A 47,032-nucleotide genomic window follows, 5' to 3' on the forward strand; every position below is an offset into this window, starting at 1 on the left:
CCCGGCGGATCTGGGCGTGATCGTCCAGGCCGCCTGCCTGGGGCACGATATCGGCAACCCGCCCTTCGGGCATGCCGGCGAATATGCCATCCGCGACTGGTTCAAGCGCGCCGAGGCCGATGGCAGCGGCTTGCTCGATGGCCTCTCGGACATGGAACGCGAAGACCTGCTGACCTACGAGGGCAACGCCCAGGGCTTTCGCATCGTCACCCAGATCGAATACAACCAGTTTCGCGGCGGCATGCGGCTGACCGGCGCGACCCTGGGCACGCTGCTCAAGTATCCCTGGACGGTGGCCCACGGCGGGACCGCGGGCAAGTTCGGCTGCTATCAGAGCGAGTTGCCGCTGTTGAATCAGGTGGCCGAGCGTCTGGGGCTGCTGCCTCATGGCGAGAACCGCTGGTGCCGGCATCCGCTGGCCTGGCTGGTGGAGGCCGCCGACGACATCTGTTATGCCCTGCTCGATCTCGAGGATGGCCTGGAGATGGGCATCCTGCGCTTCGAGGAGGTCGCCGAGGTGCTGACCCAGATTGCCGGCGGCGAACCTCCGGACTATGCCACGATGCAGAGCGAAGGGGTTTCCCAGCGTCGGCGCATCGCCGCCCTGCGTGGCGCCGCCATGGAACAGGCAGTCAACGAGGTGGCCAAGGTCTTCGTTCAGCACGAGGGCGAGTTGCTGAGCGGCACCCTGCGTCATGACCTGCTGGAACTCTGCCACCCGGACCTGGACTGGGGCGTCAAGTCGGCCAAGGATCTGGCGCGCAAGCGCATCTTCCGCAACGAGCGCAAGGCCAAGCTGGAGATCGGCGCCTACACGACCCTAGGGATCCTGCTCGAGGCCTTCATCGGTGCCGCTCATGAGCTGCACCATACCGGCCATTCCAACTTCAAGCACCAGCGGGTGCTGGCGTTGATCGGCGAGAACACCCCCCTGCCGTCATGGTCGCTCTACGACAGCTATCGGCGCATGCTCGACTTCATCGGCGGCATGACCGATCACTTCGCCGTCGATCTGGCGCAGGAGATGGGCGGGCGTCTCAAGGGCGATTGAGCAGACTGATGAGGCAGGGAGATTGCGATGTCCAGATGTTTGGCGACGCGAACCGCAACGCCGCCGGTCCGGGGCTGGCAAGCGCTACTGTCGATACTGCTGCTGGGGATGGTGCTGTTCGGCGTCTCGCCGGCCAGGGCCGAGGTGCCGTCGATCGAGGCGAGCGGTTTCGATCACTACACCCTGGCGCTGACCTGGCACCCCGGCTTCTGCGCCAGTCGCTCCCGGCCGCCCCGGGAATGTCGCGAGCCGGAGCTGAGGCGTGGCACGGAGGAGGGCTTCGTGCTGCACGGGATCTGGCCCTCGTTGCCACACCGGCTGAGCGAGCGCGGTGTCGAGCGCCGTCGATGGTGGCGTCAGGGGTGCTTCATCGAGCGTGAGCGTCCAGACGGCGGTTTCTGTCGCCACCCTGCCCTCGGGCTACCCGATGACCTGGCGGGGGAGCTGGATGGCGTCATGCCGGGCCGGGCCAGTTGCCTGGGGCGTTATCAGTACGCCAAGCATGCGGCCTGTCTGAATGTGACGGCGGAAGATCTGTTCGACACCTCGGTGGCCCTGGTGGACGTCGTCAATGCCAGTGCCTTCACCGATTTCCTGGTGATCCATCGCGGCGGCGAGGTGGCGCGCAACGCCTTGATCGAGGCCTTCGAGGCGGCGTTCGGGGAGGGTACGGGGCGGGCCCTGAGGCTGGAGTGCAGCGGGCGCGGCAACCGGCTGCTGACCGAGGCTCGGATCGGCATCGATGCCCGGTCACTGACGGATTTCCCCGCGTCGGACAGTCTGGCGAGACTGGGTCGAGGCGATTGCGCCACCCGTGTCAGGATAGCGGCGTTCGATTGAGCGCCGCCCCGGCGACGCGCTGGCGAAGGGCGCGAATCACGGCATCGTGGGTGGCGGTGTCGAGCTCGCCGGGATGTTGCAGCGGCAGGTGATCCGCCAGGCCGTCGCCGCTGACCACCAGCAGGTCGCTGGTCGCGGCGGCGTCCTCGATGCGCCAGCCCGGCAGGACCAACACGCCTTGTACCGGAACCGTCCGGCCCACTTCCTTTTCCAGCCAGGTCGCCAGCCAGCGCACGGCGCGCCGGGTCTCGCGCAGGGGGCGTCGCTCCTTCCAGCCGGGAAAGCGCAGTCGCTCGCTCTCCACGACGACGACATTGTGTTCCTCGCCCGAAGGCAACACGGCCGGCGTGCGGGCGCGCGTCTCGATGGCGAAGACACCGTGGGGTGTCACCGCCACGTGATCCAGGGTATCGCCGGCTCCCGGCACGTCATGAAAGACGTAGTAGGGATGCGCCTCGGGACGGATCAGGCGCGAGAGTTCCTGGCCCACGGCCAGCTCGCAGGCCAGGCCCAGCTTGAGGCGTCGGATACGCTGGAAATCGCGAATCAGGCGCAGGCAGAAGACCAGTACCAGCAGGGTGGAGAGTGCCCCGTACAGCCCCCATTCCAGCCAGTTCTGCTGGCTGGCGAAGAGCATGCGTCCCATGCCGTAGACCAGCGGCGTCAGGGTGATGATGGGGCCCAGGGCGCCGTTGAGGAACAGGCCGGCGAAGGCACGGTCGAGCCGATCACGCAGTGACTGGCCCGGTTCGCGCAGGCGATGGGCGTCGAAGGGGGAGCTGACCCGGGCGTCGTGCAGGTTGCGCAGGGCCACCACGATCACCGCGGTCGCCGCCAGGGGGAACAGAAAGATCAGCGGAAGCAGGTATTCCAGCCAGGCCATCGGGAGTCCTTGCCCGTGGGAGATCCTGCCCATTCTAGACAACCTTGTGCCCCGGGGGCCATGCTCGGTTCGTGTGAGGAGTGAGGAGTCGAGATGAGCGACATTGAGACACTGGCGGCGTTCGTGGCGCGCACGCCGGGGCTGGCGGTGCTGACCGGCGCCGGTGTCAGTACGGCCAGCGGCATTCCCGACTACCGTGACGATGCGGGCGACTGGAAGCGTTCGCCGCCCATGCAGCACCAGGTGTTCATGGACAGTCATGCCGCCCGCCAACGCTACTGGGCGCGGGCCCTGGTCGGTTTTCGTGCCCTGCGCGAGGCGCGCCCCAACCCGGCACACAGGGCCCTGGCCGAGCTCGAGACGACGGGGCATGTGGCGGGGGTGATCACCCAGAACGTCGATGGCCTGCACCAGCGGGCCGGTTCCCGACGAGTGCTCGATCTGCATGGTCGGGCCGACGTGGTGCGCTGCATGGGGTGTGGGGCGCGTCGCATGCGCCACGATCTGCACGACGAACTGGGCGACCTCAATCCCGACTGGCTCGAGCTGGGGGCCAGTGTCGGTCCGGATGGAGATGCCGACCTGGAGCGCGACTTCGCCGACTTCCGGATTCCTTCGTGCGAGCGATGCGGTGATGGGATCTGGAAGCCGGATGTCGTGTTCTTCGGCGACAGCGTGCCGCGGGGGAGGGTGGACGATGCCTTCGCCCTGCTGGAGGAGGCCAGCGGGCTACTGGTCGTGGGCTCGTCGCTGATGGTCTATTCGGGGTTTCGTTTCGCCCGGCGGGCGGCAAGGGACGGCAAGCCGCTAGCCTGCCTCAACCTGGGCCGCACCCGGGCCGACGACCTCTATACACTCAAGGTGGCGGCCAGCGCCGAGAACGGGCTGGCCGCGTTGGTCGAGTCGCTGGAGGTCATGGCACTGCGTCCAGCCGACCAGGCCTGATCCGAAAAGTCGACGAGCCCGACACGTTTTCGACTCCTGGGAAGCGCAGGCACTTTTCGGCCCTAGCCGCCGGCCAGCTTGACCTTATACCCCCGTTTTTCCAGCTCACCCTTGAGCACGTCGCGCTGGTCGCCCTGAATCTCGATCACGCCTTCCTTGAGCGCCCCGCCGGTGCCGCAGCGCTTCTTGAGCTCCTTGGCCAGTGCCTTGAGATCTGCGGTCTTGAGCGGCACGCCTTCGACCAGGGTCACGCCCTTGCCCTTGCGACCCTTGGTCTCGCGACGCAGCCGGACAATACCGTCCAGATCCGCCAGGCGAGCCTCCTCGGCGGCCTCTGCGCAGCGGCAGTCATCGATCGGCTGGCGACAGTCGGGGCAGGTGTCGCCGTGTTCGGTGGAGTAGACCAGGCCGCGCAGCTGGTCCTGCAGGGATGCCATGGGGCCTCCTGGACGATGCGGATGTATCGCCGATGATAAAGCGGGGAGCCTCAGCGGTCGATCCAGTCGATGAAGATCGAAAAGAGCTCGGCCTGAGAGCTCACCGCGAACTTGGCGTAGAGGTTCTTGCGGTGCATGCGTACCGTCTCCGGGGAGATATCGAGTTCCCGGGCGCTGGACTTGGCCGAGTGGCCGCGCAGCAGCAGCCGGCACACCTGCTGCTCGCGTTCGGTAAGCCGCTCGGCGCCGAAGCGCTGGAAGGCGCCGCGCAGGCGGTCGGTGAGCGGATTCGGCGAGGCATCGGCCGGCGGCGTGTCGGCGGTCTGCCAGTGGTGATGCCCCAAGGCCAGGACCATGGGCGCCAGGGCGCGCAGGGTGTCCAGTTCCGGCTGGGTGAAGGGTGCGGCGCTCAGGCCATGGTAGAGGCAGATGGAGATGCGCTGCCCGGGCGCCAGGTCGAGCAGGAAGTAGCAGTCCTCCACCGAGCCCGCCTCCAGGTAGTAGACCCGATAGTATTCGCTGCGGAAGAAGTCGTCCGGGGCGATCTCGGCCAGATGGTGGAAGCCCTCGCCGAGGCCCTGGTCGACGGCCAGGCAGAAGGGGTCGAGCAGATAGCCGCGGGAGAAGTAGCGCCCGAGGATCCGGTCGCGACCCTCGGGCGGAATGCCTCGCTGGTACAGCAGCCGGGGCGCCTGGCGGGCGTCCTCGAGGATCACCAGGGTCGATTCGGTGGGTACCAGACGGTCGATGGCCGCGATCAGGGCTTCGGTAAAGCCTGGCTGGCGGCACCGGGCATGGGCCTCGGCCAGGGCGCGGTGCCAGCCTTCGAGGGCGGCGAGCGAGAGGGCTGGCGAGGACGTGTCGGACGTGCGGGGTGATGGCGTCGCGATGGTCGGCCTCCGGGGCGGAGCAGGGGCGCGGGGCGCCCTCGCCCCACCCAATTGGGGTATGGGGGCGGCGTCGAGAGGCTGCCTATACTGCCGCCACTCTTTGCCGCCGACAGGATGCGTATGACTAATATCACCGAATCGAAACGTTTTTCCAATTTCGACAAGGACCGCCTCATCGACGCCGACAAGGCGCACTACATGCACGGCTACCACGTCTTCGACGACCATCGCGAGCAGGGCTCGCTGACCATCGTCGACGGTGACGGCGCCCATATCCAGGACGCCGAGGGCCAGCGCTATCTGGATGCCGTGGGTGGCATGTGGTGCACCAACATCGGCCTGGGCCGCGAGGAGATGGTCGAGGCCATCGCCGACCAGACCCGCCGTCTCGCCTACTCCAACTCCTTCGCCGACATGGCCAACGACCGCGCCATCGAGCTCAGCGAGAAGCTGGCCGAGCTGGCGCCAGGTGACCTGAACCGCGTCTTCCTGACCACCGGCGGCTCCACTGCGGTCGACACCGCCATCCGCCTGGTGCACTTCTACCAGAACTGCCGCGGCAAGCCCGAGAAGAAGCAGGTCATCACCCGCATCAATGCCTATCACGGCTCGACCTACCTGACCATGTCGCTGGGCGGCAAGCAGGCCGATCGCCCGCCGGAGTTCGATTTCCTCTCCGAGGGCATTCACCATCTGAGCTGCCCCTACCCCTATCGCGAGGCCCGGGGACGCAGCGAGGCCGAGTTCCTCGACGCCCTGGTCGCGGAGTTCGAGGCCAGGATCGCCGAGGTCGGCGCGGAACGGATCGGCGCCTTTCTGGCCGAGCCGATCATGGGCTCCGGCGGCGTGATCATTCCTCCCGAGGGCTATCATCGCCGCATGTGGGAGGTCTGCCAGCGCCACGATATCCTCTATATCTCCGACGAGGTGGTGACCTCCTTCGGCCGCCTGGGCCATTTCTTCGCTTCCGAGGACGAGTTCGGCGTGGTGCCGGATATCATCACCACCGCCAAGGGCCTGACCTCTGGCTATCAGCCGTTGGGCGCCTGCATCTTCTCGGAGCGGCTGTGGGAGGTGATCGCCGAGCCCGGTACGGGGCGCTGCTTCAGCCACGGCTTCACCTATTCCGGCCACCCGGTGGCTTGTGCCGCGGCGCTGAAGAACATCGAGATCATCGAGCGCGAGGCGCTGCTGCCGCGGGCCCGCGAGGTGGGGCGCTACTTCGAGGAGCGCCTGGCCACCCTGGCCGAGCTGCCGATCGTCGGCGAGGTGCGCGCCAAGCGCTTCATGGCCTGCGTGGAGTTCGTTGCCGACAAGACCACCCGCGAGCTGTTCCCCGAGGAGCTCAATATCGGCGAATGGGTGCACCTGCGCGCCGAACGGCGCGGTCTGCTGGTGCGGCCGATCGTGCACCTCAACGTCATGTCCCCCGCCGTGACCCTGACCCACCAGGAAGTCGATTTCATCGTCGACGTGCTGCGCGACAGCATCCTCGAGACCGTCGAGGACCTGCGCGCCGCCGGGCACTGGTGAGGCCCGCCCGCGCGGCATGACCACCGCGCGGGCCCCTCGTTCATTCCCGCTTCGCGTATCGGGCGTTCGGCGGCCGATGCGCGCGTCACGCTGCATTTCCTCCTGGCTGGAGTCTTTCTCATGGAAGTCAACAAGAACAAGGTACTGCGGTGCCGCGACGTCACCCTGTACACCGTCTCGGCGATGCTGTTCATGGACCAGATCGCCCTGGCCGCCTCGCTGGGCTCGACAAGCCTGTTCTGGTGGGCCTACGTGCTGGTGCTGCTGTTTCTGCCCATGGCCATGATGACCTCGGAGCTCGGGACCGCCTATCCGAGCAACGGCGGCGTCTATCACTGGGTGCGCCTGGCCTTCGGCTTTCGCTGGGGCGCCCGGGTGTCCTGGATGTACTGGGTCAACAACGCCCTGTGGATGCCCTCGGTCTACATCCTGTTCGCCAGCATGCTCAGCGCCTTCTATTTCCCCGACATGAGCCTGTGGCTGCAGATCTTCATCGGCTGCAGCCTGGCATTGGTGACCTCGCTGTGCACCAGCGCGAGCCTGCGCTTCGGCAAGTGGCTGCCTAACCTGGGCGCGGTACTGAAGCTGATCTCGGTGCTGGTACTGGTGGTGGGCGGCCTGCGCTACGGCTTCAACGAGGGCTTCGCCAATCCCTTCACCCTGGAGGGGATCGTGCCGTCCGCGCCGGCGTCCATCGCCGCCCTGGGGGTGATGGTGTACGGCATCATGGGCACCGAGCTGGCCTGCTGCAGTGCCGCCGAGATGGTCGCGCCGCGTCGCGACATCCCCCGGGCGGTGCTGGCCTCGGGGCTACTGATCGCCGCCTTCAACGTGCTGGGCACCATCGGGGTGCTGGCCGCGGTGCCCACTGACCAGACCGACGTGACCACCATCTTCGCCGAGTCGCTGTTCAACATGTACGGCCACGATGGCTGGGGCGGCCTGTTGGCCAACCTGGTGGGCGGCTTCGTGCTCTTCACCTTCTTCACCAACATGGTGACCTGGAGCATGGGCACCAACCGCGCCGCGGTAGAGGCTGCCCACGCCGGCGAGTTCCCCCGGGTGTTCGGCATCGTGCATCCACGCCACGACACCCCGGTGGGCTCGGCGCTGCTCGCCTCCACGGTGAGCATCCTGGTGATGCTGGTCTACGGCTTGGTGGCCGACACCGCCGAGGGCCTGTTCTGGACCCTGCTGTCGATCTTCGCGATGATCTTCATGATGCCCTATGTGCTGATGTGCCTGGCCTTCATCAAGCTGCGGCTGAGCAGCGACGCGCCGCGGCCCTTCCGCCTGCCGCTGGGCAATCGCCTGGCCTGCCTGTGGGCCGCCGTGGTCGGGTTGCACGTGGTCGCCGGCATCGTGTTCTTCGTGGTGACCCCTGGCGAGCCGATGGACTGGGACTACGCGGGCAAGATCCTCGCCGGCGTGGTGCTGGCCCTGGCGATCGGCGAGGTCATGATCGGCCTCGGCCGGCGGCAGAAGCGTCGCCGTCGGCCCGTCGCGGAACCGGCAGTGCCGGGCTGAGGCGACTCGAGACGAGTCTCGCCGCCATGAACGCACGGGCCCATCCCGCCAGGGGTGGGCCCATGCCTTATCGCCTGCGGCAGGCCCAGCCCGCTATCCGCGGCGAGAGTTCACCAGAGCGCTCGCGTCCAGGTCGGCGATCCGGTCGACCCCCAACAGGCCGATGGTTCGGTCGATTTCCCCCTGCAGGATCTCCAGGGCGTGTTCGACGCCTGCCTGCCCGCCCGCGGCCAGCCCGTACAGGGTGGTACGCCCCAGCCAGACTGCATCCGCGCCGAGGGCCAGTGCCTTGACGACCTCCGTCCCTCGTCGGAAGCCGCTGTCGATGAAGAGCTGGCAGCGTTGGCCGACACGTGCCTTGGCCTCGGGCAGGACCTCGAACGGTGAGCGTGCATGATCGAGCTGTCGGCCGCCGTGGTTGGACAGCACGACTGCGTCGACACCGAGTGTGGCGGCCTGTGCCGCCTCGTCGGGTGACAGGATGCCCTTGACGATCAGCTTGCCCGGCCAGCGGTCGCGCAACCAGGCGATGTCGTCCCAGTTCAGGGTCGGATCCAGCTGCTGGCCGATGACCGCCGAGGCACCCTGCACGCTCTGCTTGCCGGGCGGCAGCAGGTCGCCGAGGTTCTTGAAGGCCGGCATGCCGTCGGGAATCAGCACGTCGGCGATCCAGCGCGGACGCGTCAACAGGTGGGCGAGGTTACGCAGGGTCGGCTGCATGGGCTTGCGGAAGTTGCGCAGGTCCCACTCCCGATTGCCATAGATGGCGCTGTCGGTGGTGACGACGAGCGTCTCGTAGCCGGCTGTCTGGCAGCGGTCCACCAGTTTCCTGACATAATCGCGATCGCGATAGAAGTAGATCTGCATCCAGGCATTGAGCCCCTCGACGGCGGCGATGTCCTCCAGCGAGGTCGTGGCCACGTTACTGAGCACGAAGGGAATGTTCGCGCCGGATGCCGCCGTCGCCAGCTTGATGTCGCCGTGACGCGTCAGCATGCCGTTGTAACCGGTGGGGCCGATCACCAGGGGCAGGGCATGGCGCTGGCCCAGCAGCGTAGTCGAGAGCTCCCGGGGGCCGACCCGGGTCAGGGTCCGGGGTTCGAACAGGTAGTCGTCAAATACCTCGCGATTGCGCCGGAGGGTGCGTTCGTCATCGGCGCCGCCCTGGAGGTACTCGAACACGAAGTTGGGCAACCGTCGCCGGGCGATCCGTTCCAGGTCGGCGATATTGAGCGCTCGTTGGTAGTCGGTGCCGGTATAGGGGCGGCGTTTCACAGTGATCTCCCAGATGGTGAGCGTGGCACTAAAGTCTAGGGCGAGAGTGCTTCCTGTTTTCTTGCCATACTACCATACTAGTCATATCAGAAAGGCGGCGGCCAGGACCGCGGCGACATATCGGGGTGAAACACATGACGACGACATTACAGGCGCTATGGCAGGAAACTCGTGATCGTGACTCGGTGCGTCGACGCCTCCATGAAGTGCTTCGCCAGTCGATCATTCGCATGGTGCTGGCGCCGGGGCAGGCGCTGTCGGAGAAGGAGCTCGCCGACACCTTCTCGGTGAGCCGCCAGCCGGTCCGCGAGGCCTTCATCCGGCTGTCCGAGGCGGGGCTGGTCGAGGTACGTCCGCAGCGGGGTACCTTCGTGGTCAAGATCTCGCAGCAGGCGGTGCTCGAGGCGCGCTTCGTGCGTGAAGCGGTGGAGGTGGCCGTGGCGCGCGAGGCCGCGACTCGCGGACTGGACCGGCCGGTGCTCGCCGAGCTGCACGACTTGATCGAGCGCCAGCGGCGCTGCATCGAGCCGGACGATCATGACCGCTTCTTCCTGCTCGACGAGGATTTCCATCGTGCCTTGTCGCTGGGTATCGGCCAGCAGGCCGCCTGGAAGGTGACCGAAGAGGTCAAGGCGCAGCTCGATCGTGTGCGCTATCTGAGCGTTCCCGAGAGTACGCCCCTCGACAAGCTGATCGCTCAGCACGAGGCCATCGTCGATGCCATCGAACGGCAGGATAGCGAAGCCGCGGCCGAGGCGATGCGTGTTCACCAGAGCGAGATTCTGGAGTCGCTGCCCGATCTGGTGCGCCGCTTCCCCGAGATGTTCCAGTCCGCCCAGACACCAGCGCTCGCCGAGGAGACCCAGGCATGAAGATCGAACGGGCCTATACGATTGTCACCGCGCCGGGACGCAACTTCGTCACCCTCAAGATCGTGACCGACGAAGGCGTCTACGGCATCGGCGATGCCACCCTCAACGGTCGCGAGCAGGCGGTGGTCGCCTATCTCGAGGAACACGTGATTCCTGCTCTGATCGGCCGCGATCCTCAGCGTATCGAGGACATCTGGCACTACCTCTATCGCGGTGCCTACTGGCGGCGGGGACCGGTGACCATGAGCGCCATCGGCGCTGTGGACATGGCACTGTGGGACATCAAGGCCAAGGCGGCGGGCATGCCGCTGTACCAGTTGCTGGGTGGCAAGAGCCGGGAGCGAGTCATGGTCTATGGCCATGCCACCGGCAAGGATATCGAGGCTTGCCTCGACGAGGTGGCCCGGCATGTCGAGGAAGGCTACCGCGCGGTGCGGGTGCAGGCCGGGGTGCCGGGCATTGCCAGCATCTACGGCGTGGCCAAGAAGCCCGGCGAGCGCTACGAGCCCGCCGATGCCGACCTGCCGGCCGAGCACGTCTGGAACACCGCCAAGTACCTCAACCATGCGCCCAAGCTGTTCGCCGCCGTGCGCGAGCGCTTCGGCGACGACCTGCATGTGCTGCACGATGTCCACCACCGGTTGACGCCCATCGAGGCGGCGCGGCTGGGCAAGGAGGTCGAGCCCTTCCACCTGTTCTGGCTGGAAGACTGCGTGCCGGCGGAGAATCAGGAGAGCTTCCGGCTGATCCGCCAGCACACCACCACGCCGCTGGCGGTGGGCGAGGTCTTCAACAGCCTCTACGACGCCAAGACGTTGATCGAGAACCAGTGGATCGACTACATCCGCGCGACCCTCACTCATGCCGGCGGCATCACCCACATGCGGCGGTTGGCCGACCTGGCCGGGCTCTATCACGTGCGCACCGGTTTTCATGGTCCCACCGACCTGTCGCCGGTGTGCCTGGGGGCGGCGATCCACTTCGATACCTGGGTGCCCAATTTCGGCATCCAGGAGTACATGCCCCACGAAGACGTCACCAATGAGGTCTTCCCCCACGACTACCGCTTCGAGGATGGCCACTTCCTGGTCGGCGAGACGCCGGGGCACGGCGTCGACATCGACGAGCAGGTGGCCGCCAGGTATCCCTATCGTCGTGCCAGCCTGCCGGTCAACCGGCTCGAGGACGGCACCCTGTGGCACTGGTAACGAGGTAAGCCGATGAAAGCCTTTCAGGTAAATGCGCCCCAGGACTATCGCCTGGTCGACACCGTGGCTCCCGACGTCGCGCCGGGCGAGGTGCTGGTGAAAGTGGCCTTCGCCGGGATCTGTGGCTCCGACATGCACATCATCCATGGCGACAACGCCTTCGTTCGCTTTCCCCGCATTACCGGCCACGAGTTTGCCGGCCTGGTCGAGGCCGTGGGCGAGGGCGTCGAGGAGGTGAGCGTCGGCGATCAGGTCTGCATCGACCCGGTGATCAACCGTGGCCGCTGCTATCCCTGCCGCATCGGCCGCCCCAACGTCTGCACGGCACTTGAGGTGATCGGCGTGCACCGCAATGGCGGCTTCGAGGAGCGGGTCAATGTGCCGGCCGGCAACGTCCATCGCCTGCCCGAGAATCTGGGGCTGGACGCCGCGGCGCTGGTCGAGCCCTACACCATTGCCTGCAATGTCCTCGACCGCATGCAGCCCCATCCCGGGGATCGCCTGTTGATCCTCGGCGCCGGGGTGATCGGCCTGACCATCCTGCAGATGGCTCGTGCCCAGGGCATCGAGGACATCACCGTCAGCGACGTCATCGATACCCGTCTGGACACTGCCCGGGAGCTGGGGGCCACCCGCACGCTCAACGGGGCGGAGCAGGACGTCGAGGCCGAGGTCGCGGCGCTGACCGGTGGCGAGGGCATGCCGTTGATCGCCGATGCCGCCTGTGTGCCGGCCCTGCTGCCGCAGATGCTGCGCATGGCGTCGCCGGCGGGGCGCATCGGGCTGCTCGGCTTCACTCCTACCCCCAGCGACCTGGCGCAGCTGGAGGTGATCAAGAAGGAGCTGACCCTGGTCGGCTCGCGTCTCAACAACCGCAAGTTTCCGGAGGTGATCGATCTGATGGCATCCGGGCGTCTCGATCCGCTGGCGCTGGTCAGCCATCGCCTGCCCTTCGACGACATGCCCGATGCCATCCAGATGATCGATCATCATCCCGAAAAGGCCCGCAAGGTACTGATCCAGATCGGTGCCTGACGGACGTGCACGCAAGCAAGCCAACAACACACAACGCAAGTGCCAGGAGACAACGCCATGATCAAACGACTTGTGACCAGCGCCGTTCTGGGCGCCGCCATTCTCGGCAGCCAGGCCGGCCTGGCCGCCGACTTCACGCTGAAATTCGGCCACCTGGCCAACGAAGAGAACATCTGGCACCAGGCCGCCGTGACGTTCAAGGAAGAAGTGGAAGCCAATTCCGACGGTCGCATCGAGGTGCAGCTCTATCCCAACGAGCAGCTCGGGGCCGAGATGGATGTCATCAACAGCATCCAGCTGGGCACCGCGGACATGACCATCACCGGCGAGAGCCTGCAGAACTGGGCACCCAAGGCGGCGATGATGGCGGTGCCCTATGCCTTCCGCGACTCCGCACACCTGGAGCAGGCCGTCGAGGGCGAGATCGGTGATGAGATCGAGGCCCAGATCACCGAGCGTGCCAACCTGGTGCCCCTGGCCTGGTTCGAGCGCGGTCCGCGGCACCTGACGTCCAACCGTCCGATCGAGAAGCCCGAGGATCTCGACGGCCTTCGTCTGCGCGTGCCCAACGTGCCGCTGTTCGTGGATACCTGGGAGGCGCTTGGAGCCCGCCCCACGCCCATGGCCTTCAGCGAGGTCTTCACCTCCCTGCAGCAGAACACCATCGAGGGGCAGGAGAACCCGCTGAGCCTGATCGAGAGCGCCAGCTTCGATGAGGTCCAGGACTACGTGAACCTCACCGGCCACGTGCGCAGCTGGATCTACGTGGTGATCGGCAAGGACAAGCTCGACAGCATGCCGGAGGACCTGCAGCAGGTGGTCTTCGAGGCGGCAGACACCATGCAGGCCCATGAGGCCGACCTCTTCGCCGAGGACGAGAAGCGCCTGCGTCAGGATCTCGAGGAGCGTGGCATGGAGTTCGTCGACGTGGATGCCGACGCCTTCGCCGAGAAAGCCCGCCCCGCGGTGCTCGATTCCCTCAATGAAGAGCAGCGCAAGCTGTTCGAGGCCATTCAGGCACTGTGATGCCGCCGCCGGGCGAGCCCCGCCGGGGTTCGCCCGCTCGTCGATGAGTGCCGCCCAGGCATCTTGAGGAGGACCTATGGACCCCAACCATAAGGCGGCCGAGCAGGAGGCGCTCGAGCAGTTGGACCCTCTCGCCTCGGTTCCCACCTTTCAGGGCGCCCTGGGGCGGCTGATCGGGGGGATCGACACCCTGTTCACCGTGCTGGCCGTCACGGCCCTGGTGGCCATCGCCGGCACGGTGCTGCTGCAGATCGCGGCACGGCTCTTCCTGCCGTTCAGCGTCTCCTGGACCGAGGAGCTGTCGCGCTACCTGTTCATCTACATGGTGGCCCTGTCGGCGGGGGTGGTGCTGCGCCAGCACCGCAACGTCAGCGTGGAGCTCTTCCACCACACCCTGGGGCTTCGCGCCAGGGCCGCCCTTCAGACACTGATCTGCCTGCTGATCACCGGCTTCGCCCTGATCGTGCTGCCCTACGCCTGGCAGTACGCCATGAACGGCGCCTGGCAGACCTCGCCGACACTGAAGGTTCCCATGCTCTACATCTTCTTCTCCACGGTGGTGATGTTCGCGCTGTTGCTGGTCTACGGCGCCATCGGCTTCCTCGAGGGCCTCATGGCCATCTTTCGCTCGCCTGAGCGCCCCGCATCGGAGCAGCCGTGATGGAAGTCATCATCCTGTTCAGCGCCTTCCTGGTCCTGTTGCTGATCGGCATGCCCATCGCCTTCTCCCTGGGCATCGCCTCGCTGGCCTACCTGCTGCTGGAAGGCATCTCGCTGACCGTCGTGCCGCAGCGCCTGTACGCGGGCATCGACACCTTCGTGCTGCTGTGCATTCCCGGCTTCGTGCTGGCCGGCAACCTGATGAACGTCGGCAATATCACCGAGAACATCGTGCGCTTCTCCAACGCCCTGCTCGGCCATATCCGTGGCGGGCTGGGCCTGGCCAATGTCGGCGGCTCGATGATCTTCGGCGGCATCTCCGGCACCGCCGTGGCCGACTCGGCCAGCATCGGCTCGGTGATGATCCCCGGCATGGCCAGGTCCGGCTACGACAAGCCGTTCGCCGCGGCGGTCACCGCCGCCTCCTCCACCGTGGGGCCGATCATTCCGCCCAGCGTGCCGATGATCATCGCCGGCTCGCTCTCCGGGGTCTCGGTGGGCCGCATGTTCCTCGCCGGCGCCGTCCCCGGCCTGCTGCTGGGCGTGGCGATGATGGTCACGGTGTATATCCTTGCCGTGCGGCGTGGCTATCCCAAGGAGGCCCGCGTGCCTTTCCTGCAGCTGCTGCGCGAGGCCAGGACCGCCTTCTGGGCACTGCTGATGACGGCGATCATCCTCTACGGCATCATCGGTGGCTTCTTCACGCCCACCGAGGCCTCTATCGTCGCCAGCCTCTACGCCCTGGTGGTGGGCATGTATGTCTACAAGGGCCTCACCTGGCGCAAGCTGCCGGCGATCCTCACCGATACCGTCTTCACCTCCGCGGCGCTGCTGCTGATGGTGGGGCTGGCCAACCTCTTCGGCTGGATCCTGACCAGCGAACAGATTCCCCAGATGATCGCCGGCCTGATCCTGACCATCAGCGAGAACCCGATCGTCGTCATCCTGATCCTCAACCTGATCCTGCTGTTCGTCGGCGCCTTCATGGAGACCATCGCCGCGCTGATAATCCTCTTCCCGGCGCTGCTCGGCGTGGCCACCGGCGTGGGCATGGATCCGGTGCACTTCGCCGTCATGGCGGTGCTCAATCTGATGATCGGCTTGACCACCCCGCCAGTGGGCGTCTGCCTGTTCGTGGTCTCGGGCATCGGCAAGCTGCCCGTGCTGACCGTGGCGCGGGCCATCCTGCCCTTCCTGGTCTGCAACCTCGCCGTGCTGTTGCTGGTGTCCTATGTGCCGGCGGTATCGCTATGGCTGCCCGACCTGATACTCGGCCAGTGAGCCCGCGACACCCACCGATATGGAGAACGTGATGCAGGACGTCACACGGCTGCCGGCCAGCGCCGGCAGCGACCGAATCGGCATCGTTCATCTGGGCCTCGGTGCCTTCCACCGCGCCCACCAGGCGGTCTACCTGGAGCGTTATCGTCAGCGCACGGGTGACACCGGCTGGGGCGTGAGCAGCGCCAATCTGCGTGCCAATGTGGCGTTGGTGGATGCCCTGCACGAGGCGGGCCATCGCTACCATGTGGCCGAGTACGCGGACAGCGAGCATGTCACCGTCCGCGAGATCGGCGTGATCGAGGAGACGTTGTTCACCGGCAAGGAACAGGTCGGCGACCGCGACGGCCAGGGCTCCTGGGGACGCGACCGCGAGACGCTGCTTGCGCGTCTCGCCTCGCCCGAGACGCGCATCGTGACCCTGACGGTGACCGAGAAGGGCTACTTCCTGAGCCCGGCCAGTGGGGAGCTGCTTGTCGACGATCCGCTGATCGCCGCGGATATCGCCGATCCCGAGGCGCCGTGCACCGCGCCGGGCTTGCTGGTAGAGGCGCTGTACCGGCGCCGCCATGCCGGTGTGCCGCCGTTCACGGTGCTGAGTTGCGACAACATGCCCGACAACGGCAAGCGCACCCGCAATGCCGTGATTCAGTTGGCCGAGCGACGCGACGCCGCGCTGGCGACCTGGATCGAGCAAGAGGTGGCTTTCCCGTGCAGCATGGTCGATCGCATCGTGCCGGCCATGGCCGAAGCCGACTTCGCGCGCCTGGCCGAGCTCGGCATCGAGGACGCCAACGCCGTGGTCGGTGAGGCCTTCAGCCAGTGGGTGGTCGAGGACGACTTCCCCCAGGGACGGCCGGCCTGGGAGGCGGAGGGCGTGGAGATGGTCGCCGACGTGGCGCCCTTCGAGACCATGAAACTGCGCATGCTTAACGGCAGCCACTCGCTGCTTGCCTACCTGGGGGCCCTGGACGGCATCGAGACGGTGTTCGAGGCGGTCAGCCGCGATGACCTGGTGGCCCTGTTGCGCCGCTACATGCTCGAGGAGGCCGCTCCGACCCTGGCCATGCCCGAGGGTACCGATCTCACCGCCTATGCCGAGCAGTTGCTCGAGCGCTTCGCCAACGACAGCCTGCGCCATCGACTGCAGCAGATCGCCATGGATGGTTCCCAGAAATTGCCCCAGCGCTGGCTTCACGGCGCCCAGGCGCGCCTGGCGGCCGGTGGCGAGGTGCCTTGCACGGCGCTCGGCGTGGCGGCCTGGATTCGCTACACGGCCGGCGACGACCTGGCCGGCCGATCCCATCCGGTGGACGATCCACTGGCCGAGCGCCTGGCGGCCCTGCATGTCCGGCACGGCGACGAGGCCGAGGTCCTGGTGCGGGTTTTCCTGGCCGTCGAGGATGTCTTCCCGCCGGCGCTGGCGGCCGAACCGCGTTTCGCCGAGGCGGTCATCGCCGCCTATACCACCCTGACACGACAGGGGCTTGCCGGGGCGCTGGCTACCCTCGGGCGAGTCTGATCGAGAGGACACTCACCATGGAACACACCTGGCGCTGGTTCGGCCCCGCCGATCCCATCACCCTCGACGAGATCCGTCAGACCGGGGCCACCGGCATCGTCACCGCGCTGCACGAGATCCCCAATGGCGAGGTCTGGCCGATCGAGGCCATCGCCGAGCGCCAGCGCATGATCGAGGCGGCCGGTCTGCGGTGGTCGGTGGTGGAGAGCGTGCCGGTGCACGAGGCGATCAAGAAGGGCCTGCCGGAGCGCGAGCGGTATATCGACGCCTACCAGCAGACGCTGCGTCACCTGGCGGCCTGCGGCATCGACACCGTCTGCTACAACTTCATGCCGGTGCTCGACTGGACGCGCACCGACCTGGCCTGGCACCTGCCGGACGGTGGCCTGGCGCTGCGCTTCGATCAGACCGCCTTCGCCGCCTTCGACCTCTACCTGCTGGCGCGCCCCGGTGCCGAGGCCGAGTACAGCGACGCCGAGAAGGCCAAGGCCAGGGACTATCTCGATGGCCTCGACGAAGCCGGTCGCGAGCGGCTGATCGACACCGTCATCGCCGGACTGCCCGGTGCCGAGGAACACTACACCCTGGCGCGTTTCCGCGAGGTGATCGCCGGCTATGCCGAGATCGACGCCGAGCGGCTGCGCGAGCACCTGGGGGATTTCCTGGCCGCCATCGTCCCGGTGGCCGAGGAGGTGGGCGTGCGCCTGGCGATCCATCCCGACGACCCGCCCCGTCCGCTGCTTGGCCTGCCGCGGGTGGTGTCCGGCCCCGAGGATGCCCGGTGGCTGCTCGATGCCGTGCCCAGCCCGGCCAACGGCCTGACCCTGTGCACCGGTTCCTACGGTGTCAGCACCGATATCGATCTGGTGGCGATGGCCGAACGCTTCGCCCCGCACATCCACTTCGCCCATCTGCGTTCGACCCGGCGCGAGGCCTCGGACCCGCGCACCTTCCACGAGGCCCATCACCTGGACGGTGATGTGGACATGGTCGGTGTCGTCCAGGCGCTGGTCGCCGAGGAGCGCCGCCGCGAGCGCGAAGGTGGTCCGCGGCTGCCGCTGCGTCCCGACCACGGCCACCACATCCTCGACGACCAGTACCGCGACACCGCACCGGGGTACCCGCTCTATGGTCGTCTCAAGGGACTGGCCGAGCTGCGCGGCGTGGAGCGGGCAGTGCGCCGGTTGACCGCCTGAATCTTTCTGGGTCCATCAGCGGCGTTGCTGGTGTGACAGCCAGGCGCGGATACCATAGGTCCAGGGGGGGAGCCGGTCCGAGCGGTCGACGTCGTTGGCCAAAGCGCCCAAGGAGGGAGTCGCGATGGTGACGCTGTCCCCGATGTGGTGAGTGAATCCCTGGCCTGCGCCGTCGCGGTCCTGAATCGGCGAGAACATGGTGCCGAGGAACAGCAGGAATCCGTCTGGATACTGGTGGTGAGCGCCGGTGGTCTGCTGGACCAGCTCCAGCGGGTCGCGACTGATCTGGCGCATGTCGCTGCTGTCGTGGAGCTCGAAATCATCATCCTGGCCCTTGATGTGCAGCGAGACACGGGCCTGTCGCACGGTATCGAGCGTAAAGGTGTCATCGAACAGGCGAATGAACGGGCCGATGGCGCAGGAGGCGTTGTTGTCCTTGGCCTTGCCCAGCAGCAGGGCGCTGCGTCCCTCGATGTCACGCAAGTTGACGTCGTTGCCGAGGGTGGCGCCCTTCGCGGTGCCCCGGGCGTCGACCGCCAGCACGATTTCCGGCTCGGGATTGTTCCACCGGGATGCCGGGTGCAGGCCGACCCGGCTGCCGAAGCCGACCGCTGACAAGGGCTGGGACTTGGTGAACACCTCGGCGTCGTGACCGATGCCCACCTCCATGTACTGCGACCAGGCACCGCGGGCCTGCAACTCCGTCTTGAGTGCCATGGCCTCCTCCGAGCCGGGCACGATCCGGGAGAGATCGCCACCGATCAGCGCCTGCAACTCGCTACGCAGCTCGCTGGCCCGGGCGGGATCGCCGCTGGCCTGTTCCTCGATCACGCGCTCCAGCAGGCTGACGGCGAAGGTCACGCCACAGGCCTTGATGGCCTGGACGTCGCAAGGGGCAAGCAGGTAGGGCGCCCGTGGCGATGCGTGCCGGGAGTTGTCGAACAACTCCTCGGCCGAGCCGAGGAACTCGCCCTCGACCTCGGATACGAATGTCGCCGCATCGTTGCGGTCGAGCAGGTCGGCCATGCAGGTACAGTGATCGGAGATATCGAAGACCTGGCCGTGGCGGACGACCACCAGGACAGGTCCTCGTGCGTCGTCATGCCAGGCCCGGCCGACGAGCAGGGCCTGTTGGTCATCATCGGGGAGATAGGAAGAGACGCTCACGGAGTTACCTCGCTGGCCATGATATGACGCTTGTTAGTTTAGTCTCTTTACTATGTTGATTGGCGGGGCGGGAAAGTTCAAGCCGTTTACTGGCTCGTCGAGTGAGACTTTCGTGGATGTCGGTTCCTCAGATGAGATCGCTGGGACCATGGATGACGTGGGCCAGCACTTGAGCGGCGGCACCGCGGGCGGCGATGAAGGTGGAATCGTCGATCACGCGGAGGGGGACTTGCTGGGAGGAGCCCAGGAGTCGGTTCTGGTGGGTCTTGAAATATGACAGGGCCGGATCGAGGAAGGATGCGCCCAACTGGACCAGCGATCCCCCCAGCACAAGCTCGGAAGGGTTCTGGGTATGGTGGAGGTTGAGCAACAGGGTTCCCATTGCCTCACCTGCACGCCGCAGCGTGAGCTGGACGGCTTCCTCGTGCAACCGGGGCCGCAGGACCTCGAGAAGGTCCTCGTCCTCGGCGACACCCAGGGCGGCGCGGATCGACCAGCCGCTGACCAGCGTCTCCGCGCAGCCGCGATTGCCACAGTGGCAGTAGAGGCCGCCGGGCTGCAGGATGGTATGACCGATTTCGCCGGCCAGCCCCTGGAAGCCTCGGGAGAGCAGCGGCTGGTTGCCCTCGATCATGCCGCTGCCGATGCCGGTGCCGGCGCTGACGTAAATCAGGGAATCGGGTACCTGGCCAGTCCGGAAATAGAATTCCCCGAAGGCCGCCGACTTGGCCTCATTGTCCATCAACCAGGCGCCTTCCAACTTAGGCAGGTGAGAGCGCAGCAGATCGAGAAAGCGGATGTCCTTCCACCCCAGGTTCGGTGCCACGCGTAGCAAGGGGGCGTGGGGCGCGACGGGGCCGGGCAGGGCGATGCCGAGGCCGAGGAGGTGGTAGCCGTCGAGTGCCGGGGATTGCTGCAGCGTTTTCAGCAGGCCGGCGAGCAACTCAGCCGTCACCTCGGGCGACGAAGGCGACAGCCGCTCGTGGTGGCTGGCCAGTATCTGCCCCGAGAGCGTGCAGGCCACCAGGCGCAGGCCGTGTACGCCGACCTCGGCTCCGAGAATGGCAAGACATCGCTCATCGAGATGCAGGGCGCGGCCGGGGCGCCCCCCGCTGCTCTTCTGCAGTTCCCCCTCGCATAGCCACCCCTGCTTGAGGAGTGACTGCACGCCGCTACCCACTGTCGCTTTCGTCAATTGGGCCTGGGTCGCGATGTCGGCGCGTGTCAGGCCCGGAGAGCGGCGAACCAGCTCCAGAATGGCGCTGCGATTGAGCCGTTTAAGGAAGTGGAGATCGCCTGACCGGTGCGGCTGAAAACTGGTGGGCATGGGCGCTTTCCATGGTTTGCCGGCGTTGCGTGAGTCGTCCTGGCAACTCGGTGGTCAGTGCCGTGGGACTTCAAGCTCGAGCTTGACGAATGACCTTGGTAATCAAGGTGAACGAATGGCTCCGTCAGTCGATGCAGCAACGCCGTTGCCGAATGATGTGTTGGCTATCGATTGTATCGGGTTTGGCCGGGTCTTGCTGCACGTCTACCAAAGTCTCATTGAGTCTCGCGTTGCAGGTGACCATTCTGCCTAGTTAGTAAATAGATAAAACTAAGTGGAGCGAAGATGAGTGAGGACGCGGGGCGTTACCCCAGCCTGGAGCAGCGAGTGGTGTTCATCACCGGTGGCGGTAGTGGCATTGGTGCGGGACTGACCCGAGCCTTTCATGGCCAAGGTGCTGTGGTTGCCTTTGTCGATATCGATGATGCCGCCAGCCAGGCGCTGGTCGAGGAGTTGAAGGCGGAAACCGGTAGGGCGCCGCACTATTACCACTGTGATATCCGCGACGTTGCAGCCTTGCAGGCGGTCATCGCCGAGGTGGGCCAGACGCTCGGAGCGATCCGGACATTGGTGAACAATGCCGCCAACGATGATCGACATTCCTGGAACGACATCGATATCGATTACTGGGACGAACGGATGTCGCTCAACTTGCGGCCGATGTTCTTCGCTGCTCAAGCGGCGGCCCATCAGATGATTGAGGCGGGTGGCGGCTCGGTCATCAATTTCGGCTCGATCAGCGTGCGTATGGCGCTGGGGGATCTCTCCTGCTACATGACCGCCAAGGCGGCGGTACACGGCCTGACTCGCAGCCTGGCTCGCGATCTGGGCCCTCACGATATTCGCGTCAATACCCTGGTGCCCGGCTCAATCATCACCGAACGGCAACTGGAGAAGTGGATCGGTCCCGAAGAAGAGGCCTCGATCCAGGCGCGTCAATCCTTGAAATTCCGGCTGGAAGCCCATCATGTCGCACCGGCCGTGCTGTTTCTGGCCAGTACCGACAGCCAGGCGATTTCCGGCCAGGAGCTTGCCGTCGATGGGGGATGGGGGTGATCTCCCATGTACCAATACTCCGATAACACAACAAAGGAGAACGTCATGAATGCATTGCGTCAGTTCACAGGAGGACATTCCCGTCGCCGTTGTCTGGTGGCGGCGATCGCCGCTGTTTCGGCACTGGGCTCCATCGCGGCCGCCGCCGATACCACGGTCAAGGTGCTGCGGGTCGAGGTGAGCGATGCCGAGAAGCAGTACTACGACGAAGTCGTGGCCGAGTACGAAGCACAGCACCCGGAGGTCAACGTCGAGTTCGACTATATCGCCAACGAGGCCTACAAGACGCGCCTGCCGACGTTATTACAGTCCGAGCAGCGTCCCGATATCTTCTACAGCTGGGGCGGCGAGGGGCTGCGTGACAAGGTGGAAGCTGGCTTCGTGCGTGATCTGACCGAACCCATGAAGGACGGCTGGAAGGAGCTCTATCCAGAATCGGCGGTGAGCACCTTCACACTGGATGGGCGTATTTACGGCGCGCCTCTCTACGCCACGGTGGTGGGTTTCTGGGCCAATACGGCCCTGACCGGGAAGGCGGGTGTCGACGTTGATGAGATCGAGACCTGGCAGGACCTCGAGTCGGCCGTGGTGGCATTGCGTGAGCAGGGCATCACGCCGGCGGTGGTCGGTGCCAAGGACGGTTGGCCGATGCATTTCTACTGGGGATACTTGGCGACCCGGCTGGCGGGTGGTGACGGTATCCAGGCTGCCAAGGCCGGCGACGATGGTGGTTTTACCAATGAGAGTTTTGTCCGTACCGGCGAAATGCTCCAGGAGTTCACGGAACTCGAACCCTTCCAATCGGGCTTCATGTCGACCACCTACGAGCGTGCCAGTGCCATGTTCGGAGATGGGGAAGCGGCCCTGCACCTGATGGGAGACTGGGACTACATCCCATCGAAGGAACGCTCGATGAGCGGCGAGGGCGTGCCGGATGAGGAGCTGGCGTTCATCCGTTTCCCGGATGTCGAGGGAGGCGTCGGGAATGATCATAGCTTCGGTGGCATGAATGGCTTTGCCGTTACCGAGGGAGCCTCCGACGAAGCGGTCGACTTCCTGCGCTTCCTGCTCAATAAGGAAAATCAGCGCAAGGCGGCGAAGCGCGGCATTTTCGTGCCAGTGGCCAAAGGTTCTGAAGAAGCGCTTGCAACACCTTATGCCCGCAAGGTGGCTGAAATTCTCGCAGACTCGACGTTTCACCAGGTATTTCTCGACCAGGCTCTGGGGACCTCCGTTGGCGCGACCGTCAACAATATCAGTACCGATCTGGCCCAGGGAGTGATCACGCCGGAGGAGGCGGTCGATCGGGTCGCCGAGGCCTGGCAGTTCCGGTAATCGAAGCTTGTTCGCGTGACCGGTGACAAGTCATCGGCACGCTATTCTCCTTCGCTACCCCCGCTTCGGGATGGATGTTCAGCATGACAACGATAAATCCCCCCGCCGTGCGTAAACGGGGCACGGCGGATCGCATCAAGAAGAATGTGGTCAGCGGCAAGCTCTCGGCCGTTCTTATTCTGCTGCCACCGGCGTTGATTCTCTTCTCTCTGTTTGTCATTTTGCCGTTGATTGATGCGGCCTTTTATAGCGGCTTTTCGTGGAACGGCTATGGGTCGCCTTCCGACTTCGTCGGTACCCAGAACTACCAGCGGCTGCTCGATCATTCCGTGTTCCATACGGCGTTGTGGAATACCGCCAAGCTGATAATCGTCTCTCTGGTCATCCAGATGCCGCTCGCTCTGGGCCTGGCGCTGCTGGTATACCGAAAGACACCGACCAATACCTTGTTCCGGCTGGTGTTCTTTCTCCCCTATATCCTGGCCGAAGTGGCGGCTGGCCTGATCTGGAGTTTTGTCTTCGACGGCGACTATGGCATTACCGCGTCCATTCTACAGTCGCTGGATCAGGAGTCTGTCTATGTGCTGGCCGACCGGCAATGGGCCTTCCCGGCAATCATGACGGTCATCGTCTGGAAGTATTTCGGCTTTCACATGATGATCTACATTGCAGCGCTACAGAGCGTACCCGAGGATCTGATCGAGGCGGCCAAGCTGGAAGGGGCCAAGCCACGCCAGATAGCTCGCCATGTGCAGATTCCGATGATCAAGCACGCCCTGGTGGTGAGTGGCTTCTTCGCCATTATCGGTTCGCTGCAGATCTTCGACATCATCATTCCGCTGACCAACGGCGGGCCCTCGAATACAACCCACACCATCGTGACCTATCTCTACACCTTCGGTTTGTCGCGGCTGAATATCGGTTTCGGTAGCGCCGCCGCCGTGGTGTTGTTCGTGCTGGCCATCGGTATCGCCTTCTTCTATCAGCGTACTACCGACAACAAGGAGGGGCAGGCATGAATCGGGCGACGACGACGCGCAATACCCTGCGCGTGATTCTTCTGATCCTGGTGGTCGGCCTGGTTGTCGGCCCATTGCTGGCTTCCTTTTTCGGTGGTTTCAAGACCAACGCCGAGCTGCGAACCAATCCACTCTGGTTGCCGGATAGCTGGAATCCGGAGAATTACATCAGCATCTTGCTCGATGGAAGTTTCTGGCGCTATCTGGGCAACTCTTTCTTCATTTCCTCGATGACGGTGCTGCTGACGCTGGTCGTGGGGGCGGCGGCCGCCTATGTGTTTGCGCAGATTCGCTTTCTCGGCTCGAAAATGATCCTTTCCTACCTGCTGCTGGGGCTGATGTTTCCCTTCGCGGCGGCGATCCTGCCACTGTTCATCAAGGTGCGTGACCTGGGACTGCTCGACAGTTACTGGGCAGTCATCCTGCCGCAGACAGCTTTCGGGTTGTCGTTGGCGATCCTGCTGTTCAAGGCATTCTTCGATCAGCTACCCCGTGAACTGTTCGAGGCGGCCTACGTGGATGGTTGCAGCTACCTGCGCTTTTTCTGGTCTTTCACCCTGCCATTGTCGACGCCGATTCTGGCCACCGTGGGAGTGTTCGTTTTCGTTCAGAGCTGGAACAACTTCCTGCTGCCGTTGGTGGTGCTCAATGATCGTTCTCTCTATACCTGGTCGCTCGGCATGATGCAGTTCCAGGGCGAGTACCTGACCCAGTGGAACATGATTCTGGCTTTCGTGAGCCTGACGATCATGCCGGCCGTGATCTTTTTCCTCGCGGCTCAGAAATACATCGTCGCCGGCCTCACCGGTGGTTCCGTCAAGGGATAAGGGATACCGATAATGAAAGACAAGGTTCGCAATCCGATTCTACCCGGCTTCAACCCGGATCCCTCCATCTGTCGGGTTGGCGGGGATTACTACATCGCCACTTCCACCTTCGAGTGGTATCCGGGCGTACAGATTCATCACTCGCGTGACCTGGCCAACTGGGAATTGGCCAGTCGGCCACTCGAACGAACCAGCCAGCTCGACATGCGTGGCAACCCCGACTCCTGCGGAATCTGGGCGCCGTGCCTGAGCTATGCCGATGGCCTGTTCTGGCTGATCTACACCGACATGAAGCGCTACGAGGGCAACTTCAAGGATGGCCACAATTATCTGGTCACCGCACCCTCCATCGAAGGGCCCTGGAGCGATCCGGTCTATCTGAATTCCAGTGGCTTCGATCCCTCGCTGTTCCACGACGAGGATGGCCGCAAGTGGCTGCTCAACCTGCAGTGGGATTATCGCCAGCGTGAGGGGGGCGACCGCTTCGGCGGCATCCTGCTCCAGGAGTATGACGTCGAGCAGCAACGACTCGTGGGCCCTATCCGCAATATCTTCGCCGGCACCGCGATGAAACTCACCGAGGGGCCGCACCTCTATCGTCGCGATGGCTGGTACCACCTGCTGGTGGCCGAGGGCGGCACCGGCTACGGGCATGCCGTGACCATGGCTCGCTCGAGGGAGGTTGCCGGCCCCTATGAAGTGCACCCCGACAACCCGGTGCTGACTTCGCGCCAGGACTCGGACAATCCGCTGCAGCGGGCCGGCCATGCGGATCTGGTCGACACGCCAAGTGGCGAGACCTGGATGGTGCACCTGTGTGGACGGCCACTGCCCGGCACGCGTCGCTCGCCGAGGGGGCGCGAGACGTCTCTCCAGAAGGTCGAGTGGGGCGCCGATGGCTGGCTGCGACTGGCTCACGGCGGCAATACGCCGGTTCTGGAGGTGCCGATGCCCGGGGTCGAGCAGCTGGCACCGGCCGCCGAGGAGGTCCATGACTTTACATCCGGCGCCTTGCCCGGGGCTTTTCAGTGGTTACGCACGCCTCAGCCCGAGCGGCTGTTTTCGTTGAGCGAACGTCCCGGTTACCTGCGCTTGTTCGGGCGCGAGTCGGTGGGTTCCTGGTTCGAGCAGGCCCTGGTGGCGCGCCGCCAGGACAGCATTCCCTGCAGCGCCGAAACCACGCTGGAGTTCGAGCCGGAGGACCTGCAACAGTTCGCTGGCCTGATCGCCTACTACAACCGTTTCAAGTTCCATTACCTGGCGGTGACCCGAGGGGATGACGGCGACAAGGTGCTCAGCGTGATGAGCTGCCGTGATGCATGGCCGAGCGGAACCCTGGAGATCGTCGATACCGATGACGTGGCGCTCGACCCTGTGCTACCGGTGCGCCTGGGTCTCGACATCCGCGAGGGTGAGCTGCAGTTCCGATACGCCCAGGGCGACGCTGCCTGGCAGCTGGTCGGCCCGGTGCTCGATGCCAGCCTGCTCTCCGACGAGGGAAGCGGCCGTGCCCATGGCTATTTCACCGGCAACTTCCTGGGCATGGCGACCCATGACATCAGCGGCCGCGGTATTCCGGCGGATTTCTCTGGATTTCGCTACTGCCGTGAAAACCGCTGAATGGCACGCACCGGATAATCACAAATCGACGCAAAGACGAGACGCTCCCATGGCTGAAGTATCACTGGTCGAAATCGAAAAGACCTTTCGTGGCAAGACCACGGTAATTTCCAACCTCGACCTGGAGATCGAGGATGGCTCTTTCACCGTGCTGGTGGGGCCATCCGGCTGCGGCAAGTCGACCTTGTTGCGCATGGTCGCCGGGCTGGAAACCGTGACGCGTGGTGCGATCAGCATCGGTGGGCATGACGTGACCACTGCCGAACCCAGTGATCGTGATATCGCCATGGTTTTCCAGTCCTATGCGCTATATCCACACATGACGGTGGCCCGCAATATCGATTTCGGAATGCGCCTGGCCAAGGTCCCCGCACAAGAACGCCAGGCAAAGGTCAACGAAGCGGCCAAGCTTCTCAACCTGGAAGACCTGCTCGAACGCAAGCCGGCAGAACTGTCGGGTGGACAGCGGCAGCGTGTGGCCATTGGCCGCGCCATCGTACGCAATCCCGGCGTGTTCCTGTTCGATGAACCGCTCTCCAACCTCGATGCGGCCCTGCGTAACCGTATGCGTGTCGAGCTTGCCGAGCTGCACCAACGCCTCGACGCCACCATGGTGTATGTCACCCATGATCAGATCGAAGCCATGACCCTGGCTGATCGCATCGTCGTCCTCAATGCGGGGAAAATCGAGCAGGTCGGGGCACCAATGGAACTCTACCAGTGTCCCGAGACCTTGTTCGTTGCCGGCTTCATCGGCTCGCCGAAGATGAACCTGATCACAGGTGGTGTTGCCAAGGCTTATGGAGCAACGACTCTGGGCATTCGTCCGGAGCATATCGAGGTCGGCCATGATCGCGGTGAGTGGCGGGGCCGTGTCCGAGTGGTCGAGAAGCTCGGTTCCGACGCCTTTGCCTATGTCGATAGCGAAGAGGTCGGCGCCTTGACGGTGCGCTTGCCTGGCGATGTCGATACACGCAGTGGCGACATTCTCGAGCTGACGCCTCGCCACGAGCTGCTGCATCCTTTCGATCAGCAGGGGATGCGACTGCCTGACGATGTCGTCGAAAACGCCAGGGCCATTGCCTGACTCCTGAACATAGGGCGAGCCGTGATGATGACCGAGAGGTGGCTAGGCTCGGTTGTCGATCCGGAACCGGGCCATGGTAGGCCGGCTACCGACCGTTGTCGCTGCCATTGCTCCGGCCGGGTACTGGCGTCCTGATACTTCGAATCCATTCACCATGCGATAGAAGGAGCTCGTCTATAAGCGAACAATAATTCGGAAACTTAGTTTAGAAAAATTACTAATTATTCAAACAAGTACAAATGACGATTTTTTCAGGAGGAAGTGATGGGAAGCTATCATCACGCTAGCCGTTATTTCATGCGCGCTTTATTGTTCGGTACGGGATGTGCCGCTTCGACACTGACGATGGCGGAAGGCCTGGCATCCAATGTGGACTTTACCGGCTATGCTCGGTCAGGTGTCGGAAACATGGTCGGTGGTGGCGATCAGGCCTGCTTCAAGGCCAATGGGGCCTCGGCCAAGTATCGTCTCGGTAACGAGTGCGATACTTACGCTGAATTAGGGCTTGGAGCCACGCTTTACGAGAAAGAAGACAAGAAATTCTACTTCCAGAGCATGATCGGTTATTCAACGGATCAGCTGAATGACTATGAAGGAAGTGAAAGCGACGAGACCAAGGTGTCGGTGCGTCAGATGAACGTTCAGGCCGACAACATCATTGAAGCCTTGCCAGGCGCCACGCTATGGGCCGGCAAGCGGTTCTATCGGCGCCATGACATCCACATCAATGACTTCTTCTACTGGGATGTGTCCGGTCCCGGTGCTGGTATTGAAAATATCGATGTTGGTACCGGCAAGCTGAGCCTGGCCTGGCTACGTGCCACGAACGAGGCTGACACGGCGTATCCCGATGCAAACAACCGTATCTCCAACGATACCCTGGATATCCGTTGGTCGGATATCCCGACCAATCCCGATGGGTCCCTGGTCCTGGGTTACGACTATGGCCGCGCTCAGCTTACCGAAGAGCAGGAAGATTATTACGACGGAAGCCAAGCCGACAAAGGGCATATGTTCACCGTCCAGCATACCCAGAAAAACTGGTTTGGCGGAACCAATAAGCTGGCACTCCAATACGCCACTGACGGCATCATCAATGCCGGTGATACCAAGGGGCGCATGGCGGGAAGCACGACGCATCGAGATGCGCCGGGTGGCGATATGTGGCGTGTCATCAATCACGGCAATGTGTGGCTGTCGCCGGACAAGCTGGATCTGATGTATGCCGCCGTCTATGAAGATCAGAGCTTTGATGACGACTCTGGACGTACCTGGATTTCCGCCGGTATTCGCCCTACCTACTACTGGACGGAAAACATGAGTACCGCCCTGGAGCTCGGTCATGACTACATCGACCCCGAGGCCGATGACGGGATCGGTAGCCGGAGCCTCACCAAGTTCACACTGGCCCAGCAATGGGCGGCGGGTGTAGGCGGTTATGCGCGACCGGTCATTCGAGTCTTTGCTACCTATGCCAACTGGGATGGCGATCCCCTTCAGGAAGAGGGAGGCAGCGCTGCAATTTCGGCCGGCGATGCCGGTGGCGCGATTGACATCGATGACAACGATGGCCTGACCGTCGGCGTACAGATGGATGTCTGGTGGTGATGGTCCCGTGACCTGCTTGCTGTTGCTTCGATATTGGTGCCCGGGCTCGGGCGCCCTTTTTTCTGGAGATTGAACATGACGGATCGCAAACCGCTCAGTCGCTCTGCTTATATACTCATTATATGCTGTATTGCTGCCATCGGTGGCTTTCTCTTCGGCTTCGATAGTGGCGTCATCAACGGCACGGTCGATGGTCTCCAGTCCTCTTTCAATTCCGACAGTGTCGGTACCGGTTTCAACGTGGCATCCATGTTGCTGGGCTGTGCCGTCGGTGCCTTCTTTGCCGGTCGCCTGGCGGACCGCTTTGGCCGCCGTACGGTATTGATCGTTTCGGCGATTTTCTTCCTGGTGAGTGCCTGGGGGTCGGGAATCGCCGGTGATTCGATGGAATTCGTGGTTTATCGCGTCCTCGGTGGCATGGCAGTGGGGGCCGCCAGCGTGATGACGCCGGCCTATATCAGTGAAGTGGCGCCCTCGAGGTATCGCGGTCGCCTGGCTACCATCCAGCAGGTGGCCATCATCGGCGGCTTGTTCATGGCCTTTCTGAGCAACTACGTGCTGGCCTATGTCTCGAGTTCGGCGGTCGCCGAGCTGTGGTTCGGCTTTGCCACCTGGCGCTGGATGTTCTGGATCGAACTGCTGCCCGCGGCGGTATTCCTGGTGGCGCTGTTGTTCATCCCCGAGAGCCCGCGATACTTGATCAGCAGTGGTCGACAGTCGGAAGCTCGCCGGGTGCTGGGCTTGGTGATGCCGGAGCAAGAGGTTGGCGACAAGCTCGATGAGATCCACACCACCCTGGATCGTGATCACAAGCCGCGGTTGAGCGATGTGGTCAACCGCGCGACCGGCAAGGTGCATGGCATTGTCTGGGTCGGTATCGGTCTGGCGGTGTTCCAGCAGCTGGTAGGCATCAATGTGGTGTTCTATTACGGCGCAGTGCTGTGGCAATCGGTAGGTTTCTCGGAGGGCGATGCTCTGCTGATCAACGTGATCTCCGGGGCCGTGAGCATCGGCGCCTGCCTGCTGGCAATCGCTTTGATCGACAAGATCGGCCGCAAACCCCTGCTGTGGGTCGGCTCGGTGGGAATGGCCATTACCCTGGCCTGTCTAGTCTTCGCCTTCTCTACGGCAACCCTGGTCGACGGGAATCTGCAGCTCAGCGACGACATGGGCGTGTTTGCCCTGCTGGCCGCCAATATCTACGTATTCAGCTTCAACGTCTCCTGGGGACCGGTGATGTGGGTGATGCTGGGCGAGATGTTCCCCAATCAGATGCGTGGTTCGGGACTCGCCATCGCCGGGCTGTTCCAGTGGCTGGCCAACTTCGGCATCACCATGACCTTCCCGATCATGCTGGCATCCATCGGCCTGGCGGGTGCCTATGGCTTCTATGCCTTGTGTGCCGTGCTGTCGGCCTTCTTTGTGCTGCGCTGGGTCCAGGAAACGCGAGGCAAGGAGCTCGAGGAAATGGCGTATGAGTGAAGCGGTCAACGGGAAGCTGGCCGACCGCTCTGGCGTCGCCACTGTCGGTGACGTGGCGTGTCAGGGCCCGCCCAAGTTTAACGACCGAGGAAGGGGCAGGTAATCCATGATGACGGATACACGAGTGCAGGTGGCGGTCGAGCTCGACATGAGCCTGGGCGAGAGCCCGTTATGGTCGGTGGCGCGGCAGACGCTCCACTGGGTGGATATCAATCATGGCGTGATCCATGCCTGGCAGCCGGATTGGCACGCAGCGCCCTCGTGCATTGAGCTGGATGAAAAGGTCGGCTGCATTGCGTTGTGCGAGGAGGGACTGCTCGCCGCCACGGCCTCGGGCATCATCAGGCTGCGATTGCCGTTCGACGGCCGGACCGAGCGCCTGGCGGACAACCCCGAGTGGCACGACGAGAAGGGGAATCGCTTCAACGATGGCCGCTGCGACGCGGCCGGGCGTTTCTGGGCGGGTACGATTGCCGCCGACGAGGTTACGCCTTCCGCGGCTCTCTATTGCTTCGAGGGGAGAGAACTGGTGCAGCGGTGGTCTGGCCTCGGCATTGCCAATGGACTGGCCTTCAGCCCCGACCGACGCTGGCTTTATCACACGGACTCGTTGACCCGACGGATCCTGCGTTATCCCTTTGATGTGGAGAGTGGCCGCACCGGCGAGCCTCGGGTCTGGGCGGATCTGGATGCCCTGGGCTTGCCGGGGGTGCCAGATGGTGCCGCCGTGGATAGCGAGGGCTGCTATTGGAGCGCTCTTTATGGGGGAGGGCGTATCGTGCGTTTCTCTCCTGAGGGAAGGCTGGAGGCGAGCTTCGAGCTACCTTGCCCGCACCCCACCATGGTGGCCTTCGGAGGCCCCGATCTGCGGACGCTTTACATCACCACCGCCACTCAACACCTGAACGACGAGGAGCGAAAGCGTTGGCCTGCTGCCGGTAGCCTGCTTCGTATGCCGGCACAGGTAGCGGGACTGGCGGAGCCGGTCGCGACTTCTTGACGCCGGCTCAGAATGCCTGCCGAGCACTCGCCAGCCGCGCGATGACCTCGGGCAATTCGCTGGCGTGGTGGAGCGCGATGGCGCCCTCGGGCGTGGTTTCCTCGTCGGGGAAGTGGTTGAGGTGAATGACCTGCATGCCGGCGGCTAGCCCGGCTTCCACGCCTACCGCGGCATCGTCGATCACCACGCAGCGTTCGGGTGGATACCCCATGGCCTTGGCCGCCTTGAGGTAGAGGCCGGGGTCGGGTTTCCAGACTCCCAGGGTATAGGCGCTGAACAGGTGCTCGCCGAAGTGATGTGCCAGACCGGTGCTGGCCATGGCGCAGCGGATCTTGCTGTCGGGCCCGTTGGAGACGACGGCCCTGGGGTAGTCGGCCAGGGCGTCGAGGGCCTCGGGGATGCCGTCGATGGCGATGAGTTCCTCGCTCATGCGTGCCTGCATGCGGGTGCGCATGCAGGCCTCCAGGCGTGCGAGGCTGTCCTCGCTGAGGCGGCCGTAGCGACGCTGCTGGGTGGCGACGATATCGTGGAAGCGAACGCCCCGGAAGGCCTCCATGTACTGGCGGGCGGTGAAGGGGAGCCCATGCTCGGGCAGGACGTCGCCCATGACCTCGGCCAGCAGGATCTCGCTGTCGACCAGGGTACCGTCGGAGTCGAACAGCAGGCAGAGGGGAGCCGAAGAGGAGGGAGCCGAAGCCGGCAGGGCGGAAGGCGAGGACGCGGACATGAAAGCCTCGTGGGTCGGTCGTGGATGGAGCGCCGCCGCCTAGTCTACCCGGCCGGGCGGCGCGATGCAGGCTCACACGAAATCGGGGGCGATCAGTCGGGGCAGCATCAGGATCAGGTCCGGATAGAGAATCAGCAGCAGAATCACGCCGAGCATGACGGCCAGGTACAGCAGCGTGGTGCCGAGCGCCTGGAGCAGCGGAATCCCGCCGATCTTCGCCGAGATCATCAGGCAGAGCCCATAGGGGGGCGTGATCAGCCCCAGGCCCAGTGCCATGACGCCGATGACGCCGAATTGCACCGGATGGACCCCGGCCTGCATGGCCAGGGGCTGGAAGATGGGTGCCATGATGGCCATGGCCGGCAGGGAGTCCATAAAGGTGCCGATGACCAGCATGACGACGGTCATGATCAGCAGGAGCATCACGGGATCGCTGATATCGACGCCGGCCATCAGCTTGGGCGGGATCTGATAGAAGCTGATCAAATACCCGAAGATCGCCGCGCCAACCAGGCTGAACAGCGACAGGGAGCAGAGGCGTACGGTGTCGGTGGAGGCATCGAGTATCTTGGAGGGACTGAGCTCCCGATAGACGAGGGTGCCCAGTGCCAGGGCATAGAGGACGGCGATCACGGCCGCCTCGGTGGGGGTGACCAGCCCCAGGGTGATGCCACCGATGATGACCACCGGGATGCCGGCGGCCAGCAGGCCATCCTTGCTCGAGTGCGCCAGTTCGGCCAGCGAGGCGCGACGCCGGACCGGCACCTGGTAGCGCCGCACATAGCCGACGTTGAGGGCCAACTGAGCCACGCCGATCATCACACCGGGCAGGATGCCGCCGAGAAACAGGCCGGCAATGGAGGTGTTGGTCAGGGCCCCCCAGACGATCATGTTGATGGAGGGGGGGATGATGATGCCCATGACCGACGAGGCGGCGGTCACGGCCACCGAGAAATGGCTCGGGTACCCCTCGCGCTGCATGGCCGGTATCAGCACGGTACCGACCCCGGCGCTGTCGGCCGTCGAAGAACCGGAGACGCCGGCGAACAGCATGCTGACCATCACGTTGACGTGCGCCAGGGCGCCCTTGAAGTGGCCCACCAGGCGCATGCACAGGGTAATCAGTCGGTCGGTGATACGGGCGGCGTTCATCAGGTTGCCGGCCAGCAGGAACAAGGGCACGGCAAGCAGCACGAACGAGTCCATACCGTTGTACATGCGCTGGAACATGACCCAGTAGGTCAGGCGAGGGTCGAGCAGGATCATGCTCGCGGCGGTCAGCACCAGGGCCATGGCGATCGGTACCCCGGCGATGATCAGCACACCGAGCAGGCCGAACAGCAGCCAGGGCAGGATGAAGACGGCGTCCATGGGCATCATGGCGTTCTCCCGTCGGACGAGGTGAGAGAGGGGTCCAGTTCGCTGCCGTGTTCGCCGTGCGCGTCGAGGGCCTCCTCCACGGCGTCGGGCGTGTCGAGGTCGGCTTCCATGCGGGACATGCCGTCGAGCAGGGCGTGCAGCAGCCGCTGAGCGCTGAACAGGATGATGAGCAGGCCGCTGACGCTGAAGGCCGAATAGACGTAGATCATCGACAGTCCCGACGCGGTGGCCTCGCGTCGCAGGCCGGACAGGGCGAAGTCCTTGCCGTGGACGACGAAGAGCAGGCCGACGGCCAGACAGGCAAGATCGCGGATCCAGCGTGTCACCAGGCTGGCTCGCGAGCCGCGGGGGAATGCCTCGAGGACGAAGTGGTCGGCATGTAGCACGCCGATGGCGGTGCCCAGCATGATCATCCATTGAAAGGCGAAACGGCTGAATTCCTCGGTCCAGTACAGGCGGGGCATCAGGGGCAGGTTGCGGCTGACGATCTGGTAGACGATCAGGGCGATGAAGCCGAACAGCAGGGCCAGCAAGAGCCAGTGAAGGCAGCGCTCCAGCCCGCGATTGAGGTGAGTCAGGCCTTGCAACAGGCGTCTCATGGTGGCGTCCTCCCGAAGGCGAGATCCGGAGGCCGGGGCGCCACGCGCCCCGGCCGGCAAGGGGTCACTGAACGTCGGCGATCTTCTGGCGCAGTTCGGTCAGCCCCATCTCCTCGACGACCTCGGCGAGCGGTTCGCGGACGATCTCCTGCATGCGTTGCCGGTCCAGCTCATGCAGGGTGGCGCCTTCCTCGACGAGCAGGTCCAGGGCCTCGGCATCCTGTTCAAGCTGGATCTGGCGTGCATAGCTCGCGGCCTCGCGGGCGGCTTCCATCACGGACTGCTGCTGGCTCTCGTCGAGGCGGTCCCAAGACATCTGCGACATGGTCAGCAGCCGTACGGTGATATCGTGTTCGGAAAGGCCGATGTGCGGGGCGACTTCATGGAACCGCATGCGGTGGATCCACTCGGCCTCGTTGAGCAGCCCGTCGATGGCGCCGAGCTGCAGGCCCGTGTAGATCTCCTTCCAGGCCATGACCGTGGGTTCGGTACCCAGTGCCGACCAGGCGGCGATCAAGGGCTCGGTCGGGTTGGTGCGCAGTTTCATGCCTTCCAGGTCGTCGAGGCTCTCGAGCGGGCGGCTGCTGACGATCTGCCGCTTGCCGCCGCCGAAGAAGGCCAGCACCTTGACGCCGGTCTCGTCCGTGATGCGATCGGCGATCTCGCGGCCCACGTCGCCATCGAGCACGGCCTGCCAATGGTCCTGGTCGCGATACAGGAAGGGGATGGAGAAGACATTGGCGGTGGACGAGAAGTCGGTGATCAAGCCGGGGTTGATGATCGACAGGTCCAGTGCGCCGGCCATCTGCTGCTCGAACATTTCGGTTTCATGGCCGAGCACCGAGTTGCCCATGATCTGGACGCCGATATCGCCGTCGCTCTTGTCCTCGACCAGCTCCTGGAAGCGGGTCGCACCGAGGTGGTAGGCGGTGTCCTCGGTGCCGCCGTGGCCGAAGCGCAACTCGACTGCCTGGGCGAGGCCCGCCGTGCCGAGTGTGGCGAGCAGGGTGGCGCCGGTGATGAGGTGCTTGATCAAGTGCCTTGCTTGTGTGCGTGTCGTGAGCATGTCGCTACCTCTTGATTGTTATGGGGTATCGCCGGGGCGAAGTGGGATGGGTGCGGCCCTGGTGCCCGGCTCGGCCAGGGCGTCGTCGGTCGAGGTCATGAGACCTTCAAGCCGCTTGCATTGACCGGACTGGGCGGCCGCTCACCGTTCAGGGCGGCGAGGATATTGGCGACCGCGCGGTCGGCCATGGCGGTGCGCGTCTCGTGGGTCGCCGAGCCGATGTGGGGCAGGGCCACGACGTTGGCCATGTGAGGCAGTGGCGAGTCCGTCGGCAGCGGTTCCTGCTCGAAGACATCGAGGCCGGCGGCGTGCGGTGTGCCCGTGCGGAGCGCCTCGATCAGTGCCGTTTCATCGACCACCTTGCCGCGGGCGACGTTGACGAAGATCGCCGAGGGTTTCATCAGCGCGAACTCGCGGGCGCCGAACAGGTGCTGTGTGTCGGCGTTGAGGGGCACGGTGACGCAGACGATGTCGGCCTCGGCGAGCAGCTCATCGAGGTCGCGGCGCCGGGCGCCGAGTTCGGTCTCGAGCTCGGGCTTGGGCGAAGCGTTGGAGTAGAGAATGGGCATGCCGAAGCCCAGGGCGCCGCGTCGCGCGATGGCGGCGCCGATGCGGCCGAAGCCGACCATGCCGAGTGTCTTGCCGTGCACGTCGGTGCCAAACCATTCCTTGCCGATGCTCTCGCGCCACTCGCCGCGCTGGACCATCCCGGCCAGCTCCACGGCCCGGCGCGCCGTGGCCATGATCAGCAGAAAGCCGGTGTCGGCGGTGGTCTCGGTCAGCACGTCGGGGGTATTGCACAGCAGGATGCCGCGCCGGGTCAGTTCGTCCACCGGGTAGTTGTCATAGCCTACCGAGATGCTGGCGATGGCCTCGAGGTGCGGCGCCCGGTCGAGCAGCGCCGGGGTGATCGGCAGGCTGGCGCCGACCAGGCCGTGCGCCTTGCCCAGGGCGTCGAGGAAGGCGGGATCCTCGGTGCCTTCGACCTCCGGCAGGTAGTCGACATGGAAGTCGCGCTCCAGCCGTTCGAGCTGACCCTCGTCGAGGGAGCGGTATACCAGGATGCGCTTGGTCATGGGGAATTCCTCCGGGCGGTGTCGTCGAGGGCGGCTTCGAGACGTGCGAGACGGTCGCGATGGGGCAGGCCTTCCATGTCGCCGGAGACCTGTACGGCCTCGGCACCGATCAGGCAGCCGCGCTGCAGGGCTCGGTACGGCGAGCCGCCATCCAGCAGGGCGCTGATCACGCCGACCGCGAAGCCGTCGCCGGCGCCGACGGTATCGACCACCTCGGCCACCGGGACACCGGGCACGCTGAAGGCCTGCTCCTCGCCGCCGAGGCGGCCGCGATAGTAGCCGCCTTCCGGGCCGAGCTTGAGGAAGACCGCCTCGGCGCCCCGGTCAAGATAGAAACCGGCGATGTCGTGGGGCGTTTCCTGGCCCGTCAGCAACTGGCCCTCGGCGAGCCCCGGCATGACCCAGTTGGTGTGGGCGGCCAGGTCGTTGAGGGTCTCGCGCATCGCGCGTTCGCTGGACCAGAGGCTGGGGCGCAGATTGGGATCGAAGGACAGGCTGGCGCCATGTCGGCGTGCCTCGCCGAGCAGGTGCCGGGAGAGCTCGCGGCAGCTCGTCGAGAGCGCCGGCGGGATGCCGGTGGCGTGCAGGTGTTGCAAGGCCGAGAAGTCGACATCGTCGGCATCGGCCGGAGAAAGCTGGCTGGCAGCGCTGCCCAGTCGACGATATTCGACGCGCGGATCGGCGCCATCCTGCGCGCGTTCCTTGAAGACCAGGCCGGTGGCGTGGTTGGTGTCGGTGAACAGATGGCGGCAGTCAAGCCCCTCGTGCTCGAGGGTGGCTCGCAGATAACGACCGAAGCTGTCGTCGCCGACGCGGCTCAGCCAGCCGACATGAAAGCCCAGGCGGGCCAGACCGATGGCGACGTTGGTGTCGGCGCCGGCGATGCGTCGCCGAAATCGCTCCACCTCGGCCAGGTCACCGGTCGTCTCGGCCACGAAGAGGGTCATGGCCTCGCCGAAGGAGAGAAGCGCTGGGGAGGGTGCTGTGGTCATGGTCGTGTCTCGTCGGGAGTGGTATCGAGGTCTTCGGTGCCGGAGCGGCAGGTCGAGGCTCGAGGAATCAGGGTCGGTGTGAAGCGCTCGTGGCGTGGCTCGGGCGTGGCCCGTTCGGCCTGACGGGCGCGCAGTCGATCGACGGCCGCCTGGCCGATGGCGTCGGTCGGCTGGGCCAGTGTGGTGATGCCTGGGGTGACCAGCTGGCACCAGTCGAGCTCGTCGATTCCCATCAGGCCGGTGTCGCCGAGCGGTATCCGGCGAGCCTGGAGAGCACGGGTCACCGCCAGGGTGACCTGGCCGTTGCCGCACAAAATGGCGGCGGGATGCCCGTCCGAGGTATCGAGGAAGGCGCTCAACCCATGATCGAGGCCGGCCGTGTCGCCGAGCTCGAGACTCAGGACCTCGCCCTCGAGTCCGTGCGATGCGTGGTTCGCCTCGAAGCGTGCCATCCGCGCCTGGCGTGAACTGGCCCTGGCCGGGGGTTCGGTGACGAACAATACCCGGCGGTAGCCCTGCTCGGTCAGGTGGTCGAGGGCCATGTCGATGGCCCGGTCGTTGTCGAGCCCGACCTCGTCGGCATCGATGCCTTCCAGGGAGCGGTCGAGCAGCACCAGGGGCAGGCCGTCGCCGGCGAGTTCGGCGAGGGCATCGCCGTGGCGGCCGGCGGCGTTCACGATCAGCCCCTCGATCCGGTAGGACGTCAGCAGCGACAGGTTTCGGTGCTCCAGCGTCGGGTCGTTGTCGGTGTTGCAGACCATCAATGACAGCCCCTGTCGCCGACAGGCCTGCTCGACACCGTGCATCACTGCCACCGAAAAGGGATTGCGGATATCGGCGACCAGCATGCCGACCAGGCCCGAAGGGCCGCCCTTGAGGCCTCGGGCCATAGGGTTGGGCTGGTAGCCGAGGCGCTCGGCGGCCTGGACGATCCGCTGCTGCATGCTGGCGGAGAGACGCTCGCGCTCACCGCTGTAGTAGCGGGAGACGCTGGTCTTCGAGACGCCGGCGTCGCGGGCGACTTCCAGAATGGTGGCGGGGCGAGACGTCACGGGCATGGCGCTTCCGTATCGAATGGGAACGTTCCCATCGTAGGCAGCACGCTTCGTGAACCGCAAGGTTATCGGGTCTAGACAAAGGTCGAAAGACGAACCAACCCGCTGATCGAGGAGGAAATATGGTGCCTCCAGCGAGCTGGCGTGGTGCGATGCGGGCTATCTTCGGTGGTCTGGTCCCGGGCCGGTCAGTTCGCCATGGCCTGCGACTGGGTCAGGCGTGAGATGACGGTGGGCAACTGGAACATGCTGGTGATGGCGATGGCACCCTCGGGCGTTTCCTCGGCGTCGGGGAAACGATTGAGGTGGACTACCGTCATGCCGGCGGCCAGTGCCGCCTTCACGCCGACGATGGAGTCGTCGATGGCCACGCAATCCGCCGCGGCGAAGCCCATCAGGCTGGCGGCGTGGAGGTAGAGGCAGGGGTCGGGCTTCCAGCATTGGGCATCGTAGGCGCTGAACAGGTGGTCGCCGAAGAGCAGATCCAGCCCGGTGGCTTTCAGGGAGGTGCGGATCTTGTTCTCCGGCCCGTTGGAGACCACGCCCATGGGAATGCCCGAAAGTGCCGCCAGGGCTTCGGTGGCGCCGTCGATCGATGTGAGGTCGGTGGCCAGGCGTCGGTTGAGGTTGGCACGCATTTCCCGTTCGAGCGGCTCCAGGCGGTGCGCGTCCACGGCGCCGTGGCGACGCTCTAGCTCGGCGACGATGTGTCGGAAGCGTGCGCCGCGAAACTCGCCGATGTAGTCGCTGGCCTCAAAGGGCAGGCCCACGGCATTGAGGCTGGTCGCCATCTCGTCGGCCAGCAGCGGTTCGCTGTCGACCAGGGTGCCATCGCAATCGAAGAGCAGGCAGAGAGGGCGCATTGTCACCGAGCCTCGTTGGGGATGTTGGAAAGCGAACACGTTGTCCTCTTGGGGTCAGCTTGTGCTCACTGTTAATTAAAGACCATGTGGCGCACTTTGTGAACAGTGTTTTTCAACTGTTCATCATCGCTGCACCGAGTGTCGCCGATTCGCGAAATATCAATTCTCCTCCATGGCCGGCGATGCTTCCAGCCACGCATCGAACATCTCGTGCCTGGGGTGCGACGCGCAGGCCGCGTAGTAGACCAGGCGCAGATGGCGATCCTCATCCAGGGTGAGGGTCATGTGTTCGAAATCGAGCGTGCCGATGTCCGGGATGAACAGTGAACGTCGGCCGAGACAAGGGCCGTGGATATCCTGCTGTCGCCACCATGTCTTGAAGTCCGGTGCGACGCCTTCCAGTTCCTGGACCAGTTGCTCGATCTCGCTGTCCTCGGGGGCACTGGCGTAGTCCTGACGAAAGCTGGACACCAGGCGTGGGGCTTGCTGCTCCCAGGCATCGAAGAGTCGGCGAGTGGCGTCGTCGACGAACAGCATCCATAGCAAGTTGCGTCGTTCCGGCGGTTGTGCCGAGAAGGCGAAGACACGATCGGCGGCAGCGTTCCAGGCCAGTACATCCCACCGAAGATTGAGCACATAGGCGGGACGGTGCGACAGATCGTCGAGCAGCCGTTGGGCCAGGTCGGGCATGGTGCACCAGGTCCGCTTGCTCTCGGTCGGTGGACGCCGGTGAACGAGTAGATAGAGGTGGCGGCGCTCGGCGGCATCCAGTCGCAATACTCGGGCGAGGCGGTCCAGAAAACCCGTGGAAACGCCGATGTCTCGCCCTTGTTCCAGCCAGGTGTACCAGGTTACCCCGACGCCGGCCAACGCGGCGACTTCTTCCCGTCTCAGGCCTGGAGTGCGACGGCGGTTGCCGCGAGGCAGCCCCAGTGTTTCCGGCGACAGGCGTTCCCGGCGACTCTTCAGGAAGTCCGACAGTTCGGGGCGGGTGCGTGCCAAGCTGCGTGATGCGCCCATTCGGGTACTCGAAGTAATAGAATAATTGGTTAAATTGTAACCCTATAAACAAGCTCGGACCATAGCTCCTCCCATGAGGCCAAGGGCCTCGGAACCAAGGAGGAGTGACACATGCTGCACCGAGAACTATCGACGGCCGTGCTGGTTGCCGTCGGCGCCTTTGCCCAGGGGATGGCGTCCTACGCCACGGCGGGCTTGCTTCCCATGATCGCGACCGAATTATCGGTTTCCGTGTCGTTGGCGGCCCAACTGGTGACGGCCTTCACCCTGGCCTACGGGCTGGGGTCGCCGCTCCTGGTGGCGGTCCTGCCGGCCCATCGGCAACGCGCCGGGCTGCTGGGCGCGTTGGCGGTATTCGTGATCGCCAATGTCGCCAGTGCGCTGGCGGGAGGAATCGTTACCCTGGTCGCGTTGCGGGCCGTGGCCGGCGTTGGCGCCGGTGTCTATCTGGCCCTGGGCATTGCGGCGTCGGCGAGTCTGGTTGGAGAACAGCGGCGGGGGCAGGCCATCGCCATCGTCATGGGGGGCATGGCCAGTGGGACCGTGCTGGGGGTGCCGGTGAGCCTGCTGTTGGCGGAGCGCCTGGGCTGGCAGGCCGCTTTCTGGCTGATCGCCATGCTCGGTGGGCTGACCCTGCTTGGTATGTTGTGGCGCCTGCCGCCGCTGCCCGAGACACCGGCAATCTCCATGCGAAGCAAGCTGGCGGTCATGGCGGAGAGGCGTGTCGTCGCCATATTGAGCGTTTCGCTGCTCGCCGCCATCGCGAGTCTGGGGATGTACACCTTCATTGCCCCCTTCGTCGCGGCCTATGCCGAGGGGGGAACGACCTCGATCACTCCCTATCTCTGGGTCTGGGGCATCGGAGGGGTAGCCGGCAGCTTCCTGGTCGGTACCGTCGTGGATCGAATGAGGGGGCCCAGGGTCACGCTTGGCATCATGCTGCTGCTGACGTTGTCGCTGCTCCTGCTGCCGTTGCTGGCGCCGTATCGGCTGGCGCTGACGATGCTGCCGCTTGTCGTCTGGGGCGCCGTCGGCTGGGCGCTTCAAGTGCCGCAGAACGATGAGCTGTTCAAGGCGCGACGCACGGCCGGCGACGGCCACCTGGCGATCGCGTTGAACGAGTCGGCCCTGTACCTGGGCAGTGCCATCGGCTCGGCCGCCGGTGGGTTGATGCTCGCCATGCAGTGGCCGGTCTGGGGGCTGGCCGCCGGGGCCGCGGTCGTCGCGGCACTCGGGGCGGTGTTGCAAGGCGTACTGGTGATTCAGGAAGGACGGCGTGGCGGGGAGATCGACACGCCCATCGCCTGATCCGGCCCCGCGACTTGCCTGCGTGGCAAGTGCTTGGCACTGTCGGATTTTTCAGGTTCTCCGCAGATTCGAATGGAATCCGATATGTCGACGTTCTCCCGTGTTGCCCCGGATGCGGTGCCCATGGCGTTGTTGCTGCTGGCGGATCCGTCCGAGGATCACATTGGCACTTACCTCGAGGGAGCCCTGTGCTATCTGGCCAAGGATGATGGGCAGGCGGTCGGAGCCTGTGTCCTCAGCATCAATCGCACGGGAGTGCTGGAGCTGTTCAACATCGCCGTGGCGACCGAGGTACAGGCAAAGGGCATTGGCACGGCGCTACTCGAACATGTCATTGCCGATGCTCGGGCGCAGGGCTATGAGCGCATCGAACTCGGAACCGGCACCTTCGGTCATCAATTGGCCTTCTACCAGCGTGTCGGTTTCCGGGTCGAGGCGGTGGTCAGGGGGCACTTTCTCGATCACTACGACGAACCGATCCATGAGCAGGGAATTCAGCACAAGGACATGCTGCGTCTGGGATTGACGCTGTTTCCGGGATGATCCGATCCACTTGACGTCAACCCAACGGCGCTTTGTCGCGGCCAAACGACGAGCCGATACAGGCGGCATGCCTAATGGGGCTGTCGACCCATGAAAATCGGTTCGAGATTCATCCGTTTAGAATGACGCTGGTGTCACAAACCAGATAACCGTGGTCTCGTCGTCACTCAGATTCCGGTGTGCATGTGGCTCGCTGCTGGTGAACGACAGGCAGTCCCCTCCATTCAGGATATAGCGCTCGTCGGCGACCTCGATTTCCAGGGTGCCCTTGAGTACCAGGACGGCTTCGTGCCCCTTGTGCGAATAAGGCTCGCTCCTGGTGCCAGGCGGATAGGTTGAATAGATCACTTCCAGGTTGTTGTTGCTGCGGGGGGTCAGGAGTTGATCGACGATACCGTCCTGATACTCAATCTCGATACGCTGCTCTTTTCTGACAAGGCGCTCATGGTGAGGATGGGCTTCGTCGTGTGCCTCACCTTTGGGGTCCGAGAACAACCACTGCATGGTGACGCCGAGCGCCTGAGCGACTTCTACCAGCGAGGCGACCGAGGGTTGACTGATGCCGCGCTCGATCTGGCTCAGGTAGCCATGGGAGAGGCCGGTACGCTGGGAAAGTTGCATCAGGGTTAGGCCCTTGAGCTTGCGCAGGCTACGAATCCTGGACCCCTGAAGCCGAGTGTTGCTCACCATGCCGCTTCCTGCCTTGTTGGGGAAATTCCCTTAGTGTTGCACACCGCGCTTCCAGATGTCGCCAATAGAGAAATAATACTAAAGTTTTATCTATATATGTGAAATTTTATAGCTATATTTTCACACCGAGGGATATCTGTCCCTTCAGGCTAGACATCATGACAAGGACAAGCCGATGAATATCTACTTCTGGGGGCTGCTGGTCAGCCTCGCTCTCTATCTATTGGTCGGCAACTACGCCGGTCGCAAGGTCCAGGGGTTGGACGACTACTTCGTTGCCGGGCGGCGTGCGCCGACCTTGCTGATCGTGGGGACCTTGATCGCGAGCTTTTTGAGTACCAACGCTTTTCTCGCCGAGACGGGCTTTGCCTACGATGGCTATGCCTTTCTGATGCTTGCTCTTGTCGGCGTCAATACTAGTGGGTACGTGATCGGAGCGGTGTTCTTCGGGCGTTTCGTTCGTCGTAGCCGGGCCCTGACCATTCCCGAGTTCTTCGCGAGGCGCTTCGATTCCCGTGCCATGCAGATACTCGCTGGCATCACCACCGTGATCGGTCTGACTGCCTACTTGCTGGCCGTCACTCAAGGCGGCTCGATCCTGATCGCCGACGTGGCGGGTATCCCCACGGGCGTAGCACTGCTGCTGATGTGGCTTGGTTATATGGTGTTCACACTCTATTCCGGCTCTCGCGGCGTCGTACTGACGGACACCATCATGTTCTTGCTATTCACCCTGGTCTCTATCCTCGCGCTGCCCTACCTGTTCGGTGAAGGCGGAAGTTGGCAGTCGACTCTGGATGCGCTCGCCACTTACGAAGTCAAGCCAGGAATCGTTGCCTGGCATGGCCTGAGTGGAGAGGGAGCCTATTGGGACTCAGGGCGAGAGGCACTGACCTGGGCGTTAATACTGGGCGTGTCCTGGTCACTGGTGCTGGCGGTCAGCCCATGGCAGACCAGCCGTTATCTGATGGCCAAAAGCGAGCAGGTGGTCGTGCGCTCGGCCTGCATTTCTGGACTGGTGCTTGCTGCCCTGTATGTGGTGCTGATGTTCGGCGGTGCGGCCATCAACCTGGCCAACCCGGACATCACACCTTCCGAGCGGGTCATGGTGTGGGCTGGAATGAACATGATGCCTACCTTGCTTGGTACTCTGTTGATCTCGGGAATCATGGCTGCGGCCCTGTCGTCCTGCTCGACCTTTCTATCGCTGATCGGCTTCAGCGTGTCCAACGACATTCTCAGCGCTTCCCGTCACGACGAGACCAGATCTCTTCGCACCAGCCGGATCATCATGTTCGTGGCGGCCACCATCAGCTTGCTGCTGGCCTATTTCCAGCCGCCGGCGGTGATGTGGATCACCTACTTCGCGGGGACGCTGTTCGCTTCGTCCTGGGGCCCGGTGGCCTTCCTGAGTATCTGGAGCCGACGGGTCACCGCGCCCGCGGCTTTCGTCGGCATGTTGGTCGGCTTCGTCGTCAACATTGGCGCCAAGCTGCTGGACCAGGCCGGGATGGTGTCACTGCCTGTCTATCTGGATCCCTTCATCCTTGGCTTTGTCATTAACCTGGTGTGTCTGGTGGGGATTTCCCGTGCTACTCGGCCCCGGGCAGCCGCCCTGCGTTTCTTCGACGAGCTGCATCAAACCCCGGAGCATGAGCTCGACCCTGTCGAGGTGAAAAAGACCCTGGCCTGGCCCTTGGTGGTCATGGTTGCCGGCCTCGCTATCGCTGGGTTGCTGGTCGCCTTCTATGCGATGCCCTATGCCGAGGCGCTGGAGCGAGATTTTTCACTATTCAGTGGCGAGAGCCTGCTGTCGATCGGCTACGGCCTCTCGGTCTTCTGTGTGGGGCTGCTGGCCTTCTGGCAGGTGCAGCGCGTCTACGGCCGTCCGTCCCGTCGTCGGATAGCATCTCAACAAGCCACGGAGGCTCGTCAATGAGTGCCCCTGAGCTCTTTTCCAACCTTTTCTCGCCGTTTCGCATCGGACGATGCACGATTCCCAACCGGATCGTCTTCACCGGACACGATACCTGCCTGCCTGAGGATGGCACGGTCAACGATGCCCTGGTGGCCTATCTCGAGAAGCGCGCGCGCCATGGCACTGGGCTGATCGTGTTGCAGGTTTCCGGGGTGCATGACAGTGCGCGCTATACGTCACACTTGCTGATGGCCAATGATGATGCCTGCATCCCCGGCTATCGGCGACTGGCCGAGGCATGTGGCCGGCACGGCAGCGTTCTGTTCGCACAGTTGTTCCATCCCGGCCGCGAAATCATGGAATCGGCGGACGGTCTAAAACCGGTCGCCTACTCTGCCTCCGGTGTACCTCAGGAGAGATTCCACGTGATGCCGCGAGGCCTGTCACGCGGCAGGATCCAGGAAATCGTCGAGAGCTTCGCTGCCGCCGCCCGGCGCATGCATGAGGCCGGGATTCAGGGTGTGGAGATCCTTGCAAGCCACGGCTACTTGCCGGCGCAGTTTCTCAACCCCCTGGTCAACCAGCGGGACGATGAGTACGGCGGCAGCTTCGCCAACCGAGTGCGTTTCCTGGAAGACGTCATCGCTGCTATTCGGCACGAGGTTGGCGATGGCCTGGCGGTGGGGCTGAGAATCTCCTGCGACGAGCGAGACGAGCAGGGGATCGGGGAAGACGTCGCCATTGCTACTCTGCGGCACCTCGAGGCACGTCTCGACTATGCCAGCATCGTGGCAGGAACGTCGGCCACGCTTGGTGGCTCGGTGCATATCGTGCCGCCGATGACTTATGAAAGCGCCTATCTACGTGACGAGGCGCGATCCTTACGGGCCGGCCTGTCCCTGCCGCTGATCCTCACCGGCCGCATTAACCAGCCTCACGAGGCCGAGGAGGCGATTCGCTCCGGGGCAGCGGACCTGTGCGGCATGACTCGGGCACTGATCTGTGATCCGGCGATGCCGACCAAGGCCCTGCATAACGACGCTGATGGCATTCGTGCCTGCATCGGTTGCAACCAGGCTTGCATCGGACACTTCCATCGCGGTCTGCCGATCTCCTGCATCCAGTATCCGGAATCGGGTCGTGAGTTGAGCTACGACGCGCTCGGTGGCGCCGAAACTTCGCGGCGGGTGGCCGTGATCGGTGGAGGGCCGGCAGGCATGAAGGCTGCCGTGGTGGCTGCCGCCCGGGGGCATGACGTCACCCTTTTCGAGGCCGAGCGGCGCCTTGGCGGACAGGCCAACCAGGCCCAACTGCTGCCGGGGCGAAGCGAGTTCGGCGGGCTGGTCACCAACCTGGTCGAGGAGCTCAAACGCACCGACGTCGAGGTGTCGACCCAACGCCGAGTGACCCCGGAAGTCCTGGTCGAGGAAGGCTTCGAGCGGGTGCTGGTGGCTACCGGGGCACGGCCTTATACCCCGCCCCTCGAGCGTCTGGGCGAGTTGCCGGTGAGCCAGGCTGTCGAGCTGCTCGGAGGTGCGTCGCTGCCCGGGGGGCATGTGGTGGTCTACGACACTCAGGGCGACTGGGTCGGGCTAGGGATAGCCGAGCTACTGGCCCGGGAAGGCGCTCGGGTGACCCTGGCGATCAACGGCCTGCATCCCGGCGAGGCGTTGCAGAGTTATGTGCGTGACTCCACCGTGGCTCGGCTTCACGACCTGGGCATCCGAATGATGACCTATGCCCGGGCATTCGGCATCGACGACGACAGCATCTACCTCTATCACACCGCTGGGGGCGAGCCGATGGTGATCGAGGACGTCGATCACCTGGTGCTGTCCTGTGGCGGCATGCCAAACGTCTCGCCCGAGGACGAGGACCGCTGGGCGGCGCTGCCGGTTAGCTTTCTCGGCGATTGCCTGGCCCCTCGTACTGCCGAGGAAGCGGTCTATGATGGTCTGAAAGCCGCCATGGCCATTTGAACTCAAGGGAGTAAACGCACGATGAAGATTCTCGTCGCGGTCAAACGCGTCATCGACTACAACGTCAAGATCCGGGTCAAGCCGGACCACAGCGACGTCGACCTGAC

Annotated in this window: 42 protein-coding genes and 1 pseudogene (1 of these 43 cut by a window edge); 27 read left to right on the top strand and 16 right to left on the bottom strand. The window is 64.3% G+C overall.

Annotated elements, in window-relative coordinates; translation table 11 throughout:
• Nucleotides 1–1,051, top strand: partial view of a deoxyguanosinetriphosphate triphosphohydrolase gene (locus LU493_RS12830; protein WP_275288179.1) — the 3' portion only. The gene continues 287 nt to the left of window position 1, outside the view; the window shows 1,051 of its 1,338 coding nt (coding positions 288–1,338); its start codon lies off the left edge, out of view; the stop codon is at nucleotides 1,049–1,051.
• Nucleotides 1,052–1,078: 27 nt separating this feature from the next.
• Nucleotides 1,079–1,891 carry a ribonuclease T2 family protein gene (locus LU493_RS12835; protein ID WP_275288180.1) on the top strand — a complete coding sequence of 271 codons (813 nt, stop codon included), beginning with the start codon at nucleotides 1,079–1,081 and terminating at the stop codon, nucleotides 1,889–1,891.
• Here the strand turns inward: LU493_RS12835 and LU493_RS12840 are convergent.
• Nucleotides 1,869–2,774 carry a nuclease-related domain-containing protein gene (locus LU493_RS12840; protein WP_275288181.1) on the bottom strand — a complete coding sequence of 302 codons (906 nt, stop codon included), beginning with the start codon at nucleotides 2,772–2,774 and terminating at the stop codon, nucleotides 1,869–1,871. The genes LU493_RS12835 and LU493_RS12840 overlap by 23 nt on opposite strands.
• Before the next feature lie 93 nt (nucleotides 2,775–2,867).
• Here LU493_RS12840 and LU493_RS12845 point away from each other — a divergent pair, with 93 nt between their 5' ends.
• Nucleotides 2,868–3,719 (top strand): NAD-dependent protein deacetylase, encoded by an 852-nt coding sequence (locus LU493_RS12845; protein WP_275288182.1) that lies wholly within the window; start codon nucleotides 2,868–2,870, stop codon nucleotides 3,717–3,719.
• 62 nt (nucleotides 3,720–3,781) lie between these two features.
• Here the strand turns inward: LU493_RS12845 and LU493_RS12850 are convergent, their stop codons facing one another.
• Both LU493_RS12850 and LU493_RS12855 read right to left on the bottom strand, forming a co-directional pair.
• Complete coding sequence (locus LU493_RS12850) at nucleotides 3,782–4,156, bottom strand: translation initiation factor Sui1 (RefSeq protein WP_275288183.1); 375 nt, start codon at nucleotides 4,154–4,156, stop codon at nucleotides 3,782–3,784.
• A 50-nt stretch (nucleotides 4,157–4,206) separates the two neighbouring features.
• Entirely contained in the window at nucleotides 4,207–5,097 is an 891-nt protein-coding gene (locus LU493_RS12855) for a helix-turn-helix transcriptional regulator (protein WP_275288184.1), read from the bottom strand.
• Nucleotides 5,098–5,166: 69 nt separating this feature from the next.
• On the opposite strand from LU493_RS12855, the gene LU493_RS12860 reads away from it, so the two are divergent.
• Both LU493_RS12860 and LU493_RS12865 read left to right on the top strand, forming a co-directional pair.
• Nucleotides 5,167–6,579 carry an aminotransferase gene (locus LU493_RS12860; RefSeq protein ID WP_275288185.1) on the top strand — a complete coding sequence of 471 codons (1,413 nt, stop codon included), beginning with the start codon at nucleotides 5,167–5,169 and terminating at the stop codon, nucleotides 6,577–6,579.
• A 120-nt stretch (nucleotides 6,580–6,699) separates the two neighbouring features.
• Nucleotides 6,700–8,106 (top strand): APC family permease, encoded by a 1,407-nt coding sequence (locus LU493_RS12865; protein ID WP_275288186.1) that lies wholly within the window; start codon nucleotides 6,700–6,702, stop codon nucleotides 8,104–8,106.
• A 93-nt stretch (nucleotides 8,107–8,199) separates the two neighbouring features.
• Here LU493_RS12865 and LU493_RS12870 read toward each other — a convergent pair whose 3' ends face one another.
• Nucleotides 8,200–9,381, bottom strand: a complete 1,182-nt coding sequence (locus tag LU493_RS12870) for an alpha-hydroxy acid oxidase (RefSeq protein WP_275288187.1) — start codon at nucleotides 9,379–9,381, stop codon at nucleotides 8,200–8,202.
• Between the two features lie 134 nt (nucleotides 9,382–9,515).
• Here LU493_RS12870 and LU493_RS12875 point away from each other — a divergent pair, with 134 nt between their 5' ends.
• The 8 genes from LU493_RS12875 to uxuA all read left to right on the top strand — a co-directional run bounded on the left by LU493_RS12875 (nucleotide 9,516) and on the right by uxuA (nucleotide 18,181).
• On the top strand, nucleotides 9,516–10,253 hold the full coding sequence (locus LU493_RS12875; RefSeq protein WP_275288188.1) for a GntR family transcriptional regulator: 738 nt from the start codon (nucleotides 9,516–9,518) through the stop codon (nucleotides 10,251–10,253).
• A complete protein-coding gene (gene manD, locus LU493_RS12880; RefSeq protein WP_275288189.1) occupies nucleotides 10,250–11,461 on the top strand; it encodes a D-mannonate dehydratase ManD in 1,212 nt (403 codons plus the stop codon). The genes LU493_RS12875 and manD overlap by 4 nt, the downstream gene beginning before the upstream one ends.
• Before the next feature lie 12 nt (nucleotides 11,462–11,473).
• Nucleotides 11,474–12,496 (top strand): zinc-binding alcohol dehydrogenase family protein, encoded by a 1,023-nt coding sequence (locus LU493_RS12885; protein ID WP_275288190.1) that lies wholly within the window; start codon nucleotides 11,474–11,476, stop codon nucleotides 12,494–12,496.
• Between the two features lie 57 nt (nucleotides 12,497–12,553).
• Nucleotides 12,554–13,522, top strand: coding sequence for a TRAP transporter substrate-binding protein (locus LU493_RS12890; RefSeq protein ID WP_275288191.1), 969 nt, complete (start codon nucleotides 12,554–12,556; stop codon nucleotides 13,520–13,522).
• A 76-nt stretch (nucleotides 13,523–13,598) separates the two neighbouring features.
• The gene (locus tag LU493_RS12895) at nucleotides 13,599–14,183 is read left to right on the top strand and encodes a TRAP transporter small permease (protein ID WP_275288192.1); all 585 of its coding nucleotides are present in this window, start codon (nucleotides 13,599–13,601) and stop codon (nucleotides 14,181–14,183) included.
• Entirely contained in the window at nucleotides 14,183–15,463 is a 1,281-nt protein-coding gene (locus LU493_RS12900) for a TRAP transporter large permease (RefSeq protein ID WP_275288193.1), read from the top strand. The genes LU493_RS12895 and LU493_RS12900 overlap by 1 nt, the downstream gene beginning before the upstream one ends.
• A gap of 31 nt (nucleotides 15,464–15,494) precedes the next feature.
• Nucleotides 15,495–16,985 (top strand): mannitol dehydrogenase family protein, encoded by a 1,491-nt coding sequence (locus tag LU493_RS12905; RefSeq protein ID WP_275288194.1) that lies wholly within the window; start codon nucleotides 15,495–15,497, stop codon nucleotides 16,983–16,985.
• A 17-nt stretch (nucleotides 16,986–17,002) separates the two neighbouring features.
• Nucleotides 17,003–18,181, top strand: coding sequence for a mannonate dehydratase (uxuA, locus tag LU493_RS12910; RefSeq protein WP_275288195.1), 1,179 nt, complete (start codon nucleotides 17,003–17,005; stop codon nucleotides 18,179–18,181).
• A 15-nt stretch (nucleotides 18,182–18,196) separates the two neighbouring features.
• Here the strand turns inward: uxuA and LU493_RS12915 are convergent, their stop codons facing one another.
• Nucleotides 18,197–19,348, bottom strand: coding sequence for a fumarylacetoacetate hydrolase family protein (locus tag LU493_RS12915; RefSeq protein ID WP_275288196.1), 1,152 nt, complete (start codon nucleotides 19,346–19,348; stop codon nucleotides 18,197–18,199).
• A 127-nt stretch (nucleotides 19,349–19,475) separates the two neighbouring features.
• A complete protein-coding gene (locus LU493_RS12920; protein WP_275288197.1) occupies nucleotides 19,476–20,675 on the bottom strand; it encodes an ROK family transcriptional regulator in 1,200 nt (399 codons plus the stop codon).
• A gap of 285 nt (nucleotides 20,676–20,960) precedes the next feature.
• Here LU493_RS12920 and LU493_RS12925 point away from each other — a divergent pair, with 285 nt between their 5' ends.
• The 9 genes from LU493_RS12925 to LU493_RS12965 all read left to right on the top strand — a co-directional run bounded on the left by LU493_RS12925 (nucleotide 20,961) and on the right by LU493_RS12965 (nucleotide 31,709).
• On the top strand, nucleotides 20,961–21,731 hold the full coding sequence (locus tag LU493_RS12925; protein WP_275288198.1) for an SDR family NAD(P)-dependent oxidoreductase: 771 nt from the start codon (nucleotides 20,961–20,963) through the stop codon (nucleotides 21,729–21,731).
• Between the two features lie 45 nt (nucleotides 21,732–21,776).
• Nucleotides 21,777–23,066, top strand: a complete 1,290-nt coding sequence (locus tag LU493_RS12930; protein WP_275288199.1) for an ABC transporter substrate-binding protein — start codon at nucleotides 21,777–21,779, stop codon at nucleotides 23,064–23,066.
• 83 nt (nucleotides 23,067–23,149) lie between these two features.
• Nucleotides 23,150–24,085, top strand: a complete 936-nt coding sequence (locus LU493_RS12935; protein WP_275288200.1) for a carbohydrate ABC transporter permease — start codon at nucleotides 23,150–23,152, stop codon at nucleotides 24,083–24,085.
• On the top strand, nucleotides 24,082–24,912 hold the full coding sequence (locus LU493_RS12940) for a carbohydrate ABC transporter permease (RefSeq protein WP_275288201.1): 831 nt from the start codon (nucleotides 24,082–24,084) through the stop codon (nucleotides 24,910–24,912). The genes LU493_RS12935 and LU493_RS12940 overlap by 4 nt, the downstream gene beginning before the upstream one ends.
• A 12-nt stretch (nucleotides 24,913–24,924) precedes the next feature.
• Entirely contained in the window at nucleotides 24,925–26,532 is a 1,608-nt protein-coding gene (locus tag LU493_RS12945) for a glycoside hydrolase family 43 protein (RefSeq protein ID WP_275288202.1), read from the top strand.
• A gap of 49 nt (nucleotides 26,533–26,581) precedes the next feature.
• Entirely contained in the window at nucleotides 26,582–27,619 is a 1,038-nt protein-coding gene (locus LU493_RS12950; protein WP_275288203.1) for an ABC transporter ATP-binding protein, read from the top strand.
• A gap of 264 nt (nucleotides 27,620–27,883) precedes the next feature.
• A complete protein-coding gene (locus LU493_RS12955; protein WP_275288204.1) occupies nucleotides 27,884–29,227 on the top strand; it encodes a maltoporin in 1,344 nt (447 codons plus the stop codon).
• A gap of 75 nt (nucleotides 29,228–29,302) precedes the next feature.
• Nucleotides 29,303–30,709, top strand: a complete 1,407-nt coding sequence (locus LU493_RS12960; RefSeq protein ID WP_275288205.1) for a sugar porter family MFS transporter — start codon at nucleotides 29,303–29,305, stop codon at nucleotides 30,707–30,709.
• 106 nt (nucleotides 30,710–30,815) lie between these two features.
• Nucleotides 30,816–31,709, top strand: coding sequence for an SMP-30/gluconolactonase/LRE family protein (locus tag LU493_RS12965; RefSeq protein ID WP_275288206.1), 894 nt, complete (start codon nucleotides 30,816–30,818; stop codon nucleotides 31,707–31,709).
• A 7-nt stretch (nucleotides 31,710–31,716) separates the two neighbouring features.
• Here the strand turns inward: LU493_RS12965 and LU493_RS12970 are convergent, their stop codons facing one another.
• The 9 genes from LU493_RS12970 to LU493_RS13010 all read right to left on the bottom strand — a co-directional run bounded on the left by LU493_RS12970 (nucleotide 31,717) and on the right by LU493_RS13010 (nucleotide 40,487).
• A complete protein-coding gene (locus LU493_RS12970) occupies nucleotides 31,717–32,436 on the bottom strand; it encodes an HAD family hydrolase (protein ID WP_275288207.1) in 720 nt (239 codons plus the stop codon).
• Between the two features lie 72 nt (nucleotides 32,437–32,508).
• Complete coding sequence (locus LU493_RS12975; protein WP_275288208.1) at nucleotides 32,509–33,816, bottom strand: TRAP transporter large permease; 1,308 nt, start codon at nucleotides 33,814–33,816, stop codon at nucleotides 32,509–32,511.
• Entirely contained in the window at nucleotides 33,813–34,415 is a 603-nt protein-coding gene (locus LU493_RS12980; protein ID WP_275288209.1) for a TRAP transporter small permease, read from the bottom strand. Before LU493_RS12980 ends, LU493_RS12975 begins: the two co-directional genes overlap by 4 nt.
• Before the next feature lie 64 nt (nucleotides 34,416–34,479).
• Nucleotides 34,480–35,481, bottom strand: a complete 1,002-nt coding sequence (locus LU493_RS12985; RefSeq protein ID WP_275288210.1) for a TRAP transporter substrate-binding protein — start codon at nucleotides 35,479–35,481, stop codon at nucleotides 34,480–34,482.
• 95 nt (nucleotides 35,482–35,576) lie between these two features.
• Nucleotides 35,577–36,557: a 2-hydroxyacid dehydrogenase gene (locus tag LU493_RS12990; RefSeq protein ID WP_275288211.1), complete on the bottom strand. Its 981-nt coding sequence runs from the start codon at nucleotides 36,555–36,557 to the stop codon at nucleotides 35,577–35,579.
• Nucleotides 36,554–37,549, bottom strand: a complete 996-nt coding sequence (locus tag LU493_RS12995) for a sugar kinase (RefSeq protein WP_275288212.1) — start codon at nucleotides 37,547–37,549, stop codon at nucleotides 36,554–36,556. The genes LU493_RS12990 and LU493_RS12995 overlap by 4 nt, the downstream gene beginning before the upstream one ends.
• The gene (locus LU493_RS13000) at nucleotides 37,546–38,607 is read right to left on the bottom strand and encodes a LacI family DNA-binding transcriptional regulator (protein WP_275288213.1); all 1,062 of its coding nucleotides are present in this window, start codon (nucleotides 38,605–38,607) and stop codon (nucleotides 37,546–37,548) included. The genes LU493_RS12995 and LU493_RS13000 overlap by 4 nt, the downstream gene beginning before the upstream one ends.
• 185 nt (nucleotides 38,608–38,792) lie before the next feature.
• On the bottom strand, nucleotides 38,793–39,467 hold the full coding sequence (locus tag LU493_RS13005) for an HAD family hydrolase (RefSeq protein ID WP_275288222.1): 675 nt from the start codon (nucleotides 39,465–39,467) through the stop codon (nucleotides 38,793–38,795).
• A 159-nt stretch (nucleotides 39,468–39,626) separates the two neighbouring features.
• On the bottom strand, nucleotides 39,627–40,487 hold the full coding sequence (locus LU493_RS13010) for a helix-turn-helix transcriptional regulator (RefSeq protein WP_275288214.1): 861 nt from the start codon (nucleotides 40,485–40,487) through the stop codon (nucleotides 39,627–39,629).
• Nucleotides 40,488–40,598: 111 nt separating this feature from the next.
• Between LU493_RS13010 and LU493_RS13015 the strand changes: the two genes are divergently transcribed.
• Both LU493_RS13015 and LU493_RS13020 read left to right on the top strand, forming a co-directional pair.
• Nucleotides 40,599–41,795 (top strand): MFS transporter, encoded by a 1,197-nt coding sequence (locus LU493_RS13015; RefSeq protein ID WP_275288215.1) that lies wholly within the window; start codon nucleotides 40,599–40,601, stop codon nucleotides 41,793–41,795.
• 84 nt (nucleotides 41,796–41,879) lie between these two features.
• Nucleotides 41,880–42,338, top strand: coding sequence for a GNAT family N-acetyltransferase (locus tag LU493_RS13020; RefSeq protein ID WP_275288216.1), 459 nt, complete (start codon nucleotides 41,880–41,882; stop codon nucleotides 42,336–42,338).
• Between the two features lie 117 nt (nucleotides 42,339–42,455).
• Here LU493_RS13020 and LU493_RS13025 read toward each other — a convergent pair whose 3' ends face one another.
• A complete protein-coding gene (locus tag LU493_RS13025) occupies nucleotides 42,456–43,028 on the bottom strand; it encodes a helix-turn-helix domain-containing protein (protein WP_275288217.1) in 573 nt (190 codons plus the stop codon).
• A gap of 175 nt (nucleotides 43,029–43,203) precedes the next feature.
• On the opposite strand from LU493_RS13025, the gene LU493_RS13030 reads away from it, so the two are divergent.
• From LU493_RS13030 to LU493_RS13040, 3 genes and pseudogenes are all read left to right on the top strand, one after another.
• Nucleotides 43,204–44,967: a sodium:solute symporter family protein gene (locus LU493_RS13030; protein WP_275288218.1), complete on the top strand. Its 1,764-nt coding sequence runs from the start codon at nucleotides 43,204–43,206 to the stop codon at nucleotides 44,965–44,967.
• On the top strand, nucleotides 44,964–46,925 hold the full coding sequence (locus LU493_RS13035; RefSeq protein ID WP_275288219.1) for an FAD-dependent oxidoreductase: 1,962 nt from the start codon (nucleotides 44,964–44,966) through the stop codon (nucleotides 46,923–46,925). Before LU493_RS13030 ends, LU493_RS13035 begins: the two co-directional genes overlap by 4 nt.
• 21 nt (nucleotides 46,926–46,946) lie before the next feature.
• Nucleotides 46,947–47,032, top strand: a pseudogene (locus tag LU493_RS13040) (electron transfer flavoprotein subunit beta/FixA family protein); the annotation flags it as partial.

The sequence above is a fragment of the Halomonas elongata genome (assembly GCF_029081005.1).
Lineage (GTDB): Bacteria > Pseudomonadota > Gammaproteobacteria > Pseudomonadales > Halomonadaceae > Halomonas > Halomonas elongata_B.

Bases quoted from the DNA above. Each gene is read 5' to 3' on its own strand.
- LU493_RS12835 (WP_275288180.1), top strand. From the start codon at position 1,079: ATGTCCAGATGTTTGGCGACGCGAACCGCAACGCCGCCGGTCCGGGGC.
- LU493_RS12840 (WP_275288181.1), bottom strand. From the start codon at position 2,774: ATGGCCTGGCTGGAATACCTGCTTCCGCTGATCTTTCTGTTCCCCCTG.
- LU493_RS12845 (WP_275288182.1), top strand. From the start codon at position 2,868: ATGAGCGACATTGAGACACTGGCGGCGTTCGTGGCGCGCACGCCGGGG.
- LU493_RS12850 (WP_275288183.1), bottom strand. From the start codon at position 4,156: ATGGCATCCCTGCAGGACCAGCTGCGCGGCCTGGTCTACTCCACCGAA.
- LU493_RS12860 (WP_275288185.1), top strand. From the start codon at position 5,167: ATGACTAATATCACCGAATCGAAACGTTTTTCCAATTTCGACAAGGAC.
- LU493_RS12865 (WP_275288186.1), top strand. From the start codon at position 6,700: ATGGAAGTCAACAAGAACAAGGTACTGCGGTGCCGCGACGTCACCCTG.
- LU493_RS12875 (WP_275288188.1), top strand. From the start codon at position 9,516: ATGACGACGACATTACAGGCGCTATGGCAGGAAACTCGTGATCGTGAC.
- manD (WP_275288189.1), top strand. From the start codon at position 10,250: ATGAAGATCGAACGGGCCTATACGATTGTCACCGCGCCGGGACGCAAC.
- LU493_RS12885 (WP_275288190.1), top strand. From the start codon at position 11,474: ATGAAAGCCTTTCAGGTAAATGCGCCCCAGGACTATCGCCTGGTCGAC.
- LU493_RS12890 (WP_275288191.1), top strand. From the start codon at position 12,554: ATGATCAAACGACTTGTGACCAGCGCCGTTCTGGGCGCCGCCATTCTC.
- LU493_RS12895 (WP_275288192.1), top strand. From the start codon at position 13,599: ATGGACCCCAACCATAAGGCGGCCGAGCAGGAGGCGCTCGAGCAGTTG.
- LU493_RS12900 (WP_275288193.1), top strand. From the start codon at position 14,183: ATGGAAGTCATCATCCTGTTCAGCGCCTTCCTGGTCCTGTTGCTGATC.
- LU493_RS12905 (WP_275288194.1), top strand. From the start codon at position 15,495: ATGCAGGACGTCACACGGCTGCCGGCCAGCGCCGGCAGCGACCGAATC.
- uxuA (WP_275288195.1), top strand. From the start codon at position 17,003: ATGGAACACACCTGGCGCTGGTTCGGCCCCGCCGATCCCATCACCCTC.
- LU493_RS12920 (WP_275288197.1), bottom strand. From the start codon at position 20,675: ATGCCCACCAGTTTTCAGCCGCACCGGTCAGGCGATCTCCACTTCCTT.
- LU493_RS12925 (WP_275288198.1), top strand. From the start codon at position 20,961: ATGAGTGAGGACGCGGGGCGTTACCCCAGCCTGGAGCAGCGAGTGGTG.
- LU493_RS12930 (WP_275288199.1), top strand. From the start codon at position 21,777: ATGAATGCATTGCGTCAGTTCACAGGAGGACATTCCCGTCGCCGTTGT.
- LU493_RS12935 (WP_275288200.1), top strand. From the start codon at position 23,150: ATGACAACGATAAATCCCCCCGCCGTGCGTAAACGGGGCACGGCGGAT.
- LU493_RS12940 (WP_275288201.1), top strand. From the start codon at position 24,082: ATGAATCGGGCGACGACGACGCGCAATACCCTGCGCGTGATTCTTCTG.
- LU493_RS12945 (WP_275288202.1), top strand. From the start codon at position 24,925: ATGAAAGACAAGGTTCGCAATCCGATTCTACCCGGCTTCAACCCGGAT.
- LU493_RS12950 (WP_275288203.1), top strand. From the start codon at position 26,582: ATGGCTGAAGTATCACTGGTCGAAATCGAAAAGACCTTTCGTGGCAAG.
- LU493_RS12955 (WP_275288204.1), top strand. From the start codon at position 27,884: ATGGGAAGCTATCATCACGCTAGCCGTTATTTCATGCGCGCTTTATTG.
- LU493_RS12960 (WP_275288205.1), top strand. From the start codon at position 29,303: ATGACGGATCGCAAACCGCTCAGTCGCTCTGCTTATATACTCATTATA.
- LU493_RS12965 (WP_275288206.1), top strand. From the start codon at position 30,816: ATGATGACGGATACACGAGTGCAGGTGGCGGTCGAGCTCGACATGAGC.
- LU493_RS12970 (WP_275288207.1), bottom strand. From the start codon at position 32,436: ATGTCCGCGTCCTCGCCTTCCGCCCTGCCGGCTTCGGCTCCCTCCTCT.
- LU493_RS12975 (WP_275288208.1), bottom strand. From the start codon at position 33,816: ATGATGCCCATGGACGCCGTCTTCATCCTGCCCTGGCTGCTGTTCGGC.
- LU493_RS12980 (WP_275288209.1), bottom strand. From the start codon at position 34,415: ATGAGACGCCTGTTGCAAGGCCTGACTCACCTCAATCGCGGGCTGGAG.
- LU493_RS12985 (WP_275288210.1), bottom strand. From the start codon at position 35,481: ATGCTCACGACACGCACACAAGCAAGGCACTTGATCAAGCACCTCATC.
- LU493_RS12990 (WP_275288211.1), bottom strand. From the start codon at position 36,557: ATGACCAAGCGCATCCTGGTATACCGCTCCCTCGACGAGGGTCAGCTC.
- LU493_RS12995 (WP_275288212.1), bottom strand. From the start codon at position 37,549: ATGACCACAGCACCCTCCCCAGCGCTTCTCTCCTTCGGCGAGGCCATG.
- LU493_RS13000 (WP_275288213.1), bottom strand. From the start codon at position 38,607: ATGCCCGTGACGTCTCGCCCCGCCACCATTCTGGAAGTCGCCCGCGAC.
- LU493_RS13005 (WP_275288222.1), bottom strand. From the start codon at position 39,467: ATGCGCCCTCTCTGCCTGCTCTTCGATTGCGATGGCACCCTGGTCGAC.
- LU493_RS13010 (WP_275288214.1), bottom strand. From the start codon at position 40,487: ATGGGCGCATCACGCAGCTTGGCACGCACCCGCCCCGAACTGTCGGAC.
- LU493_RS13015 (WP_275288215.1), top strand. From the start codon at position 40,599: ATGCTGCACCGAGAACTATCGACGGCCGTGCTGGTTGCCGTCGGCGCC.
- LU493_RS13020 (WP_275288216.1), top strand. From the start codon at position 41,880: ATGTCGACGTTCTCCCGTGTTGCCCCGGATGCGGTGCCCATGGCGTTG.
- LU493_RS13025 (WP_275288217.1), bottom strand. From the start codon at position 43,028: ATGGTGAGCAACACTCGGCTTCAGGGGTCCAGGATTCGTAGCCTGCGC.
- LU493_RS13030 (WP_275288218.1), top strand. From the start codon at position 43,204: ATGAATATCTACTTCTGGGGGCTGCTGGTCAGCCTCGCTCTCTATCTA.
- LU493_RS13035 (WP_275288219.1), top strand. From the start codon at position 44,964: ATGAGTGCCCCTGAGCTCTTTTCCAACCTTTTCTCGCCGTTTCGCATC.